52 protein-coding genes, 5 tRNA genes and 1 pseudogene (1 of these 58 running past the window's edge) are annotated in these 56,186 nt (G+C 61.0%); 39 read left to right on the top strand and 19 right to left on the bottom strand.

The features are described 5' to 3' along the window. Together ACFZPT_RS19270 and algW are read right to left on the bottom strand one after the other, a co-directional pair. Positions 1–1,825, bottom strand: the 5' portion of a protein-coding gene (locus ACFZPT_RS19270) for a TonB-dependent siderophore receptor (RefSeq protein ID WP_099313220.1). Its footprint begins 269 nt before the window's first position; the window shows 1,825 of its 2,094 coding nt (coding positions 1–1,825); it begins with the start codon at positions 1,823–1,825; the stop codon falls past the left edge of the window. 112 nt (positions 1,826–1,937) lie between these two features. Next, positions 1,938–3,092, bottom strand: a complete 1,155-nt coding sequence (gene algW / locus ACFZPT_RS19265; RefSeq protein WP_034095805.1) for a Do family serine endopeptidase AlgW — start codon at positions 3,090–3,092, stop codon at positions 1,938–1,940. A gap of 102 nt (positions 3,093–3,194) precedes the next feature. On the opposite strand from algW, the gene ACFZPT_RS19260 reads away from it, so the two are divergent. From ACFZPT_RS19260 to cysN, 3 genes are all read left to right on the top strand, one after another. Next, a complete protein-coding gene (locus tag ACFZPT_RS19260; protein WP_034095806.1) occupies positions 3,195–3,953 on the top strand; it encodes a Nif3-like dinuclear metal center hexameric protein in 759 nt (252 codons plus the stop codon). A 177-nt stretch (positions 3,954–4,130) separates the two neighbouring features. After that, the gene (gene cysD / locus ACFZPT_RS19255; protein ID WP_005784641.1) at positions 4,131–5,048 is read left to right on the top strand and encodes a sulfate adenylyltransferase subunit CysD; all 918 of its coding nucleotides are present in this window, start codon (positions 4,131–4,133) and stop codon (positions 5,046–5,048) included. Between the two features lie 9 nt (positions 5,049–5,057). Further along, positions 5,058–6,956 carry a sulfate adenylyltransferase subunit CysN gene (gene cysN / locus ACFZPT_RS19250; RefSeq protein ID WP_034095807.1) on the top strand — a complete coding sequence of 633 codons (1,899 nt, stop codon included), beginning with the start codon at positions 5,058–5,060 and terminating at the stop codon, positions 6,954–6,956. Between the two features lie 111 nt (positions 6,957–7,067). Here the strand turns inward: cysN and ACFZPT_RS19245 are convergent, their stop codons facing one another. From ACFZPT_RS19245 to ACFZPT_RS19235, 3 genes are all read right to left on the bottom strand, one after another. Next, positions 7,068–7,967: an acyltransferase gene (locus ACFZPT_RS19245; RefSeq protein WP_034095808.1), complete on the bottom strand. Its 900-nt coding sequence runs from the start codon at positions 7,965–7,967 to the stop codon at positions 7,068–7,070. Further along, entirely contained in the window at positions 7,968–10,067 is a 2,100-nt protein-coding gene (gene pta / locus ACFZPT_RS19240) for a phosphate acetyltransferase (RefSeq protein WP_047881676.1), read from the bottom strand. Between the two features lie 79 nt (positions 10,068–10,146). After that, positions 10,147–10,437, bottom strand: a complete 291-nt coding sequence (locus tag ACFZPT_RS19235; protein WP_099313219.1) for a DUF3565 domain-containing protein — start codon at positions 10,435–10,437, stop codon at positions 10,147–10,149. On the opposite strand from ACFZPT_RS19235, the gene ACFZPT_RS19230 reads away from it, so the two are divergent. Continuing rightward, positions 10,436–10,921, top strand: coding sequence for a peptidylprolyl isomerase (locus ACFZPT_RS19230; RefSeq protein ID WP_040267216.1), 486 nt, complete (start codon positions 10,436–10,438; stop codon positions 10,919–10,921). The two genes, ACFZPT_RS19235 and ACFZPT_RS19230, sit on opposite strands and share 2 nt — an antisense overlap. A 355-nt stretch (positions 10,922–11,276) precedes the next feature. On the opposite strand, the gene rpsT is transcribed toward ACFZPT_RS19230, so the two are convergent. After that, a complete protein-coding gene (rpsT, locus tag ACFZPT_RS19225; protein ID WP_016976313.1) occupies positions 11,277–11,555 on the bottom strand; it encodes a 30S ribosomal protein S20 in 279 nt (92 codons plus the stop codon). 253 nt (positions 11,556–11,808) lie between these two features. Here rpsT and murJ point away from each other — a divergent pair, with 253 nt between their 5' ends. The 6 genes from murJ to ispH all read left to right on the top strand — a co-directional run bounded on the left by murJ (position 11,809) and on the right by ispH (position 19,257). After that, positions 11,809–13,347, top strand: a complete 1,539-nt coding sequence (murJ, locus tag ACFZPT_RS19220) for a murein biosynthesis integral membrane protein MurJ (protein WP_099313218.1) — start codon at positions 11,809–11,811, stop codon at positions 13,345–13,347. A gap of 119 nt (positions 13,348–13,466) precedes the next feature. Then, positions 13,467–14,405: a bifunctional riboflavin kinase/FAD synthetase gene (gene ribF, locus ACFZPT_RS19215; protein WP_034095812.1), complete on the top strand. Its 939-nt coding sequence runs from the start codon at positions 13,467–13,469 to the stop codon at positions 14,403–14,405. Between the two features lie 14 nt (positions 14,406–14,419). Then, positions 14,420–17,251 carry an isoleucine--tRNA ligase gene (gene ileS, locus ACFZPT_RS19210; RefSeq protein WP_047881675.1) on the top strand — a complete coding sequence of 944 codons (2,832 nt, stop codon included), beginning with the start codon at positions 14,420–14,422 and terminating at the stop codon, positions 17,249–17,251. Next, positions 17,244–17,753: a signal peptidase II gene (gene lspA / locus ACFZPT_RS19205; protein ID WP_034095814.1), complete on the top strand. Its 510-nt coding sequence runs from the start codon at positions 17,244–17,246 to the stop codon at positions 17,751–17,753. Before ileS ends, lspA begins: the two co-directional genes overlap by 8 nt. Positions 17,754–17,760: 7 nt before the next feature. After that, complete coding sequence (gene fkpB / locus ACFZPT_RS19200) at positions 17,761–18,198, top strand: FKBP-type peptidyl-prolyl cis-trans isomerase (protein WP_169868004.1); 438 nt, start codon at positions 17,761–17,763, stop codon at positions 18,196–18,198. Between the two features lie 111 nt (positions 18,199–18,309). Beyond that, positions 18,310–19,257: a 4-hydroxy-3-methylbut-2-enyl diphosphate reductase gene (gene ispH / locus ACFZPT_RS19195; RefSeq protein ID WP_034095816.1), complete on the top strand. Its 948-nt coding sequence runs from the start codon at positions 18,310–18,312 to the stop codon at positions 19,255–19,257. Here the strand turns inward: ispH and ACFZPT_RS19190 are convergent. Further along, positions 19,211–19,792, bottom strand: a complete 582-nt coding sequence (locus ACFZPT_RS19190; protein WP_040267219.1) for a GspH/FimT family protein — start codon at positions 19,790–19,792, stop codon at positions 19,211–19,213. The genes ispH and ACFZPT_RS19190 overlap by 47 nt on opposite strands. 204 nt (positions 19,793–19,996) lie before the next feature. Between ACFZPT_RS19190 and pilV the strand changes: the two genes are divergently transcribed. From pilV to thiO, 5 genes are all read left to right on the top strand, one after another. Next, complete coding sequence (gene pilV, locus ACFZPT_RS19185) at positions 19,997–20,482, top strand: type IV pilus modification protein PilV (protein ID WP_034111710.1); 486 nt, start codon at positions 19,997–19,999, stop codon at positions 20,480–20,482. Then, positions 20,479–21,186, top strand: a complete 708-nt coding sequence (locus tag ACFZPT_RS19180; RefSeq protein ID WP_099313217.1) for a PilW family protein — start codon at positions 20,479–20,481, stop codon at positions 21,184–21,186. Before pilV ends, ACFZPT_RS19180 begins: the two co-directional genes overlap by 4 nt. A gap of 46 nt (positions 21,187–21,232) precedes the next feature. Further along, positions 21,233–21,724 carry a PilX N-terminal domain-containing pilus assembly protein gene (locus ACFZPT_RS19175; protein WP_047881671.1) on the top strand — a complete coding sequence of 164 codons (492 nt, stop codon included), beginning with the start codon at positions 21,233–21,235 and terminating at the stop codon, positions 21,722–21,724. Between the two features lie 10 nt (positions 21,725–21,734). Next, positions 21,735–22,136 (top strand): type IV pilin protein, encoded by a 402-nt coding sequence (locus tag ACFZPT_RS19170; protein WP_034095820.1) that lies wholly within the window; start codon positions 21,735–21,737, stop codon positions 22,134–22,136. Between the two features lie 62 nt (positions 22,137–22,198). Then, positions 22,199–23,308 (top strand): glycine oxidase ThiO, encoded by a 1,110-nt coding sequence (gene thiO / locus ACFZPT_RS19165; protein WP_099313216.1) that lies wholly within the window; start codon positions 22,199–22,201, stop codon positions 23,306–23,308. Here the strand turns inward: thiO and ACFZPT_RS19160 are convergent. Both ACFZPT_RS19160 and ACFZPT_RS19155 read right to left on the bottom strand, forming a co-directional pair. Continuing rightward, on the bottom strand, positions 23,295–23,528 hold the full coding sequence (locus ACFZPT_RS19160) for a PP0621 family protein (protein ID WP_034095822.1): 234 nt from the start codon (positions 23,526–23,528) through the stop codon (positions 23,295–23,297). The two genes, thiO and ACFZPT_RS19160, sit on opposite strands and share 14 nt — an antisense overlap. A gap of 125 nt (positions 23,529–23,653) precedes the next feature. After that, positions 23,654–24,679: an outer membrane protein assembly factor BamD gene (locus tag ACFZPT_RS19155; RefSeq protein WP_034095823.1), complete on the bottom strand. Its 1,026-nt coding sequence runs from the start codon at positions 24,677–24,679 to the stop codon at positions 23,654–23,656. Positions 24,680–24,828: 149 nt separating this feature from the next. Here ACFZPT_RS19155 and rluD point away from each other — a divergent pair, with 149 nt between their 5' ends. The 7 genes from rluD to ACFZPT_RS19120 all read left to right on the top strand — a co-directional run bounded on the left by rluD (position 24,829) and on the right by ACFZPT_RS19120 (position 29,923). Further along, entirely contained in the window at positions 24,829–25,791 is a 963-nt protein-coding gene (gene rluD / locus ACFZPT_RS19150) for a 23S rRNA pseudouridine(1911/1915/1917) synthase RluD (RefSeq protein WP_024073341.1), read from the top strand. Continuing rightward, positions 25,788–26,513 (top strand): peptidoglycan editing factor PgeF, encoded by a 726-nt coding sequence (gene pgeF / locus ACFZPT_RS19145; protein WP_099313215.1) that lies wholly within the window; start codon positions 25,788–25,790, stop codon positions 26,511–26,513. Before rluD ends, pgeF begins: the two co-directional genes overlap by 4 nt. Positions 26,514–26,644: 131 nt before the next feature. Next, positions 26,645–29,209: an ATP-dependent chaperone ClpB gene (gene clpB / locus ACFZPT_RS19140; RefSeq protein WP_034095825.1), complete on the top strand. Its 2,565-nt coding sequence runs from the start codon at positions 26,645–26,647 to the stop codon at positions 29,207–29,209. 300 nt (positions 29,210–29,509) lie between these two features. Further along, a tRNA-Asn gene (locus ACFZPT_RS19135) sits at positions 29,510–29,585 on the top strand. Positions 29,586–29,594: 9 nt separating this feature from the next. Further along, positions 29,595–29,671 (top strand) — tRNA-Pro (locus tag ACFZPT_RS19130). Positions 29,672–29,676: 5 nt separating this feature from the next. Then, a tRNA-Lys gene (locus tag ACFZPT_RS19125) sits at positions 29,677–29,752 on the top strand. 94 nt (positions 29,753–29,846) lie between these two features. Further along, positions 29,847–29,923: transfer RNA gene (locus tag ACFZPT_RS19120), tRNA-Pro, on the top strand. Between the two features lie 128 nt (positions 29,924–30,051). Here the strand turns inward: ACFZPT_RS19120 and ACFZPT_RS19115 are convergent. From ACFZPT_RS19115 to ACFZPT_RS19105, 3 genes are read right to left on the bottom strand one after another with little or no spacing between them, the layout of a single operon-like run. Then, the gene (locus tag ACFZPT_RS19115) at positions 30,052–31,350 is read right to left on the bottom strand and encodes an NAD(P)/FAD-dependent oxidoreductase (protein WP_034095826.1); all 1,299 of its coding nucleotides are present in this window, start codon (positions 31,348–31,350) and stop codon (positions 30,052–30,054) included. 60 nt (positions 31,351–31,410) lie between these two features. After that, the gene (locus ACFZPT_RS19110; protein ID WP_034095827.1) at positions 31,411–31,584 is read right to left on the bottom strand and encodes a DUF3094 family protein; all 174 of its coding nucleotides are present in this window, start codon (positions 31,582–31,584) and stop codon (positions 31,411–31,413) included. Positions 31,585–31,637: 53 nt separating this feature from the next. After that, positions 31,638–32,267, bottom strand: coding sequence for a DUF1780 domain-containing protein (locus ACFZPT_RS19105; RefSeq protein ID WP_017845475.1), 630 nt, complete (start codon positions 32,265–32,267; stop codon positions 31,638–31,640). A 102-nt stretch (positions 32,268–32,369) separates the two neighbouring features. On the opposite strand from ACFZPT_RS19105, the gene ACFZPT_RS19100 reads away from it, so the two are divergent. The 3 genes from ACFZPT_RS19100 to ACFZPT_RS19090 all read left to right on the top strand — a co-directional run bounded on the left by ACFZPT_RS19100 (position 32,370) and on the right by ACFZPT_RS19090 (position 33,804). Further along, positions 32,370–32,837, top strand: a complete 468-nt coding sequence (locus ACFZPT_RS19100; protein WP_379555554.1) for an FAD/FMN-containing dehydrogenase — start codon at positions 32,370–32,372, stop codon at positions 32,835–32,837. Beyond that, positions 32,834–33,523 carry an energy-coupling factor ABC transporter permease gene (locus ACFZPT_RS19095; protein WP_034095830.1) on the top strand — a complete coding sequence of 230 codons (690 nt, stop codon included), beginning with the start codon at positions 32,834–32,836 and terminating at the stop codon, positions 33,521–33,523. Before ACFZPT_RS19100 ends, ACFZPT_RS19095 begins: the two co-directional genes overlap by 4 nt. A 65-nt stretch (positions 33,524–33,588) precedes the next feature. After that, a complete protein-coding gene (locus ACFZPT_RS19090; RefSeq protein WP_003171680.1) occupies positions 33,589–33,804 on the top strand; it encodes a hypothetical protein in 216 nt (71 codons plus the stop codon). On the opposite strand, the gene yacG is transcribed toward ACFZPT_RS19090, so the two are convergent. From yacG to ACFZPT_RS19070, 4 genes are read right to left on the bottom strand one after another with little or no spacing between them, the layout of a single operon-like run. Beyond that, a complete protein-coding gene (yacG, locus tag ACFZPT_RS19085) occupies positions 33,801–34,001 on the bottom strand; it encodes a DNA gyrase inhibitor YacG (protein WP_034095831.1) in 201 nt (66 codons plus the stop codon). The two genes, ACFZPT_RS19090 and yacG, sit on opposite strands and share 4 nt — an antisense overlap. Next, positions 33,998–34,624 carry a dephospho-CoA kinase gene (coaE, locus tag ACFZPT_RS19080; RefSeq protein WP_034111714.1) on the bottom strand — a complete coding sequence of 209 codons (627 nt, stop codon included), beginning with the start codon at positions 34,622–34,624 and terminating at the stop codon, positions 33,998–34,000. The genes yacG and coaE overlap by 4 nt, the downstream gene beginning before the upstream one ends. Beyond that, the gene (locus ACFZPT_RS19075) at positions 34,621–35,487 is read right to left on the bottom strand and encodes an A24 family peptidase (protein ID WP_034095833.1); all 867 of its coding nucleotides are present in this window, start codon (positions 35,485–35,487) and stop codon (positions 34,621–34,623) included. The genes coaE and ACFZPT_RS19075 overlap by 4 nt, the downstream gene beginning before the upstream one ends. Continuing rightward, the gene (locus ACFZPT_RS19070; RefSeq protein ID WP_034095834.1) at positions 35,484–36,692 is read right to left on the bottom strand and encodes a type II secretion system F family protein; all 1,209 of its coding nucleotides are present in this window, start codon (positions 36,690–36,692) and stop codon (positions 35,484–35,486) included. Before ACFZPT_RS19070 ends, ACFZPT_RS19075 begins: the two co-directional genes overlap by 4 nt. Positions 36,693–36,895: 203 nt before the next feature. Here ACFZPT_RS19070 and ACFZPT_RS19065 point away from each other — a divergent pair, with 203 nt between their 5' ends. The 4 genes from ACFZPT_RS19065 to ACFZPT_RS19050 all read left to right on the top strand — a co-directional run bounded on the left by ACFZPT_RS19065 (position 36,896) and on the right by ACFZPT_RS19050 (position 39,321). Beyond that, the gene (locus ACFZPT_RS19065) at positions 36,896–37,309 is read left to right on the top strand and encodes a pilin (RefSeq protein WP_034111719.1); all 414 of its coding nucleotides are present in this window, start codon (positions 36,896–36,898) and stop codon (positions 37,307–37,309) included. A gap of 35 nt (positions 37,310–37,344) precedes the next feature. After that, complete coding sequence (locus ACFZPT_RS19060) at positions 37,345–38,745, top strand: O-antigen ligase (RefSeq protein WP_034095836.1); 1,401 nt, start codon at positions 37,345–37,347, stop codon at positions 38,743–38,745. 48 nt (positions 38,746–38,793) lie between these two features. Further along, a tRNA-Thr gene (locus ACFZPT_RS19055) sits at positions 38,794–38,866 on the top strand. Between the two features lie 149 nt (positions 38,867–39,015). After that, positions 39,016–39,321, top strand: a complete 306-nt coding sequence (locus tag ACFZPT_RS19050) for a DUF6388 family protein (RefSeq protein ID WP_034095837.1) — start codon at positions 39,016–39,018, stop codon at positions 39,319–39,321. A gap of 68 nt (positions 39,322–39,389) precedes the next feature. On the opposite strand, the gene nadC is transcribed toward ACFZPT_RS19050, so the two are convergent. Continuing rightward, a complete protein-coding gene (nadC, locus tag ACFZPT_RS19045) occupies positions 39,390–40,238 on the bottom strand; it encodes a carboxylating nicotinate-nucleotide diphosphorylase (RefSeq protein WP_034095838.1) in 849 nt (282 codons plus the stop codon). Positions 40,239–40,482: 244 nt separating this feature from the next. Between nadC and ACFZPT_RS19040 the strand changes: the two genes are divergently transcribed. The 6 genes and pseudogenes from ACFZPT_RS19040 to ACFZPT_RS19015 all read left to right on the top strand — a co-directional run bounded on the left by ACFZPT_RS19040 (position 40,483) and on the right by ACFZPT_RS19015 (position 46,846). Beyond that, positions 40,483–42,633: a DUF1631 domain-containing protein gene (locus tag ACFZPT_RS19040; protein ID WP_099312860.1), complete on the top strand. Its 2,151-nt coding sequence runs from the start codon at positions 40,483–40,485 to the stop codon at positions 42,631–42,633. A 61-nt stretch (positions 42,634–42,694) separates the two neighbouring features. Beyond that, positions 42,695–43,255: a 1,6-anhydro-N-acetylmuramyl-L-alanine amidase AmpD gene (gene ampD / locus ACFZPT_RS19035; RefSeq protein ID WP_034111723.1), complete on the top strand. Its 561-nt coding sequence runs from the start codon at positions 42,695–42,697 to the stop codon at positions 43,253–43,255. Further along, positions 43,255–44,091, top strand: coding sequence for a regulatory signaling modulator protein AmpE (gene ampE, locus ACFZPT_RS19030; RefSeq protein ID WP_034095841.1), 837 nt, complete (start codon positions 43,255–43,257; stop codon positions 44,089–44,091). The genes ampD and ampE overlap by 1 nt, the downstream gene beginning before the upstream one ends. Before the next feature lie 198 nt (positions 44,092–44,289). Continuing rightward, positions 44,290–45,381, top strand: a pseudogene (locus tag ACFZPT_RS19025) (methyl-accepting chemotaxis protein); the annotation flags it as partial. Beyond that, positions 45,358–46,287 carry a methyl-accepting chemotaxis protein gene (locus ACFZPT_RS19020; RefSeq protein ID WP_376753347.1) on the top strand — a complete coding sequence of 310 codons (930 nt, stop codon included), beginning with the start codon at positions 45,358–45,360 and terminating at the stop codon, positions 46,285–46,287. The pseudogene ACFZPT_RS19025 and the gene ACFZPT_RS19020, both read left to right, overlap by 24 nt. Positions 46,288–46,414: 127 nt before the next feature. Continuing rightward, a complete protein-coding gene (locus tag ACFZPT_RS19015) occupies positions 46,415–46,846 on the top strand; it encodes a hypothetical protein (RefSeq protein WP_034095843.1) in 432 nt (143 codons plus the stop codon). On the opposite strand, the gene ACFZPT_RS19010 is transcribed toward ACFZPT_RS19015, so the two are convergent. Further along, the gene (locus tag ACFZPT_RS19010) at positions 46,793–47,569 is read right to left on the bottom strand and encodes a TatD family hydrolase (RefSeq protein ID WP_034095844.1); all 777 of its coding nucleotides are present in this window, start codon (positions 47,567–47,569) and stop codon (positions 46,793–46,795) included. The genes ACFZPT_RS19015 and ACFZPT_RS19010 overlap by 54 nt on opposite strands. A 2-nt stretch (positions 47,570–47,571) precedes the next feature. Continuing rightward, positions 47,572–48,567: a catabolite repressor/activator gene (gene cra, locus ACFZPT_RS19005; RefSeq protein WP_034111727.1), complete on the bottom strand. Its 996-nt coding sequence runs from the start codon at positions 48,565–48,567 to the stop codon at positions 47,572–47,574. A 294-nt stretch (positions 48,568–48,861) separates the two neighbouring features. On the opposite strand from cra, the gene ptsP reads away from it, so the two are divergent. The 4 genes from ptsP to ACFZPT_RS18985 all read left to right on the top strand — a co-directional run bounded on the left by ptsP (position 48,862) and on the right by ACFZPT_RS18985 (position 56,048). Next, entirely contained in the window at positions 48,862–51,720 is a 2,859-nt protein-coding gene (gene ptsP, locus ACFZPT_RS19000; RefSeq protein ID WP_047881665.1) for a phosphoenolpyruvate--protein phosphotransferase, read from the top strand. Further along, positions 51,721–52,662 (top strand): 1-phosphofructokinase, encoded by a 942-nt coding sequence (pfkB, locus tag ACFZPT_RS18995; RefSeq protein ID WP_047881664.1) that lies wholly within the window; start codon positions 51,721–51,723, stop codon positions 52,660–52,662. It begins immediately after the preceding gene. A gap of 11 nt (positions 52,663–52,673) precedes the next feature. Next, positions 52,674–54,392: a PTS fructose-like transporter subunit IIB gene (locus tag ACFZPT_RS18990; RefSeq protein ID WP_034095848.1), complete on the top strand. Its 1,719-nt coding sequence runs from the start codon at positions 52,674–52,676 to the stop codon at positions 54,390–54,392. 114 nt (positions 54,393–54,506) lie between these two features. After that, positions 54,507–56,048, top strand: a complete 1,542-nt coding sequence (locus tag ACFZPT_RS18985; protein WP_034095849.1) for an alkaline phosphatase — start codon at positions 54,507–54,509, stop codon at positions 56,046–56,048. Positions 56,049–56,186 lie beyond the last annotated feature (138 nt).

Below are 56,186 nucleotides of genomic sequence, written 5' to 3'. Positions count from 1 at the left end.
ATTCATACACCCCCAATAGACTGCCGCTGCGCTTGGCCACGCCGAGAATGCGGCTGCCCGTCGGAATTGTTTTGTCACCCTTGGTCACTTCGGCGTCGATATAGGCCAAGGCGCCGATCACGCGCACCGCGTCGGTCACTTGCCCGCTCAGCTGCAGGTCGAAACCCTGGCTGCGAGCCTTGCCCATGGCGCGGTTGGTATTGGTGGCCGGGTCCAGGGCCAGCACGTTTTCCTTTTCGATATGGAACGCGGCCAGGGTGGCGCTGAGGCGGTCGTCGAACAGTTCGCTCTTGATCCCCACTTCATAACCCACGCCTTCTTCAGGCTTGAAGGTTTTACCCGTGGCGTCCAGGCCGCTATTGGGCTTGAACGAGGTTGAAGCGTTGGCGAACACGCCGACCTCGGGCGTGAGCTGATAAAGCAGCCCGGCGCGCTGGGTGAGGGCGTCGTGGGTTTGTCGACTGGTTGGGGCGTTACGAGTGAAGTCGTCGAGGGTTTGTTCGAAGTGCTCGAAGCGCGCGCCAATCATGCCGCGCAAGCGCTCGGTGAAGATGATCTGGTCCTGCAGGTTCAACGCGTGGCTTTTAGTCTGCTCGAAGAAGTCAGTGCCGGAGCGAGCGCCATTGGGTTTGGGTTGGCCGTAGACCGGATTGTAGAGGCCTATGGGGTAGCTGCCCGCGATCGCAGTCACGCGTTCGCTCTTGCGGTACTCCTCGTATTCGGTGCCCACCAGCAATTCGTGCTGCCAACTGCCGATGTCGAACAGGCCACGCAGTTCCAGCTGGGTAATGCTGTCATGCCAGCCCATGGAGCGTTCGCGGTAACGGCGATTGAGGGTATGACCGTCGGCATTCAGCGCCCGGTTTTCCGAAGCATCGCCCCATAGGCTGCCTTGTTTGTAGTGGCTGGCCAGGCGCAGTTTCCAGGCGTCGTTGAGGTGATGTTCGAGGGTCGCTTGCAGGCGGTTGTTGTGGTTGTCGATATCGCCGTCGTTGGGCTCGCCGAGGAACGTGCGGCGCGATACGCCGGGAGCGTCGACGATGCCGCGGTCGAAGGTAGAGCTGTGGCGCACGAATTCACTTTCCACCAGCAGGGTGGTATCCGGGTCCAATTGCCAGCTGAACGACGGCGCGACAAACACCCGCTTGCTGCCGACGTGATCGCGGAAACTGTGGTTGTCTTCCACCGCCAGGTTGACCCTCGACAGCACGTTGCCTTCGCTGGCTAGTGGGGTGTTGACGTCCAGTGCGGTGCGATAACGATCCCAACTGCCTGCGCTGGCTTGCAGGGTGGTGAAGGCCTCGGGTTGAGGTTTTTTGGTGACGATATTCACCGTGCCGCCGGGATCGCCGCGCCCGTAGAGGCTGGCGGCAGGGCCCTTGAGCACCTCGATGCGTTCGATATTGGCGGTGTCCGGCGTGCTCGGGTAGCCACGGTTGGCGCTGAAGCCATCCTGGTAGAACTCCGAGGTGGTGAAACCGCGCACGCTGTATTCGTACAGGGTCAGGCCGCCGAAGTTGTTTTGCTTGGACACCCCGCCGGCGAATTCCAGCGCGCGTTCCACGTTGGTACTGCCCAGGTCTTTGAGCACCGTGGCGGGAATCACGCTGATGGACTGTGGGATGTCACGCAGGGCCGTGTCGGTTTTGGTCGCGCTGGCGGATCGGGTGGCGCGGTAGCCCGTGACCGGGCCGGTGGCGGATTCATAAGCGTCGGTCGTGACGCTGATAGCTTCCAGTTCCAGGCGGTTTTCTTCGCCATATGCGGGGTCCAGCAGCAACCCCAGGGCCAGACCGGCCATGGGAGCGATTTTTCGAGACGGCATGAGAGAGCGTTCCAATGATTTAATTGAAACAATATAACATGCCTAATGAGAATGAATCGCTATGAGATGTCAGCTGGCAAGTGCCCGCGAACGGGCACCTGGGGGCGGCCGGTTATTCCTCTTCTTTTACCGGGGCTGGCGGTGGGCGCAGGCCGATCTCGGCTGACAACTTGATCTCTTTGCCATTGCGCATGACCTGAATTGCGACTTTATCCGTCGGTTTGATTCGCGCCACTTGGTTCATCGACTTGCGTCCGTCGCCGGCCGGTTCGCCGTTGATGCTCAGAATCACGTCACCCAATTGCAGGCCGGCCTTCTGCGCCGGGCCATCGCGGAAGATCCCCGCCACCACGATGCCTGGGCGCCCAGTCAGGCCGAACGATTCGGCCAGCTCTTTGGTCAACGGTTGCACTTCGATGCCCAGCCAGCCGCGAATTACCTGGCCGTGCTCGATGATCGACTTCATCACTTCCATCGCCAGCTTCACCGGGATCGCAAATCCGATGCCTTGCGAACCACCGGACTTGGAGAAAATCGCCGTGTTAATGCCGGTCAGGTTGCCATTGGCATCCACCAGGGCGCCGCCGGAGTTGCCCGGGTTGATCGCGGCATCGGTCTGGATAAAGTCTTCGTAGCTGTTAAGACCCAGTTGGTTACGCCCGGTGGCACTGATGATGCCCATGGTCACCGTCTGGCCAACCCCGAACGGGTTGCCGATGGCCAGTGCGACATCGCCCACGCGCAAGCCATCGGAACGGCCGAGGGTGATCGACGGCAGGTTCTTCAAGTCGATCTTCAGCACCGCCAGGTCCGTTTCCGGGTCACTGCCCACCACTCGGGCCAGGGTTTCGCGGCCGTCACGCAGGGCCACCACAATCTGATCGGCGCCACTGGTCACATGGTTGTTGGTGAGGATGTAGCCCTCAGGGCTCATGATCACCCCGGAACCCAGGCTGGACTCCATGCGCCGCTGCTTGGGCCCGTTGTCACCGAAATAGCGGCGGAATTGCGGGTCTTCAAACAGCGGATGCGCCGGTTTGTTGATGACTTTGGTGGTGTACAGGTTGACCACCGCCGGGGCGGCGATCACCACTGCGTCGGCGTAGGTCACCGGGCCTTGCACCACCGTGGTGGTCTGTGGGGCCTGTTGCAGGTTCACATCAAGGCTGGGTAAGCCCACCCACTGAGGGAAACGCTGAATGATCAGCATCGCGATCAGCACGCCGGCCAGCAATGGCCATCCAAAAAAACGCAGCGCCTTGAGCATCAAGTAAGTCCTGACAGGTTGCAGGGGGCGGGGGAGCGCCCATAATGTCGCGCATTATACGAGGCTGAGCGCGCCTCTGAACGGGATATTTAGGAGACTTTCATGGCCGTCCCCCTTACCACCCTCGTCGAGGAAGCCGACCGCTACCTCGGCAGTGCAAAAATTGCCGATTACTGCCCCAATGGCCTACAGGTCGAGGGTCGTCCGCAGGTGATGCGCATCGTCAGCGGCGTGACCGCCAGCCAGGCGCTGCTGGACGCCGCCGTCGAAGCCCAGGCCGACCTGGTGCTGGTGCACCACGGTTACTTCTGGAAAGGCGAAAACCCGTGCATCACCGGCATGAAGCAGCGTCGTCTGAAAACCCTGCTCAAGCACGACATTAGCCTGCTGGCCTACCACCTGCCGCTGGACCTGCACCCCGACGTCGGCAATAACGTGCAGCTGGCGCGCCAGTTGGATATCACCGTCGAAGGCCCGCTGGACCCGGACAACCTCAAGGTCGTCGGCCTGGTGGGCTCCCTCGCCGAGCCGCTATCCCCCCGCGATTTCGCTCGCCGCGTGCAGGACGTGATGGGCCGCGAGCCTTTGCTGATCGAAGGCAGCGAGATGATCCGGCGCGTCGGCTGGTGCACCGGCGGCGGCCAGGGCTATATCGACCAGGCGATTGCCGCGGGTGTCGACCTGTTCCTCAGCGGCGAAGCCTCCGAGCAGACCTTTCACAGCGCCCGCGAAAACGACATCAGTTTCATCGCCGCCGGCCATCACGCCACCGAACGCTACGGTGTGCAGGCGTTGGGCGATTACCTGGCGCGGCGCTTTGCCCTGGAACATCTATTCATCGATTGCCCCAACCCGATCTGAACCACAACGCTGACCAGGATGGGGGAGGGGATGCCTGCTTTCACACAAACCTGACGGCATATTGATATATCGTTTCGGTCTAGCTGGCGCCCTAAATAGAAGAAGTTGCTGTGCTAGCATGCCTCGCTCGAACACGGCCCGCTGGCCGTCCATAAGATCGTTTTTCCGTGAGTAACCATGGTCGACAAACTGACGCATCTGAAACAGCTGGAGGCGGAAAGCATCCACATCATCCGCGAGGTCGCCGCCGAGTTCGACAACCCGGTGATGCTCTACTCGATCGGTAAAGACTCTGCCGTGATGCTGCACCTGGCACGCAAGGCGTTTTTTCCGGGCAAGCTGCCCTTCCCGGTGATGCACGTCGACACCCGCTGGAAATTCCAGGAGATGTACAAGTTCCGCGACAAGATGGTCGAAGAACTGGGCCTGGACCTGATCACCCACGTCAACCCGGACGGTGTGGCGCAGGGCATCAACCCATTCACCCACGGCAGCGCCAAGCACACCGACATCATGAAGACCGAGGGCCTCAAACAGGCTCTGGACAAGCATGGTTTCGACGCAGCATTCGGCGGCGCCCGTCGCGATGAAGAGAAATCCCGCGCCAAAGAGCGTGTGTACTCGTTCCGCGACAGCAAACACCGCTGGGACCCGAAGAACCAGCGTCCGGAGCTGTGGAACGTCTACAACGGCAACGTCAACAAGGGCGAGTCGATCCGCGTGTTCCCGCTGTCCAACTGGACCGAGCTGGACATCTGGCAGTACATCTACCTGGAAGGTATCCCGATCGTGCCGCTGTACTTCGCTGCTGAACGTGAAGTGATCGAGAAGAACGGCACGTTGATCATGATCGACGACGACCGCATCCTCGAACATTTGTCCGACGAAGACAAAGCCCGCATCGTCAAAAAGAAAGTACGTTTCCGTACCCTTGGCTGCTACCCGTTGACGGGCGCGGTGGAGTCCGAAGCCGAGACGCTGACGGACATCATTCAGGAAATGCTCCTGACGCGAACTTCCGAGCGCCAGGGCCGGGTCATCGACCATGATGGCGCCGGCTCTATGGAAGATAAAAAACGTCAGGGTTATTTCTAAGGGGTTGTCATGTCGCACGCATCTGATTTGATCAGCGAGGACATCCTCGCCTACCTGGGCCAGCACGAGCGCAAGGAAATGTTGCGCTTCCTGACCTGTGGCAACGTCGACGACGGCAAGAGCACCCTGATCGGGCGCCTGCTGCACGACTCCAAGATGATCTACGAAGATCACCTGGAAGCCATTACCCGCGATTCGAAGAAGTCCGGCACCACCGGTGACGACATCGACCTGGCCTTGCTGGTCGACGGCTTGCAGGCCGAGCGTGAGCAGGGCATCACCATTGATGTGGCCTACCGCTACTTCTCCACCGCCAAGCGCAAATTCATCATCGCCGACACACCCGGCCATGAGCAGTACACCCGCAACATGGCCACCGGTGCGTCCACCTGTGACCTGGCGATCATCCTGATCGACGCACGCTACGGTGTGCAGACCCAGACCCGTCGCCACAGCTATATCGCCTCGTTGCTGGGCATCAAGCACATCGTGATTGCCGTCAACAAGATGGACATCAACGGCTTCGACCAAAGCGTGTTCGAGGCGATCAAGGCCGATTACCTGAAGTTCGCCGAAGGCATCGCGTTCAAGCCGAGCACCATGGCGTTCGTGCCGATGTCGGCGCTCAAGGGCGACAACGTGGTCAACAAGAGCGAGCGTTCGCCTTGGTACACCGGCCAGTCGTTGATGGAGATCCTCGAAACCGTCGAGATCGCCAACGACCGCAACTACACCGACCTGCGTTTCCCGGTGCAGTACGTCAACCGTCCGAACCTGAACTTCCGTGGGTTTGCCGGCACCCTGGCCAGCGGCATCGTGCACAAGGGCGACGAAGTCGTGGTGCTGCCGTCGGGCAAGAGCAGTCGCGTCAAATCCATCGTCACGTTTGAAGGTGAGCTGGAACACGCCGGCCCAGGCCAGGCTGTGACCCTGACCATGGAAGACGAAATCGATATCTCCCGTGGCGACCTGCTGGTGCATGCCGATAACGTGCCGCAAGTGGCCGACGCGTTCGACGCCATGCTGGTGTGGATGGCCGAGGAGCCGATGCTGCCGGGTAAAAAATACGACATCAAGCGCGCCACCAGCTATGTGCCCGGTTCCATCACCAGCATCGTGCACCGCGTGGACGTGAACACCCTGGCCGAAGGCCCGGCGAGTTCGTTGCAGTTGAATGAGATCGGCCGGGTCAAGGTCAGCCTCGACGCCGCCATCGCGCTGGACGGTTACGACAGCAACCGCACCACCGGCGCCTTTATCGTCATCGATCGCCTGACCAATGGCACCGTGGCGGCCGGCATGATCATCGCGCCGCCGGTCAGCCATGGCAGTGCGTCGCACCACGGCAAGTTGGCCCATGTGGCAACCGAAGAGCGCGCCATACGCTTCGGCCAGCAACCGGCTACCGTGTTGTTCAGCGGTTTGTCGGGCGCCGGTAAGAGCACGCTGGCCTATGCGGTCGAGCGCAAGCTGTTCGATATGGGCCGCGCTGTATTCGTGCTGGATGGCCAAAACCTGCGTCACGACCTCAACAAAGGGCTACCGCAGGATCGCGCCGGGCGTACTGAAAACTGGCGGCGCGCGGCTCACGTTGCGCGTCAGTTCAACGAAGCCGGCCTGCTGACCCTGGCCGCGTTCGTCGCACCGGATGCCGAGGGTCGCGAGCAGGCCAAGGCGCTGATTGGCAGCGATCGCCTGTTGACGGTCTACGTGCAAGCATCGCCGCTGGTGTGCGCCGAGCGTGACCCGCAAGGTCTGTACGCCGCCGGTGGGGATAACATCCCGGGCGAATCCTTCCCGTACGACGTGCCGTTGAACGCCGATCTGGTAATCGACACCCAGGCCCTATCGCTGGAAGAGAGCGTCAAGCAAGTGCTGGAGCTGTTGCGCCAGCGCGGCGCGATCTAAGCTTCGCGCAATCAAATGTGGGAGGGGGCTTGCCCCCGATAGCGATGTACCAGTGACAGATGTACTGACTGACACACTGCTATCGAAGGCAAGCCCTCTCCCACCTTTTGATTATCGTTTGTCTGGGAAGTCTTTATGTAGCTTGTCCAGTAACGCATCCTTCTCTTCCCACAGCTGATTGATCCACCCCTGGAACGCCAGCCGATACTCTCCATCCTGCTCATAATTGCTGCCGATAAACTCGACCGGGATCTGCACCTCGTCAAACTGCACCACCACGTCCTTCACCTTCCCGCATAGCAAGTCCCAGTACCCCGGGCGCCCGGCGGGGTAGTGGATGGTCACGTTCACCAGTGACTTCAATTGCTCGCCCATGGCATCCAGTACAAACGCGATACCGCCGGCCTTGGGTTTGAGCAGGTAGCGAAACGGCGAGTTCTGCTGTGCGTGTTTGGCCGGCGTAAACCGCGTGCCCTCGGCGAAGTTGAAGATGCCCACCGGGTTGTCGCGAAATTTCGCACAGGTCTTGCGAGTGGTTTCCAGATCCTTGCCTTTCTTCTCCGGGTGTTTTTCCAGGTAGGCCTTGGTGTAACGCTTCATGAATGGAAACCCCAGGGCCCACCATGCCAGTCCAATCACCGGCACCCAGATCAGTTCCTGTTTGAGGAAGAACTTCAGCGGGCGAATCCGACGATTGAGCACGTATTGCAGCACCATGATGTCGACCCAGCTCTGGTGGTTGCTGGTCACCAGATAGGAATGCTGATAATCCAGGCCTTCAAGGCCCTTCACATGCCAGCGCGTGCGCTGAACCAGGTTCATCCAGCCCTTGTTGTTGGTCACCCAGGCCTCATGGGTATGGTTCATCAGCCACTCGCTGAACCCCTTGGCGAAGGGCAGGGCCTTGAACAGCGCCACGACAAACAGGAACGAACACAACAGGATGGTGTTCAGCGCCAGCAACAGCGAGGCGATCACCCCGCGTACGGCGGCAGGTAGAAAATCCAGCATTTAGATATCCATAGGTCGATTGGCGGCTTGGATCGCGGTCAGCGCGATGGTGTACACGATGTCGTCGACCTGGGCGCCGCGCGGCAGGTCGTTGACCGGTTTGCGCAGGCCCTGAAGCATTGGCCCCAGGCTGACGCAGTCGGCGCTGCGCTGCACCGCTTTGTGGGTGGTGTTGCCGGTGTTCAGGTCCGGGAATACAAACACCGTAGCCTTGCCAGCGACCGGGCTGTTGGGCGCCAGTTGGCGGGCCACGGTTTCGTTGGCGGCGGCGTCGTATTGCAGCGGGCCGTCGATCAGCAGTGAACTCTGTTGCTCGTGGGCGAGCAGCGTGGCTTCGCGGACTTTCTCGACTTCTTCGCCGCTGGCCGAATCGCCGCTGGAGTAACTGATCATCGCCACCCGTGGCGTGATGCCGAACGCTTGCGCCGAGTCGGCGCTCTGCAGGGCGATTTCCGCCAGTTCGGCGGCGCTCGGGTGCGGGTTCATCACACAGTCGCCGTACACCAACACCTGCTCGGGAAACAGCATGAAGAACACCGACGACACCAGCGTGCAACCCGGTGCGGTTTTAATCAGTTGCAAGGCCGGGCGGATGGTATTGGCGGTGGAGTGGATGACGCCGGACACCAGCCCGTCGACTTCATCCAGGGCCAGCATCATGGTGGCGATCACCACGGTGTCTTCCAATTGCTGCTCGGCCATCGGCGCATTGAGACTCTTGCTCTTGCGCAGCGCCACCATGGGTTCGACGTAACGCTCGCGGATCAGGTCCGGGTCGAGAATCTCCAGCCCTTCGGGCAGCTCGATGCCTTGGGCGCGGGCCACGGCTTCGACGTCCGCCGGTTTGGCCAACAGCACGCAGCGCGCAATGCCTCGGGCCTGGCAGATAGCGGCGGCCTGTACGGTCAGCGGCTCGCTGCCTTCGGGCAAAACGATGCGCTTGTTGGCGGCCTGGGCGCGCTGGATCAATTGGTAGCGGAACACCGCCGGCGACAGGCGCATCTCCCGCGGCGTGCCGCAGCGTTGGTGCAGCCAACGCGCATCGAGATGGCTGGCGACGAAATCGGTAATGATCTCGGCGCGCTCGCGGTCATCGATGGGGATTTCCTTGTTCAGGTTGTTGAGCAGGTTGGCGGTTTCGTAGGAGCCGGTACTCACCGACAGCACCGGCAGCCCGGCCTGGAAGGCGCCGCGGCACAGGTCCATGATGCGCGGGTCGGGCAGGGTGTCGCTGGTCAGCAGCAACCCGGCCAGGGGTACGCCATTGATGGCGGCCAGGCTGACGGCCAGGATAATGTCGTCGCGGTCGCCGGGGGTCACCACCAACACGCCGGGCTTGAGCAGTTCCACGGTGTTACGCATGGTGCGGGCGCAGATGATGATGCGGGTCATGCGCCGGGTTTCGTAATCGCCGGCGTTGAGGATCTGCGCACCCATCAGGTCGGCGACGTCGCGGGTACGTGGCGCGTTAAGTTCTGGCTGATAGGGAATGCAGCCCAGCAGACGGAAATCACCGCTGCGCAACAACGGCGAATGCTCTTTCAGGCGCGCCGAGAAGGCCTCCATGCTTTCCTCGGTGCGTACTTTGTTGAGGATCACCCCCAGCACTTTCGGGTCTTTCGGCCCGCCGAACAGTTGCGCCTGCAACTCCACGCGGCCGGACAGCTCGGTGAGCACTTCGTTTTCCGGGGCGGACACCAGGATCACTTCCGCATCAAGGCTCTTGGCCAGGTGCAGGTTGACCCGTGCGGCATAGCTGGCGCTACGGGTCGGCACCATGCCCTCGACGATGAGCACATCCTTGCCCACGGCGGCCTGCTGATACAGCGTGATGATTTCTTCCAGCAGCTCATCGAGCTGGCCGTCGCCGAGCATCCGCTCTACGTGGGCCAGGCCCAACGGCTGTGGCGGCTTGAGGCCGTGGGTACGCGCCACCAGTTCGGTGGAGCGCTCGGGGCCGGTGTCGCCGGGGTGGGGCTGGGCAATTGGCTTGAAGAAGCCGACTTTCAGCCCGGCTCGTTCGAGGGTGCGCACCAGCCCGAGGCTGATGGAGGTCAGACCCACACCAAAATCGGTGGGCGCGATAAAAAAAGTCTGCATGCGAATTCTCTGGAGGTGCATGGCTTCGGTGGCGCTCTATGACTGAGGGCCTGCCGGGAATCAGGTGCCAAGGTTATCGCTATTCGTGGGCTTGCGCACACCAGCCGCAGGCAAAGCGCTGGCCTATTTTTTCACTGCGTTGCTGCGGGTCCAGTACCCAGGCGCGGGATTGCCAAGGCGGCTGGTGGCGCAGGTGCTGGGTGTGGCCGCAGGACAGCTCGGCCACCCAGTGCGCGCTGTCGTCCTGATGGAACGCGACGATGTAGGATGCCGTTGATCGGCCCCGTCCGTCCGGGTTCTGTTCGCTTTCGGGCAAATCCTTGTTTAGACTTGTCCGTTCTTCATTCTTATGCAAAAGGTCTCGCCCCATGACGATCGCCGCTAACAAGGCTGTCTCCATCGACTATACCCTCACCAACGACGCTGGTGAGGTCATCGACAGCTCAGCCGGCGGCGCGCCGCTGGTCTACCTGCATGGCGCAGGCAACATCATTCCTGGCCTGGAAAAGGCCCTGGAAGGCAAAGTAGTTGGTGATGAGCTGACCGTTGCCGTGGAACCTGAAGATGCCTACGGCGAATATTCCGCCGAACTGGTCAGCACCCTGAGCCGCAGCATGTTCGAAGGTGTTGATGAGTTGGAAGTGGGCATGCAGTTCCACGCTTCGGCGCCGGACGGCCAAATGCAGATCGTCACTATCCGTGACCTGGACGGCGACGACGTTACCGTCGACGGCAACCATCCTCTGGCTGGCCAGCGCCTGAACTTCCAAGTGAAGATCGTTGCCATCCGCGACGCTTCCCAGGAAGAAGTGGCCCACGGCCACGTCCACGGTGAAGGCGGTCATCACCATTGATCGTGGTTTGATCAATAGGTAGCAAAACGCCCCGACTGGTTCGGGGCGTTTTTTTGCCTGCATTTTTTGGTTGACCGGTTTCCAGTGGTGAGCGGGCTTTTTGTGGTGAGCGGGCTTGCCCCGCGCCGGGGCGCGAAGCGGCCCTAAAACCTGAGATTGGGTTCTGTCTGGAGGAACGCGTTGAATGTATTGGGGCTGCTGCGCAGCCCAGCGCGGGGCAAGCCCGCTCACCACAAAAAAGCCGCACATCCCGCAGGGGGGGATTTTCAGGCCCCAACAAAAATGCCCCGGACCTTTCGGTACGGGGCATTTCTTAACTGTTACGCAACCTGGGTTGCGTTGCAGTTGTTACCACTTAGGCTGCTGCAGCAACGCTCAGAGCCTTGATGTGGCCATTCAGGCGGCTCTTATGACGAGCGGCCTTGTTCTTGTGGATGATGCCTTTATCGGCCATACGGTCGATAACTGGCACAGCCAGAACGTAAGCAGCTTGAGCTTTTTCAGCGTCTTTGGTGTCGATGGCTTTAACTACATTCTTGATGTAGGTACGAACCATGGAACGCAGGCTGGCGTTGTGGCTGCGACGCTTCTCAGCCTGTTTTGCACGTTTTTTGGCGGAAGGTGTGTTGGCCACCGTCGAGCTCCTCGAAAGACTTTTTAGGAAATAGCAAACAAAATAGGCCGCGAATCATGCCGATGACTTGATGGGTTGTCAAGGGCGGCTGATGCGAACTGCTGAGCGGTCGATCTGAAGAGGCGGGTGATTTATTTCCGGCGCTTGACCTGTAAACTCGCGAGCTTTGGCTCTGTGCTGTTGCAGGCGCGCAGTATCGCATAAGTAGGCGCACAGTTCGCCTGCTCTTTATCTATAGGCGCAAACTCTTTCGATGAATCTGCTCAAATCGCTGGCCGCCGTCAGCTCTATCACGATGATTTCCCGGGTTCTGGGGTTTGTGCGTGACACCCTGCTAGCGCGCATTTTTGGCGCCAGTATGGCCACGGATGCGTTCTTTATCGCCTTCAAATTGCCCAACCTGCTGCGGCGTATCTTCGCCGAGGGCGCCTTTTCACAGGCTTTCGTGCCGATTCTGGCGGAGTACAAGACCCAGCAGGGCGAAGAAGCGACGCGTACTTTTATCGCCTATGTTTCCGGGCTGCTCACCCTGGTACTGATGCTGGTGACTGCCCTGGGCATGCTGGCCGCTCCCTGGGTGATCTGGGCCACGGCGCCCGGCTTTGCCAATACCCCGGAAAAATTTGCGCTGACCACCGACCTGTTGCGCGTGACCTTTCCTTATATATTGCTGATCTCCCTGTCGTCCCTGGCCGGGGCGATCCTCAATACCTGGAACCGTTTCTCGGTGCCGGCCTTCGTGCCGACCCTGCTGAACGTGAGCATGATCATCTTTGCGCTGTTCCTCACGCCGTACTTCGATCCGCCGGTGATGGCGCTGGGCTGGGCGGTGCTGGCCGGCGGCCTGGCGCAATTGCTTTACCAACTGCCGCATTTGAAGAAGATCGGCATGCTGGTACTGCCGCGCCTGAACCTCAAGGACACCGGTGTTTGGCGTGTCATGCGCAATATGTTGCCGGCGATCCTTGGTGTATCGGTCAGTCAGATCTCGCTGATCATCAATACTGCGTTCGCCTCCCTGCTGGTGTCCGGCTCGGTGTCGTGGATGTACTACGCCGACCGCCTGATGGAATTGCCTTCCGGGGTGCTGGGGGTGGCGCTCGGCACGATCTTGCTGCCGACCCTGGCGCGCACCTACGCCAGTAAGGATCGCCAGGAGTATTCGCGCATTCTCGATTGGGGCCTGCGCCTGTGCTTTGTGCTGGTGCTGCCCTGTTCACTGGCGCTGGGGATTCTGGCCGAGCCGTTGACGGTCTCGTTGTTCCAATATGGTCAGTTCGACGCCCATGACGCCCAGATGACCCAACACGCGCTGATCGCCTACTCCGTCGGCCTGCTCGGCATCATCGTGATCAAAGTGCTGGCGCCGGGCTTCTATGCTCAGCAGAACATCCGCACGCCGGTGAAAATCGCAATCTTCACCCTGATCGTCACGCAACTGCTCAACTTGCTGTTTATCGGCCCGCTGGCCCATACCGGCTTGGCCTTGGCAATCAGTGCCGGCGCCTGCATCAATGCCGGCCTGCTGTTCTATCAACTGCGCAAGCAGCAGATGTTTCAGCCGCAGCCGGGCTGGGGGATATTCGCGATCAAATTGCTGGTGGCGGTAGGGGCGATGTCCGCCGTGCTGCTTGGCTTGATGCACATAATGCCCGCCTGGGATCAGGGCCATATGCTGGAGCGCTTTATGCGACTGGGTGTACTGGTGATCGCTGGTGTGGTGGTGTACTTCGGAATGTTGCTGCTGCAAGGTTTCCGGCTGCGGGATTTCAATCGCAAGTCACTGAATTAGAGAGTTTGCCGCGATAAAACCGGTGTTTTATCGATTCGACCCATTTGGCCTGCGCTGTTGCCTGTCGTCCGGGGCAGTGTGTGGTTATAATCGACCACTTTATGAGCAAGAAGCGCGTTATGCAGCTGGTTCGAGGTCTCCACAACCTGCGCCCCCAGCATCGGGGCTGCGTCGCCACTATTGGCAACTTTGACGGTGTTCACCGTGGCCACCAGGCTATCCTGGCCAGGCTGCGCGAGCGTGCGGTCGAGTTGGGCGTGCCCAGCTGCGTGGTGATTTTTGAGCCCCAGCCGCGGGAGTTTTTCTCCCCTGAGACCGCGCCAGCTCGCCTGGCACGCCTGCGCGATAAACTGCAATTGCTGGCCGAGGAAGGTGTGGACCGCGTCCTCTGCCTGGCCTTCAACCAGCGTTTGCAAAGCCTCAGTGCCGCCGAGTTCGTCGACCGCATCCTGGTCGATGGCCTGGGTGTACAGCACCTGGAGGTCGGTGACGACTTCCGTTTCGGCTGCGATCGCGTTGGCGATTTCGAGTTTCTGCAACAGGCCGGCGTCAGCCAGGGATTTACCGTCGAAGCTGCGCAAACCGTCGAACTGGATGGCCTGCGCGTGAGCAGTACCCAGGTGCGTAATGCCTTGGCCGCTGCCGACTTCGCGTTGGCCGAGCGTTTGCTCGGTCGCCCGTTCCGCATCGCCGGGCGGGTACTGCACGGCCAGAAGCTGGCGCGCCAATTGGGCACGCCGACCGCCAACGTGCAACTTAAGCGCCGCCGTGTGCCGCTGACCGGGGTTTATCTGGTCAGCGTCGACATCGACGGTCAATCGTGGTCCGGAGTCGCCAACATAGGCGTCAGGCCCACGGTTGCAGGTGATGGCAAGGCCCACCTGGAAGTTCATCTTTTGGATTTTGCCGGTGATCTGTATGACCGGCGTTTGACGGTGGTTTTCCACCAGAAGCTGCGTGAAGAGCAGCGTTTCGCCTCGCTTGAGGCGTTGAAAACGGCGATCAATGCGGATGTCGCCGCCGCCCGTGCACTAGCCGCACCTAGCGCCCATCGCTAACCGAAGAGCCTTAAATGACCGACTATAAAGCCACGCTAAACCTTCCGGACACCGCCTTCCCAATGAAGGCCGGCCTGCCACAGCGCGAACCGCAGATCCTGCAGCGCTGGGACAGTATTGGCCTGTACGGAAAGTTGCGCGAAATTGGCAAGGATCGTCCGAAATTCGTCCTGCACGACGGCCCTCCTTATGCCAATGGCACGATTCATATCGGTCATGCGCTGAACAAGATCCTCAAGGACATGATCATCCGTTCGAAAACCCTTTCGGGTTTCGACGCACCTTATGTTCCAGGTTGGGACTGCCACGGCCTGCCGATCGAACACAAAGTCGAAGTGACCCACGGCAAGAACCTGGGTGCCGACAAGACGCGCGAATTGTGCCGTGCGTACGCTACCGAGCAGATCGAAGGGCAGAAGTCCGAGTTTATCCGCCTGGGCGTGTTGGGCGACTGGGCCAACCCGTACAAAACCATGAACTTCAAGAACGAGGCCGGTGAAATCCGCGCCTTGGCCGAAATCGTCAAGGGCGGTTTCGTGTTCAAGGGCCTCAAGCCCGTGAACTGGTGCTTCGACTGCGGCTCGGCCTTGGCGGAAGCGGAAGTCGAGTACGAGGACAAGAAGTCCTCGACCATCGACGTAGCCTTCCCGATCGCCGACGAGGCCAAGCTGGCCGATGCGTTCGGCCTGGCCAGCCTGGCCAAGCCGGCGGCCATTGTGATCTGGACCACCACCCCGTGGACGATCCCCGCCAACCAGGCGTTGAACGTGCACCCGGAATTCACCTACGCCCTGGTGGACGTCGGTGATCGCCTGCTGGTACTGGCCGAGGAAATGGTCGAGGCCTGCCTGGCGCGCTACGAGTTGCAAGGTTCGGTGATCGCCACCACCACAGGTTCGGCGCTGGAATTGATCAACTTCCGTCATCCGTTCTATGACCGTCTGTCGCCGGTGTACCTGGCCGATTACGTCGAGCTGGGCTCGGGTACGGGCGTGGTTCACTGCTCGCCCGCCTACGGCGTCGACGACTTTGTGATCTGCAAGAAGTACGGCCTGGTCAACGATGACATCATCAATCCAGTGCAAAGCAACGGCGTCTATGTACCGTCGCTGGAGTTCTTCGGTGGCCAATTCATCTTTAAAGCTGACAAGGCCATCATCGACAAGCTGCGCGAAGTTGGCGCGCTTATGCAGACCGCGACTATCCAGCACAGCTACATGCACTGCTGGCGCCACAAGACCCCGCTGATCTACCGCGCCACCGCGCAGTGGTTTATCGGCATGGACAAACAACCGGTTGCCGGCGACACCCTGCGCAATCGTGCTCTCAAGGCCATCGAAGACACCGGCTTTATCCCGGCCTGGGGCCAGGCGCGCCTGCACTCGATGATCGCCAACCGTCCGGACTGGTGCATCTCCCGTCAGCGCAACTGGGGCGTGCCGATCCCGTTCTTCCTCAACAAGGAAAGCGGCGAGCTGCACCCGCGTACCGTCGAACTGATGGAAGAAGTGGCCCGGCGCGTTGAACAGGAAGGCATCGAAGCCTGGTTCAAACTGGACGCCGCCGAGCTGCTGGGCGACGAAGCGCCGCTGTACGACAAGATCAGCGACACACTCGATGTCTGGTTCGACTCGGGCACCACGCACTGGCACGTATTGCGCGGCTCGCATCCGATGGGCCACCAGAGCGGCCCGCGCGCCGACCTGTACCTGGAAGGCTCAGACCAACACCGTGGCTGGTTCCACTCGTCGCTGCTCACCGGTTGCGCCATCGACGACCACGCGCCTTACCGCGAACTGCTGACCCATGGTTTCACCGTCGACGAAAACGGCCGCAAGATGTCCAAGTCCCTGGGCAACGTGATCGCGCCGCAGAAAGTCAACGACACCCTGGGTGCCGACATCATGCGTCTGTGGGTGGCTTCTACCGACTATTCCGGCGAAATGGCCGTGTCGGAGCAGATCCTGCAGCGCAGCGCCGATGCCTACCGCCGTATCCGTAATACCGCACGCTTCCTGCTGTCGAACCTGAGCGGTTTCAACCCGGCCACCGACATCCTGCCGGCCGAAGACATGCTCGCCCTGGACCGTTGGGCCGTGGACCGTACCCTGTTGCTGCAACGCGAGTTGCAGGAACACTACGGCGAATACCGTTTCTGGAACGTCTACTCGAAGATCCACAACTTCTGTGTGCAGGAGTTGGGCGGTTTCTATCTCGACATCATCAAGGACCGCCAGTACACCACCGGCGCCAACAGCAAGGCGCGCCGTTCGGCGCAGACCGCGCTGTACCACATCTCCGAGGCGCTGGTGCGCTGGATCGCACCGATCCTGGCCTTCACCGCCGACGAACTGTGGGAGTACCTGCCAGGCGAGCGTAACGAGTCCGTAATGCTCAACACCTGGTACGAAGGCCTGACCGAATTGCCGGCCGACTTCGAGCTGGGCCGCGAGTATTGGGAAGGTGTGATGGCCGTCAAGGCTGCGGTGAACAAGGAGTTGGAGGTTCAGCGCGCGGCCAAGGCAGTTGGTGGCAACCTGCAAGCCGAAGTTACCCTGTTTGCCGAGGAAGGTCTGACCGCCGACCTGGCCAAACTGAGCAACGAGCTGCGCTTCGTGTTGATCACATCCACCGCGACCCTGGCGCCTTTCGCCCAGGCACCGGCGGATGCCGTGGCGACCGAAGTGCCGGGCCTGAAGCTCAAAGTGGTTAAGTCGGCGTTCGCCAAGTGCGCCCGTTGCTGGCACTGCCGTGAAGATGTCGGTGTGAACCCTCAGCATCCTGAAATCTGCGGTCGCTGCGTCGACAACATCAGCGGTGCCGGTGAGGTTCGCCACTATGCCTAACGCCGGCCGTTTCGGACGTCTGGGCTGGCTTGTCTTGAGTTTGCTGGTCCTGATCATCGACCAGGTCAGCAAGGCTCACTTCGAAAGCTCCCTGGAAATGTTCCAGCAGATCGTGGTGATCCCGGACTACTTCAGCTGGACACTGGCTTACAACACCGGTGCGGCGTTCAGCTTCCTTGCCGACAGTGGCGGTTGGCAGCGTTGGCTGTTTGCCCTGATCGCGGTAGTGGTCAGCGCGGTGCTGGTGGTCTGGCTCAAGCGCCTGGGTCGCGATGACACCTGGCTGGCTGTGGCCTTGGCCCTGGTGTTGGGCGGCGCGTTGGGTAACCTGTACGACCGCATTGCCCTGGGCCATGTGATCGACTTCATCCTGGTGCACTGGCAGAACCGTCATTACTTCCCAGCATTCAACTTTGCCGACAGCGCGATCACCGTCGGTGCAATCATGTTGGCGCTGGATATGTTTAAAAGTAAGAAAACCGGAGAGACCGTCAATGACTGATCAGGTATTGGCTGAGCAACGCATCGGCCAGAACACGGAAGTCACTTTGCATTTCGCACTGCGCCTGGAAAACGGCGACACGGTCGACAGCACGTTCGATAAGGCCCCGGCCACCTTCAAAGTCGGCGACGGCAACCTGCTGCCGGGTTTCGAGGCCGCCTTGTTCGGTTTCAAGGCTGGCGACAAGCGCACCCTGCAGATCCAGCCGGAAAATGCGTTTGGCCAGCCCAATCCGCAGAATGTGCAGATCATCCCGCGTTCGCAGTTCCAGGACATGGAGCTGTCTGAAGGCCTGCTGGTGATTTTCAACGATGCGGCCAATACAGAACTGCCAGGGGTGGTCAAGGCGTTCGATGACGCGCAAGTGACCATCGACTTCAATCACCCGTTGGCCGGTAAAACCTTGACGTTTGATGTGGAAATCATCGACGTTAAAGCTCTTTGATCAACGCCCCGATCTAGAATGTGTGAGGGAGCAATCTCCCTCCCACCTCTGACCTCAATTGTCAGTTCAGCAGCATCAACTCTGACCCAAACGCCAGGCACGAGGCACAGCATGCAAATCAAACTCGCCAACCCCCGTGGCTTCTGTGCCGGTGTGGATCGGGCGATCGAAATCGTCAACCGCGCTCTCGAAGTCTTCGGGCCACCGATCTACGTGCGCCATGAAGTGGTGCATAACAAGTTCGTAGTCGAAGACCTGCGCGCGCGCGGTGCCATCTTTGTCGAGGAACTCGACCAAGTGCCGGACGACGTTATCGTTATTTTCAGTGCTCACGGGGTTTCCCAGGCCGTGCGTAGCGAAGCGGCAGGTCGTGGACTGAAAGTCTTCGATGCAACGTGCCCATTGGTCACCAAAGTCCATATTGAGGTTGCGCGCTATAGCCGCGACGGCCGCGAGTGCATCCTGATCGGTCATGCCGGCCACCCGGAAGTCGAAGGCACCATGGGCCAGTACGACGCCAGCAACGGCGGCGCCATCTACCTGGTTGAGGACGAAAAAGACGTCGCCAATCTGCAAGTGCGCAACCCGGAACGCTTGGCATTCGTGACCCAGACCACTTTATCCATGGACGACACCAGTCGTGTCATCGATGCCTTGCGCACGCGCTTTCCAGCGATCGGCGGGCCGCGTAAGGATGACATCTGCTACGCCACGCAAAATCGCCAGGATGCGGTCAAGCAACTGGCCGATGAATGCGACGTGGTCTTGGTGGTCGGCAGCCCGAACAGCTCCAACTCCAATCGTCTGCGCGAGTTGGCCGAGCGCATGGCGACGCCCGCGTACCTGATCGATGGTGCCGAAGACATGCAGCGCAGTTGGTTCGATGGCGTCGAGCGTATCGGTATCACCGCAGGCGCCTCGGCGCCGGAAGTGCTGGTGCGCGGCGTCATCCAGCAGTTGCACGAATGGGGCGCGACCGGCGCCGATGAGTTGGCTGGGCGCGAGGAGAACATCACTTTCTCCATGCCCAAGGAGCTGCGGGTACGTTCGCTGCTCTGAGTGCCAGGGTGCCGGAATAACTCCGGCACAACGCCTGCTCGACGCTGTCGCTGCGCAGGCTGATACGGCCGCTGGGGGCCAGCACCACTTGGTGTAGGCTCTGTGTCTGGTCCGTGCCACATACATGTAATGTCCCTGCGCGGAACCCTCCGCCGGAAAATACCGGCTCGCCCATCCCGCTGAACCGTACCTGGCTCTTCACCGGCCCGTTACCGACGATGGCTACCCGTCCGGAGTCCTGTCGCTCCAGCAGCACCGGATTGTCCTCATCCAGAGGGCCACGCCCGCTGACATCCACAATCACGCGCCAGCCGTGACTCCAATCATTGTTCAACGCATGAACGACCACCGCCCGGTTTCGCGCGATGGCCTCGGTGCGTGCGAAACGCAGCCCACTCGCCAGGGATTGCGCGGCGCTTTGTTGCTGTTGTGACTCCAGCAACGTCTTGAGTCCGGGCGCTGTGAGATGGGCCAGGATGCCGCTGACGATCAGCCCCAGCAGCAGTTCGATCAGGGTGAAACCTCGTTGTTGCATAGGTTGTCCCTCCGTGGACGCGGTAGATATTTCAGGTGCAGCCAAAGGTATAGCGGCTGGATCTTGGCCTCGGATGATGGCCTTTATGTCCAAAGTATTTCCCTTTGTTCCGGGGACAGCGCGGGCAAAAAACCGACGCTAGTCTTGGGTCGCACAGCAGCTTTTGTCTGCTCTTTTCGGCCCTCGACACGGATGACGACGGTGATGCTTGCTCGCCCGAACATTTTTTTTGCACCTGCTTTATCTCGACGACAAACCGGCACGACCCTTATCGAAGTGTTGGTGGCGGTACTGATTCTCGCCGTGGGCTTGCTGGGCGCGGCGGTGATCCAACTCAACGCGCTTAAGTCCACGGACAGTTCGAGGATGAGCAGTCAGGCCAGCTTTATCGCTTACGACATGCTTGACCGAATCCGCGCCAATGCCGGCGCCGATTACGCATGGAGCCGCTCCGAGCGCGCTCCGGCCAGCACCGCGGGTGCCAGCGTGCGCGACCTGGACCTGCATGATTTTGAGGCCAATATTCTGAGCTTCGCCGGGGAGAGCGCCAAAGGCTCGGTGGCGATCAGTGCCAATGAGGTCACCGTGAGTATCAGTTGGGATGACAGCCGCGGTGCCGGCGCGGTTGGTGCGCGCGAAACGGTCACCCTGACCACTCGCATCGACAGCGATCCGGAGGGTGCACAATGAACCGAAGGTCGCGAGGTTTTACCCTGGTGGAGTTGCTGGTGGCCCTGACCTTGGGGCTGATGCTGGTGCTCGGGGTCAGTCAGGTGGCGATCAGTTCCCGAACGACCCACGCGAGCCAGCAGGCCGCCATGCTGTTGCAGGACGACGCGCGGTTCGCGCTTGGCAAGATGATCCAGGATATTCGTCAAGCCGGCATGTTCGGCTGCCTGGCTACCGCTCATATCGAACAGGCACCGCCGGCATTCGAACGGCCGATCAGTTGGAGCGCCGGCACTGATTCGAAGTCACTGACATTAGTTACCGCCAGCATCGGCGAAGGGAGTGGCAGGCCCGATTGGACAGTATTGTCTGACTGCACAGGTGCCGCCCAGGCCTACACCGGCCTCTCGCCTGCGCCCGGCCCTGGGCAGATTCGATTTGCGATTCGCCAACTCACTTACACCTTCGAGAACGGCCAGTTGAAGATCAGCACGCCGGCCGCACCGGCCAAAGCAGTACTGGTGGATAACGTTCAGGCGTTCGACATCAGTTTCGGCGTTGCCGCCAATGCCGTATCGGCACAGGTGGTGCGCTACGACGCAAGCCCTGCCGACGTGGCGTTGATTCGCAGCGTGCGCGTCCTCATGACGCTGCAAGACCCCTCCGGTCGGGTCAAGGCGCAAACCTACAGCGTCGTGGCGGCGCTACGAAACCGTCTGGGGTAGGGCTGTTATGCAGGGCGTATGGATGACTTATCGGCGGCAGTCAGGCATGGCGCTGCTATTGAGTCTGGTGTTTTTGCTGCTGTTATCGCTGATTGGCCTGTCCTCGATGCAAGGGGTGGTGGCCCAGCAAAAGATGGCCGCCAGTTTTTGGCATCGCAATCAGTCGCTGCAAAGTGCCGAGAGCGGTTTGAGACTCGGAGAGTGGAGCGTGCGGCGTAGTGGTGGGACGTTGCCGCAGTGCCAGTCAATCACCACCTGTGCGCCACCGGATGAAGCGTTTTCGGTGATCGCCGCAGGCACCCACCCGGTTTCAGCGGTGTCCTGGGTTGCCCTCAAAGGTGGGCTTTACGGCGTTCAGTTTCTAGGCATGGGGCGCGGGATCGCGCACTTGCCGCCGAATACAACGGCCGCGCTGTATCGAGTGACGGCAGTCGGCTGGAGCGGTCAGGCGCGCACGGTGCTGGAGAGCGTATATGCCCGGGTAGACGGGGAGGGAGGCCCGCGATTTCGGCGAGTGTCATGGCGACAACTTCTATAGGAGCAATGAGATGGGCATGGACACCCGAGGTTTTACCCTGTTGGAATTACTGATCGGCGTGGTGATCATCGCTCTTCTGGCTGGGATCGTTTACCCCGGTTATACGGCGCAGGTGAAAAAGGCCTACCGCGTACAAATCGTCGGCGTATTGACTGAGCAGGCGCAGCACCTGGAGCGGTTCTATGCGAAGAACGGTACTTTTATTGACGCAAGCGGCGTCAGTGCCGGCGATGATCGCTATAGAATCTCCGTCGCATTGAACCCTCAGGATTTCCGTTTGCTGGCTACGCCTGTGGCTGGCTCGATCATGGACGGCGACGCCTGTGGCGAGTTCAGCCTGACCAGTACCGGCGCACGCAGCAATCCAGGCGCGGCGCCGGAGATGTCACGCCAGGCGTGCTGGGGGCAATGATGCGAATGCTGGATCACTGGGCGTCGGTGGCGCTTGTTCCTTTTTATCGATTGGATCGAATGATGGCTAAGCAAGAGCAAGTGGTGATTGTCGGTGGCGGAGTCATCGGCTTGTTGACGGCGTTCAACCTGGCGACCCAAGGGCAGGCGGTAGTGCTGCTGGAGCGCGCCGGGGTTGGGCAGGAGTCGTCCTGGGCTGGCGGGGGTATCGTTTCGCCGCTGTATCCGTGGCGCTATAGCCCAGCGGTCACCGCGTTGGCGCATTGGTCCCAAGATTTTTACCCGCAATTGGCCGAGCACCTGTTTGTCACCACCGGTGTCGACCCGCAGGTGCATACCACTGGTTTGTACTGGTTAGATCTGGACGATGAGCCCGAAGCGCTGGCCTGGGCTATCCGCGAGGGACGTCCCTTAAGCAAGGTGGATATATCAGTCGCCCATGACGCTGTTCCGGTGTTGGGGGGTGGGTACTCGCAAGCGATCTTTATGGCCAACGTGGCCAATGTGCGTAACCCGCGCCTGGTCAAATCCCTCAAGGCTGCGCTGTTGGCATTGCCTGGTGTGACGATTCGCGAGCAGTGCGTGGTGACGGGGTTTGCGGTAGAGAACGGCCGTGTGGTGGGGGTGAATACGGCTGAAGGACCGATCCTGGGTAATCAGGTGGTGCTGGCGGCAGGGGCGTGGAGCGGTGATCTGCTCGGTACGCTCGGCTTATCGCTGCCGGTGGAACCGGTCAAAGGTCAGATGATTCTCTACAAGTGTGATTCGAACTTTCTGTCGAGCATGGTCCTCGCCAAGGGCCGTTATGCGATTCCGCGACGGGACGGGCATATTCTGATCGGCAGCACTCTGGAACACGAAGGCTTCGATAAAACGCCCACCGAGACCGCATTGGAAAGCCTGAAGGCTTCTGCTGTCGAGCTGATTCCTGCCCTGGCCCATGCTGAAGTGGTGGGGCACTGGGCCGGTTTGCGGCCGGGGTCGCCGGAAGGTATTCCCTATATAGGCCCGGTGCCTGGGTTCAAAGGTTTATGGCTCAACTGCGGGCATTACCGCAACGGTCTGGTCTTGGCGCCAGCGTCCTGTCAGCTGTTCGCCGACCTGCTGCTAGGCAATAAACCGATTATCGACCCGGCGCCTTATGCGCCAGAAGGTCGAATCAACGCTGGATAGACTTTGGCCCCTGCTCCAGATGCGCCTGGGTGCAATACCACTCCTGGCGCAGCCGCAAGGCGCGATCCTGCGGCAGGTGCACGCCGCAGTGAGCGCAGCGCACCATCAGCGCGGCATCGGGCTCGTTGGCGCGCTGCTGCTTGGTGGCCGGGCTTTTGAACTTGCGCCAGAACCATACCGCGGCGGCAATGACGGCAATCCAGAACAAAAGACGTAGCATGATGGGCAGATTCTCGACAAGGAATGCGCCAGTTTAGCCAAGGACGTGGCAGGCGCACAGAGCAATAATGCTGCCCATGAAAAAGGAGCCTGTGGAGGCTCCCTTTTAGGTGTTACATGGACTGATCAGTCGAATATGCCAAAAGTCATGTAGCTGAACCACGAGCGGTCCTGATTATTGCCCAGGGCTTGCGGTTCTTCCTCTTCGATCACGTCGCCGTTTTCGTCGTGCGGCTTGAGGTCGGAAGGAATAGCGTCCTTGGCGTCCTGGAATTGCTTGATCACGTCCTGGTTGGCGCGGGTTTCGCCCGGCGGCAGCGGTGGACGGGATTCGATCAGGCCCAAGGTGTACTTGCTCAGCCACGAGCGGTTGTCCGCTTCGGCAACCTGAGGCACGAACTGGCCGTCTTTTAGGCTTGGATGATCGGGATAGTTGAGTTTGAGGGTTTCCAGGCTAGTAGTGGCCAGTTCGTCCAAGTGCAGGCGCTGATAAGCCTCGGTCATTACGGCCAGGCCATCACCCACGGATGGGGTTTCCTGGAAGTTCTCCACCACGTAGCGGCCACGGTTGGCGGCGGCGACGTAGGCCTGACGGGTCAGGTAGTAGTGCGCGACGTGGATCTCGTAGGAAGCCAGCAGGTTGCGCAGGTAGATCATGCGCTGCTTGGCGTCCGGCGCGTAGCGGCTGTTGGGATAGCGGCTGGTGAGCTGGGCGAACTCGTTATAGGAGTCGCGGGCCGCTCCCGGGTCGCGCTTGGTCATGTCCAGCGGCAGGAAGCGCGCCAGCAGGCCAACGTCCTGGTCGAACGAGGTCAGGCCCTTCATATAGTAGGCGTAGTCCACGTTCGGGTGCTGCGGGTGCAGGCGGATGAAACGCTCGGCGGCGGACTTGGCGGCTTCCGGCTCGGCGTTCTTGTAGTTGGCGTAGATCAGCTCGAGTTGGGCCTGGTCAGCGTAGCGACCGAACGGATAGCGTGACTCCAGTGCCTTCAGCTTGGCTGTGGCGCTGGTGTAGCTATTATTGTCCAAGTCTTTCTGAGCCTGTTGGTACAGCTCGACTTCGCTCAGGTTTTCGTCGACGACTTCCTTTGTTGACGAGCAAGCAGCAGTCATGGCGAGGATGGCGATCAGCAGCAGGTGTTTCACTTGCATGGCGGCTTGCGTCCCTATGACGGCCGCTGTCTTGGGCGGGGCCGTCCTGTTATGATGAGCGCCCCGTTGAAAGCCTCGGGGCAAAAGACGCCGTATTTAACCACAAGCGCGCAGCCGAAACCAAAGGCTGTGCCACGCCTAGTCTGAGCATGTCCGATAAAATTGAACTTCGCGCAGAGGTGCCGTCCGAATTGGGCGGCCAACGCCTCGATCAAGTCGCCGCACAATTATTCGCTGAGCACTCGCGCTCGCGCCTTTCCGCCTGGATCAAAGACGGCCGCCTGACTGTGGATGGAGCGGTTATCCGCCCGCGAGACATAGTCCATGGCGGTGCGATTCTTGAGCTGACTGCCGAGCAGGAAGCCCAGGGAGAGTGGGTCGCCCAGGACATCGAGCTGGATATCGTCTATGAAGACGACGACATCCTGGTCATCAACAAACCTGCAGGCCTGGTGGTGCACCCGGCTGCCGGGCACGCTGATGGCACTTTGCTCAACGCCCTGTTGCACCACGTACCGGACATCATCAATGTGCCGCGTTGCGGCATCGTGCACCGACTGGACAAGGACACCACCGGTCTGATGGTGGTCGCCAAGACCATTCAGGCCCAGACCCAACTGGTCACCCAGTTGCAAAGCCGCAGCGTCAGCCGGATCTACGAGTGCATCGTGATCGGCGTGGTGGTGGCCGGTGGCAAGATCAACGCCCCTATCGGTCGCCACGGCCAGCAGCGCCAGCGTATGGCGGTGATGGAAGGCGGCAAGCAGGCCGTGAGCCACTATCGAGTTCTGGAGCGTTTCCGGTCCCACACCCATGTGCGGGTCAAGCTGGAAACCGGTCGTACCCACCAGATCCGCGTGCACATGGCCCATATCAACTTCCCGTTGGTCGGCGATCCGGCCTACGGCGGTCGCTTCCGCATTCCGCCGGCCGCCAGTGCGACCATGGTGGAATCGCTGAAATCCTTTCCGCGTCAGGCCCTGCACGCGCGCTTCCTTGAGTTGGATCATCCGACGAGCGGTAAGCGCATGAGCTGGGAATCGCCGCTGCCGGACGACCTGGTGTGGTTGCTGTCGTTGCTCAAACAGGACCGCGAGGCGTTTATCGGATGAATGACTGGCTGATTCCTGACTGGCCCGCGCCGGCTCAGGTCAAGGCCTGCGTCACCACCCGTGCGGGCGGCGTCAGTCTGGCGCCGTTCGACAGCCTCAACCTGGGCGATCATGTCGAGGACAGCCTTGAGGCCGTCCTGGAAAATCGCCGTCGACTTTCCCAAACCTTCGATATCCAGCCAACCTGGCTACGGCAGGTCCATGGCGTGAATGTCGTCAAGGCCGACCCCGGTCGCACCCTCGAAGCCGATGGCTGCTGGACCGACACGCCGGGTATCGCCTGCACAGCCATGACTGCCGATTGTCTGCCGGCGCTGTTCTGCAACCGCGCCGGCACCCGCGTGGCAGCCGCCCACGCCGGTTGGCGGGGGTTGGCGGCCGGCGTACTGGAGGCGACGGTCGATAGCCTGGCCGCCGAGCCTGACGACGTATTGGTCTGGCTGGGCCCGGCGATTGGGCCCCAAGCCTTTGAGGTCGGTCCGGAAGTGCGTGAAGTGTTCATGCAGCAACTGCCGGCGACTGCCCAAGCGTTCGGGCCGAGCCGTAATCCTGGCAAGTTCATGGCCGACATCTATCAACTCGCGCGCCTGCGCCTCGCTGCGCGCGGCATCACGGCGGTCTATGGTGGTGGTTTGTGCACCGTGACGGATCCGCGTTTCTTTTCTTATCGTCGCAGTCCTCGCACCGGACGATTCGCCTCCCTTATCTGGCTTGAGCGCTAGACTCTTCTGATCTGCGTCAACTGTTTGTTGCTTGAATCTCCCAGAATCGACCACATCTATAAGGGTATCTGGCAGGTTTCTTCATTCAGGATGTGTTTATAGATCCGGCCTGCTCAAAAGGAAGGTGACTAATGCGTATTGATCGTTTAACCAGCAAATTGCAGTTGGCCTTATCGGACTCTCAATCCTTGGCGGTGGGCCTCGACCACCCGGCCATTGAGCCTGCGCACTTGATGCAGGCGCTCCTGGAGCAGCAAGGTGGTTCCATCAAACCCTTGTTGATGCAGGTGGGCTTTGACGTCAACAGCCTGCGCAAGGAGTTGAGCAAAGAGCTCGACCAACTGCCGAAAATCCAAAACCCCACTGGCGACGTAAATATGTCCCAGGATCTGGCGCGCTTGTTGAACCAGGCCGATCGTCTGGCTCAACAAAAAGGTGACCAGTTCATCTCCAGCGAACTGGTGCTGCTCGCCGCCATGGACGAGAACAGCAAACTGGGCAAGTTGTTGCTGGGGCAGGGCGTCAGTAAGAAAGCCCTGGAAAATGCCATCAACAACCTGCGCGGTGGCGATGCGGTGAACGACCCTAATCATGAGGAGTCGCGCCAAGCCCTGGACAAATACACCGTCGACCTGACCAAGCGCGCCGAAGACGGCAAGCTCGACCCAGTGATCGGTCGTGACGATGAAATTCGTCGCACCATCCAGGTACTGCAGCGTCGCACCAAAAACAACCCGGTGCTGATCGGTGAGCCTGGCGTAGGTAAAACCGCGATCGCCGAGGGGCTGGCCCAGCGCATCATTAATGGTGAAGTGCCGGATGGCCTCAAAGGCAAGCGTCTGTTGTCTCTGGACATGGGGGCGCTGATCGCCGGTGCCAAGTTCCGCGGTGAGTTCGAAGAACGCCTCAAAGCTCTGCTGAACGAGCTGTCCAAGCAGGAAGGACAGATCATTCTGTTTATCGACGAACTGCACACCATGGTCGGCGCCGGTAAAGGCGAAGGCTCCATGGATGCGGGCAACATGCTCAAGCCGGCGCTGGCTCGCGGTGAGCTGCATTGCGTGGGCGCCACGACGCTTAACGAATACCGTCAGTACATCGAAAAGGACGCGGCGCTTGAGCGGCGCTTCCAAAAAGTGCTGGTGGAAGAACCGAGCGAAGAGGACACCATCGCAATCCTGCGTGGCCTCAAAGAGCGTTATGAGGTTCACCACAAGGTGGCGATTACTGACGGGGCGATCATTGCGGCGGCCAAATTGAGCCATCGCTATATCACCGACCGCCAGTTGCCCGACAAGGCGATTGACCTGATCGACGAAGCGGCGAGCCGTATCCGTATGGAAATCGACTCCAAGCCGGAAGTACTCGATCGTTTGGATCGGCGCTTGATCCAACTGAAGGTGGAATCCCAGGCCCTCAAGAAAGAAGAGGACGACGCGGCGAAGAAACGCTTGGAAAAACTCCAAGAGGAAATTCAGCGCCTGGAGCGTGAGTACTCCGACCTCGAAGAAATCTGGACCTCGGAGAAAGCCGAAGTGCAGGGTTCTGCTCAGATCCAGCAAAAAATCGAGCAGTCTCGTCAGGAGCTGGAGGCCGCACGCCGTAAAGGTGATCTGAACCGTATGGCCGAGTTGCAGTACGGGGTGATTCCCGATCTGGAGCGCAGTCTGCAGATGGTCGACCAGCATGGCCATAGCGAGAACCAGTTGCTACGCAGCAAGGTGACCGAGGAAGAAATTGCCGAGGTTGTCTCCAAGTGGACCGGCATTCCTGTATCGAAGATGCTGGAAGGCGAACGCGACAAGCTGATGAAAATGGAAAGTCTGTTGCATCAGCGCGTTATCGGTCAGGAAGAGGCCGTCGTGGCGGTATCCAACGCGGTGCGGCGTTCCCGTGCAGGGTTGTCCGACCCGAACCGTCCAAGTGGATCGTTCATGTTCCTCGGCCCGACCGGTGTGGGTAAGACCGAACTGTGCAAGGCCCTGGCTGAGTTCCTCTTCGATACTGAAGAGGCCATGGTGCGGATCGATATGTCCGAATTCATGGAGAAACACTCGGTCGCTCGCTTGATCGGTGCGCCACCAGGCTATGTGGGCTACGAGGAGGGCGGCTACCTGACCGAAGCTGTGCGGCGCAAACCTTACTCGGTCATCCTGCTGGATGAAGTCGAGAAGGCCCACCCGGATGTGTTCAACATCCTGCTGCAAGTGCTGGAGGATGGCCGTCTGACCGACAGTCACGGGCGTACGGTGGACTTCCGCAACACGGTCATCGTGATGACCTCCAACCTTGGCTCGACGCAGATCCAAGAGTTGGTAGGGGATCGTGAGGCCCAGCGCGCAGCGGTGATGGACGCGTTGACTTCGCACTTCCGCCCGGAATTTATCAACCGGGTCGATGAAGTGGTGATCTTCGAGCCATTGGCGCGGGATCAGATCGCCGGCATCACCGAGATCCAGTTGGGCCGCCTGCGTGGTCGTCTGGCCGAACGCGAGCTGTCGCTGGAACTGAGCAGCGAAGCGTTGGACAAGCTGATCGCGGTAGGTTACGACCCGGTGTATGGCGCACGACCTCTGAAACGTGCGATCCAGCGCTGGATCGAAAACCCGCTGGCGCAGTTGATCCTCTCGGGCAGTTTTATGCCGGGAACCAGCGTCACAGCCAGCGTGGAAAACGACGAAATCGTCTTCCACTGAGGCCTGACCGCCGGTTGATAAGAGAAGGCCCCGCATTGCGGGGCCTTTTTTTTCGCTAGGGCGTTGAACTGTAAGGCAAAGGCTTGTAAAGTGCGCCCCGCAGCAACGTCAACCCACGGGTTTCTTCTCCCCAAGAAGAAATCAGAAACAAGCGCAAATCATTGTCTTAAAAGCAATTTAAAGGGTTGACAGGGGTTTTTAAGATTGTAGAATAGCGCGCCTCAGAGACACGAACGTAGCGATACGCAAGCGTCAAAGAGGAAGTAAAAAGCAGTAAGTTGTACGTTTGAAATGCTAAGTTCCGTGATAGCTCAGTCGGTAGAGCAAATGACTGTTAATCATTGGGTCCCAGGTTCGAGTCCTGGTCACGGAGCCAATTTCAAATCGGGGTATAGCGCAGTCCGGTAGCGCGCCTGCTTTGGGAGCAGGATGTCGGGAGTTCGAATCCCCCTACCCCGACCATATTTGGGTCGTTAGCTCAGTTGGTAGAGCAGTTGGCTTTTAACCAATTGGTCGTAGGTTCGAATCCCACACGACCCACCATTTTTGAAACCAGTTAACGCTGGGATCAGATCTTAAGATCAGAGGCCAAAAGCACTGATCGAATAAGGCGACTGAAAGGTCGCCTTTTTATTACCGGGGTATAGCGCAGTCCGGTAGCGCGCCTGCTTTGGGAGCAGGATGTCGGGAGTTCGAATCCCCCTACCCCGACCATATTAAAAATCCTCGTATCGAAAGATACGGGGATTTTTTTTGTGCGCGCAAAAACTCAAAAGTTTGGCTGATCACATGTGAAGAGGGGGCTTGCTCTCATATCGAGCAAGCCCCCTCTGGCCTTACTGTCAGTGCAACTTGAGCCTCGGCTCCGTCCCGCGTCCAATCCTGCTGCCCAACATCAGCATTGCCGTGCGAAACACGCCGTACAGCGCCATCTGGTGCATACGGTAGAGCGATACATAGAACATCCGCGCCAGCCAACCCTCCAGCATCACACTGCCAGTCAGGTTACCCATCAGGTTACCCACCGCCGAGAATCGCGACAGCGAGATCAGCGAGCCGTAGTCGGTGTACTTATACGTCGGCAATTGTTTGCCTTCGATCCGAAGCTTGAGGGATTTGGCCAACAGCGACGCTTGCTGATGCGCGGCCTGGGCCCGTGGCGGGACGTTACGGTCAGTGCCCGGCTGCGGGCAGGCCGCGCAATCCCCAAAAGCGAAAATGTTTTCGTCGCGGGTGGTTTGCAGCGTCGGCAGCACTTGGAGTTGATTGATGCGATTGGTTTCCAGGCCGTCGATGTCCTTGAGGAAGCCCGGCGCGCGAATCCCGGCAGCCCACACCTTCAGGCTGGCCGGAATCACCTGGCCGCTGCTGGTGATCAGCGCATCAGCCGTTACTTCGCTGACCGCCGAATTCGTGAGCACCGTCACTCCCAGTTTTTCCAGGGTTTTATGTACCGGGCCGCCAATGCGCTCCGGCAGGGCGGGCAGTACTCGTGGACCGGCTTCGATCAACGTGATGTGCATGTTCTCTGGCTTGATCCGGTCCAGGCCATAGGCCGCCAGTTCATGGGCGGCGTTATGCAGTTCTGCGGCCAGCTCAACACCGGTCGCACCGGCGCCGACGATGGCGACGCTGATTTTTTCCACTACATCGGTCTGCCCGGCATGAGCGCGCAGGTAGTGGTTGAGCAATTGTTGGTGAAAGCGCTCGGCCTGTTTGCGGGTATCGAGGAACAGGCAGTGTTGCGCCGCGCCTTCGGTGCCGAAATCGTTGGTGGTGCTGCCGACGGCGATCACCAGGCTGTCATAGCCCAATACGCGCGCAGGGACCAATTCGCGGCCTTCTTCGTCGAGGGTGGCGGCCAGTTGGATTTTCTGCTGCTCACGGTCGAGCCCGCTCATGCGCCCCAGCTGGAACTCGAAGTGGTTCCATTTCGCCTGGGCGACATAATTGAGTTCATCTTCCGAAGAGTTCAGAGAACCGGCAGCCACTTCATGCAGCAGGGGTTTCCAGATATGGGTCAGGTTGGTATCGACCAACGTGATGTTGGCGGTACCGCGCTTGCCCAGAGTCTTACCCAGGCGGGTAGCCAACTCCAGGCCGCCGGCGCCGCCGCCGACGATAATAATACGATGGGTCATGGGGATATCTCGCAAGGCTAAAAGAAATCGGTGCGGTTACCCCCGCGAGCGCCAGGCAGCTCATAGCGTCAGGTAACTCAAAAGACGGCTCAGCAGCCCGAGCCCGATCACTGCGACCAGCACCACACAGAGGAGCAGCCAGGGCCTGAAAGGCTTGCGCTCGACTCTGTGCTGGGAGAGTTGCAGGTATTCTTCGACACGTTGTTGGTCTTCGGGTTTCAGGCGGCTGGTCATAAAGGCCTCGTCAGGTAGACGTTGCAAAGGGGCGCCACGTTACAGGGCGGGGATCAGAGGCTGATGCCCACGTCGAACACTATGCTGCGGCCCAGATTGTTGCGCAAGAAATCCGGCGCATCGGGGTGCGCGAACAGCACTCGGGCAAAGGTCGGCCCCACCAGCGACAGCGAGCGCCAGCCTTGGCGCAGGTATTCGGTCGGCGGAGGGAAGTGACTGTTAAGGTCGAGCACTTCGCGCTTGAGACTGGCGAAGGCGACGATATCCAATTCGCCCAAATCCATCCCGCGCTCTTTGTAGTTATGCGCCTTTTTGCGCAGCGTCGGCGCCAGGCGCAGCAGGAACTCATGGGCGGGGATGCGCCGTGGCTTGGCTTCGCGGCGCACCAGTTGGCTCAGGGAAAACGCGCTGCGTCGACGCAGTAACTCATCGCGCCATTCGTCGTTCAGGCGCCGCCCCTCGTCCAGTACGAAAAACACTTCGAAGCTTGCATCGCGAAACAGCACGTCCGGCGGCTCTTGGCCGGCGGCGTGGAACTCTTCGGCGCGATAGGGCACATTCAGGCCTTGCAACAGGCGCTGGCACACCCAACGCTCACGCTCCCATTTGCGGGCATTGGACAGGAAAGCATTGGCTTGTTCGGCCGCTACGGTGAGCAGGCGCAAGTAATCTGAGTCATCCATGCTTGCAGCTTAGCGTTCAAATGATGACCACAGGAAGTCCCGGTGCGAAAGGTCGGTGTAGACTGGCGGCTCTATCGATCAAGCGAGCATGAGGAGTGCGCAGTGAAGTTATTCGTAGTGCTGTTCCTGGGTCTTTTGCCGTTATGGGCCCAGGCCGTCGAAGTCGGCGAGCGCCTCGCGCCCTGGACACTGCTGGATCAGTTCGATCAGGTCTATACCCTGGATGACCAGGCGCAAATCTTGTTGGTGGCCCGCAGCATGGACGCCGCCAAAATCGTCGACGGCGCGCTGCAAGGTCAGCCCAAGGGCTATCTGGAGGCCCGTCACGGGGTATTTGTCGCCGACATTCAGCGCATGCCGCGATTGGTCGCCAGACTGTTCGCGGTACCTGCCATGCAGTCGTACAGCTACCGGGTCATGCTGGACCGGGATGCGCGCATCGCGCCGCGCTACCCGGGAGCTGTGGACAAAGTGCTGTGGCTGCAATTGGAGAGCGGCAAGTTGATTGCGCAGCATGAATACGGCTCCGCGGCTGAACTGCGCCAGGCCCTGGAGCAGGTGAAACCGTGATCAGCGCCGGCGTGCTGACAGCGCCCACCCTCGGCATCGGCTGGCTGCTGTATGCGCCGGTGCTGGCGTGGGCGGTGCTGCGTTCGCCGTGGGTTGAGTTGTTTGCCGACCGACGGCGCCAGCATTTGCTGTTCGGCACCGTGTTTGCGCTGTTTATGCTGTGGTTGGTCCGGCGCGATTTCGATACCGGCGTTTCCTATCACTTCATTGGCATGACAGCCGTAACCCTGCTGCTGGACTGGCCGCTGGCGATTGTCGGTGGTTTTGTCGCACAACTGGGTCTGATGATGCTGGGCCGTCAAGACCTGGCCGCCATCGGCATCAATGGTCTTTTGTTGATTGTGCTGCCGGTACTGATCACGGAAGGCGTCGCACTGCGGGTAGAGCGCGCGCAGCCGCGCAATCCGTTTGTGTATATCTTCTGTTCAGGGTTTCTGGCAGCAGCGCTGGCGGCATTGGCGTGCCTACTACTGGGGCTGGGACTGTTGTGGTTCGACGGTCTTTTCGCCATGCCGGAATGGTTGGAAGACTTCATCGGTTACCTGTGGCTGATCATCTTCCCCGAAGCCTTTATCAATGGCACGGTGATCAGCGCTCTGGTGGTGTTTTGTCCGGAATGGCTGGAAACCTTCAATCGCACACGCTACCTCTCGGCGCCCTGGAAGGACGACGATTCGCTGCGTTGATCCAAATCAAACACCCTGTGTCACGGCAGGCCCATGCTCTGGGAAATTTTCCAGGAGTGCGGATCATGAGTGTGTATGAGTGGGCACGGCAGGAACTTCGCAGAAGCCAGGACGCGGCACAGGAGATCGGTTTCGATCCGGGCCTGACCCTGCGTGCCATGCTGAGCGCCGTCGTGCAGCAAAGCAAGGGCGTGCGCAGTTTCGAAGACCTGGCCGACGAGCTGCAGTACCTGGCAGAAAACCTCGACGACCAGCAGGAATACGCCTTTATGCGCCCTTAGTGGCGGGGTGGGAGGTCTTCGGAGAACAGTTCGTCTTCGGCATCCGGGGCCACGGGGATCTTGTGTTCTTCGGCGGCCCAGGCCCCCAGGTCGATCAATTTGCAACGGTCCGAGCAGAATGGCCGGTTGGGGTTGGTCGCTTTCCATTCCACGGGTGCGCCGCAGGTTGGGCAGTCGACGGTCAAGGGTTGGCTCATGATCGGCCTCCACGCAAAGTAAGGTAAAAGTGGTGCAGCCGCTCGACTTCGCTGTGCAGCCAGGCGAGGTCTCTGTCATTGACCAGTACGTCGTCGGCATGGTTCAGGCGGTCTTCGCGGCTGGATTGGGCCTTGAGAATGGCCTGCACCTGCTGCTCGCTGATGCCGTCGCGCTGCAGGGTACGCTCAATCTGCAGCGATTGCGGCACGTCGATCACCAGAATGCGTTGGGTCATGCTGTACTGACCAGACTCGATCAGCAGCGGTGACACCAGAATCGCGTAAGGCGAGCGCGCCCGTGCCAGGTGGCTGCGAATTTCTTCGGCAATCAAAGGATGCAACAGCGCTTCAAGCCAGCGGCGTTCCTCGGGCACTTCAAAGATCAGTTTGCGCAGTGCGCTACGGTCCAATTGGCCGTCGGGCAACAGCACGCGATCGCCAAAGTGTTCGGCGATGCGCGCCAGCGCGGGACGGCCTGGCTCGACCACCCAGCGTGCGGCGTGGTCGGCGTCCACCGCATCGATTCCGAGATCGATAAAGTGTTGGGCTGCCGCGCTTTTGCCACTGCCGATGCCGCCGGTCAGGCCGAGTATCCACGGGGTTGGAACAGAAGAAGTGCTCATTGGAAACCGACAGACTGCAAATAGAAGTCGGTTATTTGACCACCCCAGAGCAATGCAATCCAGCCGGCAATCGCCAGATAGGGCCCAAATGGCATTGGCGTGGACACCTGGGCCTTGCGCACGCGCATCAGTATCAACCCGGCAAATACCCCAACCAGTGACGCCATCAAGAGGGTCATCGGCACGATCTGCCAACCGCCCCAGGCCCCGAGCAGGGCCAGGAGTTTGAAGTCGCCGTAGCCCATGCCGTCCTTGCCAGTGACCAACTTGAACAGCCAGAACACCGACCATAGGCTCATGTATCCGGCCACCGCTCCCCATACGGCGTCGGGCAACGGCACCAGCAGTGCAAAGCTGTTGACGATCAGACCCAGCCACATAAGCGGCAGTACCAGCACATCCGGCAGTAACTGGTGGTCGGCGTCGATCAGGCTCATCGCCAGCAAGCCCCAAGTCAGCAGCAATACTGCCCCGGCTTGCCAACCAACGCCGAAGTGCCAGGCCACGATCGCCGACAACAATCCGCAGGCAAGTTCGGTGAATGGGTAGCGCAGGCTGATCCTTGCCTTGCAGTGAGCGCAGCGGCCCTTGAGGACCAGATAGCTGAGCAGCGGAATATTTTCCCAGGGGCGGATCCCATGATCGCACTGAGGGCAGCAGGAATTTGGGCGCATCAGGTTGTAGGTCGGCCCGACGGGTTCGGCCGGTAAGCCAAGTACTTCATGGGCCTGGGCACGCCACTCCCGTGCAAGCATCTTCGGCAGGCGCCACACCAGCACATTGAGGAAACTGCCCACGATCAGCCCCAGCACCGAAGCCAGGGCGACAAAGGCCCATGGGGATTCATTCAGCAGTAGGATCAAAATGCGCTCCCCAGTTGGAAGATGGGTAAGTACATGGCAATGACCAACGACCCGACGATGCCTCCCAGCACGACCATGATCAGCGGCTCCATCAGGCTGGTGAGGTGATCGACCTGGTTATCCACTTCGGTTTCGTAGTGGCTGGCGACTTTTTCCAGCATGAAGTCCAGCGTGCCGGATTCTTCGCCGATTGCCGTCATCTGAATCGCCATCCCTGGAAACAGACCACTGGTGGCCATGGCGTGATTCAACGGCATACCTGTGGATACATCGCGACGCATATGCTCGATTGCCTGTTTGTAGGGGGCGGAGCCCGCGGCGCCTGCCACTGAATCCAGGGCCTGCACCAGCGGCACCCCGGCCGCGAAGGTGGTAGAAAGCGTACGGGCGTAGCGGGCCACGGCTGATTTTTGCAGCAGTTTGCCTGCCAGCGGTGCTTTCAACAAACCGGCGTCCAGCCAATGGCGAAAGATTGGCGATTTTCGACAGGCCTGACGCAGGCCAATAACCCCCACACCAAGCCCCAGCGCGACGATCCACCAGGCATGTTGCATGAACTCCGACAGAGCGATAACTGCGAGGGTGAAGCCCGGCAGCTTACCGTTCACTCCAGCGAACAGGCTCTGGAACTGCGGCACCACATGCACCAGCAGCACGCCAGTGACAAGCCCGGCCACGATCACGACCGCGATGGGGTAGGTCATGGCTTTTTTGATCCTGGCTTTGAGTTGTTCGCTCTTTTCGCGATGAACCGCCAGGCGCTCCAGCAGCGTCTCAAGCGCGCCGGCCTGTTCGCCGGCCGCTACCAAATGGCAGTACAGCTCATCGAAATAACGCGGTTGACTGCGTAACGCTTCAGTCAGGGTGGTGCCGGCGGCGACCTGTTGTCTCAGGCTTTGCAGCAGTTCACCCACAGGCGGCTTCTCGACACCTTCGCTGATCAGATCGAAGGCTTGCAGCAGGGGAATGCCGGCCTTCAGCAACGTGGCCAACTGGCGGGTGAACAAGGTTATGTCGGCGGCTTTGATCGGCGCGGCAAGGCCTGGCAGCCGTGGAATTGACTTGCGCACACGGCCGGGGCGGATGCCTTGTTGGCGCAGTTGCGCCTTGACCACGGCAGGGCTGCGTCCGGTGCTTTGGCCGGACACCTTGCGGCCTTTGCGGTTGATGCCTTCCCAGGTGTAGAGCGTTACAGCGTTGTTCATGTCACGGTTCCGCGCGCAGGTCGTTGAAGTTTTTCAAAGCTTAGTCACGGGCTGAAGGCGGGCAGGCTGTGGTGGTGGATAAAATGTCAGAATGTGCGTCATGCAGGCGATTGACCACCGGCGGATGAGTACACTGGCGCCGCTGCACAACGCGGGGCGCAGGAAGCGCCTTGTCATGAGTTCTATTCTGGAGAGTGAGAGTGATGCGTCAGAAAGGTTTTACCTTGATCGAGTTGTTGATAGTCGTGGCAATCATCGGCATTTTGGCCACCATTGGCCTGCCCATGTACACCACCCATCAAGCCAAGGCCAAGTTCACCGCCGGCCTGGCTGAAATCAGCGCATTGAAGGCCGGGTACGAAGACACCCTCAATCAGGGCACCGTACCTACCCTGGCATTGATCGGCGGCACCAGCCCTACCGCCAATTGCAAAATCGAGGTGACAGGGGACGTTAAAACGGGCGCGGGCGATATCCGTTGCGAGATCCTCGATGCACCGGCGCCCGTACTGGGCAAGAGCATTGTGCTGACACGCAACGCCACCAGCGGCTGGACCTGCACCACCACGGCCGAGGCCAAATACGCCGGCAAGGGCTGCGGAGCCGGCGGCGCTTAGCGGTGCCTGTACCCACAAGGACGTTGAGGTAACCGATGGTGTTATCCGTACAGCAGCGCGGCAGTATTTTCCTGGTGGTGACGGTGTGCCTGTTGGTGGTGGGGATTTGTGCACCGTTCAGTGGGCACGATCTACAGCGGGTCATGCAGATTGCCATCGGGTTTTGTGCGGTGCTGTACGGAAGCTCGATTACCCCGACCGAGCCCTGGGTGGATCGCCAGACGGCATGGGGGCTGGCGCTCATCGTGGGATTGGGCCTGGCGTCTTCGCTGCTGGCCCATCAGCCGCTTTGGGCGCTGACCGAGATGGCGCTGTTCGTCAGCTGCGCGGCAATCGCGTTAGCTTTTGCATCGCTGCGCCGTCACGGCGGCGAGCCTTTGGATCGTGTGCTGCTGCTGATCGTGGTGTTGCTGTGCCTGATCAAAACCCTCCAGTACCTGTACGCCGGCGTGCTTGCGTTCGCCAGCGGCGGGCACACGATGAACCCTGATCTGCTGTTATCCAGCTTTTCCAACAAGCGCTTTTATGGCCAGTTCCAGACATTCACGCTGCCGCTGTTGGCATTGCCTTTGCTGTTACCCACAGTCTCTCGCTCATTGCGGGGGATGGCATTTGCGTTGCTATGCGCCTGGTGGTTGATCGCGATCAGCGGCGGTACACGCGGCACCTGGCTCGGCATGGCAGTGGCGGGCATGGTCGTGGCACTGATCGGGCCATGGGGGCGGCGTTGGTTGGGTTGGCAATTGGCGGGGATGCTGAGCGGCTTGTGGATCTACTGGCTGGTGTTTACGGTGCTGGCGACCTACCTGGGAATCGACAACTCCAATGACGCCAGCGAGCGCCTCACCACTTCGCTGTCGGGGCGCGGTCCGATCTGGTGGCAGGGTTGGCACATGCTGACTGAGCGGCCGTGGTTAGGCTTCGGGCCGATGCACTTTGCCGATATTGCCAACAAAGTTGCCGCCCATCCGCATCAGGCTGTTTTGCAGTGGGCCAGCGAATGGGGCGTGCCGTCGACATTGTGCGTGGCGTTTTTGGCGGCGCGCAGTGGCTGGGCCACGATTGTCGTGCTGCGTGAGCGCGCGCAGTTCAGCGAGCGTGCGGATCTACTGCGCTTATGTCTGTTCGCTGCGTTGGTCGGTGCGCTGACGCAGTCCATGGTCGACGGTGTGCTGGTGATGCCCACGTCCCAGGTTTGGCTTGCGCTGGTAGTGGGCTGGCTGATGGCGCTGCACCCTTGGCGCACACCTGTAACGGCGTCATGGCCGTTGGCCTGGCGCGCATGGAAGCTGTTGAGCGCGTTGGCCATTGCATTGCTGGTATCTGTCGCGCTGCGCGATGTGCCCCATATCAAGCAGGCCCAGCGACAGTACCTCGACACCCTGGGCAGCTACTTGCAACCGCGTTTCTGGGCGCAGGGTGTTATCGCCCGCTGAAGGCCGCGAGTTGCCGGACGCCGGATGCGGTGCTAGCTTTAGTCCACCGCCCGTGTAGCTCAGCCGGTAGAGCAGCGCACTCGTAACGCGAAGGTTGCAGGTTCGATTCCTGTCTCGGGCACAAAGGCAACACTGTTTCAAAGGCAATGTTTTCAGCTGATCCCAGAATGGTTCTGAAGGCCAGACGAGCCGGCATTCGTGCCTGTTCTTTTGTATCTGCGCAACCTGATGTCCCAGATGCATCCCCATTCCTCGATCTAAGAGAACACCATGACCACGACTGAAATGACCCAGGAAGCCCGGCACGAAGCAGCTCTTGAGCACTACCTCAAGGAATCGCCGCAGCTTAAAGAAGAGATCAAGGACCTGAGCGCCGATGATCAGCGCGACCAGATTCAGTGGGCATTCGAGGACGAGGCCGAAAGCCAGGGCCTCCAACCTTGGGAACTGACCCTCAAGTACACCTCGACACCGGAAGAGTTCGAAGCGCAACGGCTGGTCCTGCATAAGGAAGCGGCCGAGGTGCTGGGTGTGGATTGGGATGAGTATTGCGAGATGAATAACCTGGTGGTTTAGAACAGAGCGGCAAGCTGCAAGGGGCCACTCGGCTTCCTTGCAGCGTCACGCTGACCGCTTGCCGCTTTTCAGAGGCTGAGCCTCATCGACAGGTCCACCGCCTTCACGTCCTTGGTCATCGCGCCGATGGAGATGTAGTCCACCCCGGTCTCGGCAATGGGCAGCAGGGTGGTTTCATTGATGCCGCCGCTGGCTTCCAGCTTCGCCTTGCCGCCGTTCAGGCGCACGGCTTCGCGCATGTCGTCGAGGCTCAACTCATCGAGCATGATGATGTCGGCGCCCGCCGCTAATGCTTCGCGCAGTTCCTCCAAGCTCTCTACTTCGATTTCCACGGGCTTGCCGGGAGCGATCTTGTGCGCCGCCGTGATGGCCTGTGCAATGCCGCCGCAGGCAGCGATGTGGTTTTCCTTGATCAGAAACGCGTCGTACAGACCGATGCGATGGTTGTGACAGCCGCCGCACGTCACCGCGTACTTCTGTGCCAGGCGCAGGCCCGGCAGAGTTTTGCGGGTGTCCAGCAATTTGACTTGAGTGCCGGCAACGAAGTCCGCCAGGTACTTCGCGCGTGTGGCGACGCCGGACAGCATCTGCAAAAAATTCAGCGCACTGCGCTCGCCGCTGAGCAGCGAGCGCGCCGGGCCTTCGAGGTGAAAAAGCGCTTGATTGGGGCTGACGCGTTCGCCATCGGCCACCTGCCAGTGCACGGCGACCCGAGGGTCCAACTGCCGGAACACCGCGTCCACCCACGCCGTGCCGGCGATCACGGCGTCATCGCGGGTAATGATGGTGGCCTTGGCCAGTCGTTCGGCCGGGATCAATTGCGCGGTAATGTCGCCGCTGCCGATGTCCTCCAGCAGTGCGCGGCGCACATTGGCTTCGATTTCGGCGGTGAGGTCGGCAAGACGGAGATTCGGCATAACAGGCTCCACAAACAAAGTGCGTCGATTATAGGGGCTGTGTGACTGGGAACCCAGCCACCCGCTCATTTGTGCGCAAATCACAGAGGGCGCTGGCGCTTGCCCCCCGGTTTGCAAGATAATCTCGCGCCTTGCAATTGGCGTCATAGCTTTGACGTCTGCTGGCGTGCAGTTATCCACAGGGTTCGATGCGGCCTATCGATGATTGTCGCCCAACTCAATACCGCCGTTTCAGGAGGCCAGGATGCACAATGACGGAAAGGTGGTGCCGATTAATAAAGCGCATGCCACGCCATCGCCGCTGGCCCGCCTGCCGGTTGTGTTGCTGCAAGTCCGCGACAAGGCGGCGCAGCAGCTGCAGCAAGGCTTGCAGGAACTCTTCGATAACGCCGACGACACGCTGTTTGAAATGGCCGACAAGGCCCGCAGCACCGTCGATCACCATATTTTCTTTGAAGCCATGCGCGACCTGCGCCTCAAGCGCAAGAACTTCGAGCGTGTATTCATGGAGCGCCTGTTTGCCGCTTTTGCCGGCCTGGGCGACACCGGGCGCAGGGAGCTGCAGTTGGTGCCAGTGGTTTCCTACGATGCGGCACCCGGTTCGTCCCATGACGCACTGGAAAAAACCGTGGCGCTCGAAGCCATGCTGGGCCGCGTCCGGCATCGCGATGGACTGGCACTGTCGCAGCTCACTGCGCGGCTGAGTGCGGTACTGGGCAATGCCCTGGATGAGCGTGAGAACCCCCTGGGCCCGGCGCTGCTGTGCGAATTTTTCTTGCAGGCGGGGCGCAGCCTGGGCGTGGAGATTCGCGTCAAACTGATCATGCTCAAGCTATTCGAGAAGTATGTCCTCAGCGATGCCGATCAACTCTACGCCGAAGCCAATCAATTGTTGGTCGCCACGGGGGTGTTGCCGGAGCTCAAGACCGTGCCTTCGCGCCGCGCCGGTGGGCGGGCCGCCCGTGAACGCTCGCGCGAAGACGCATCGCCGAGCACCGATCAACCCCTCGACGAAAACGGCCAGCAAGCCTTTGCGGCGCTGCAAGCCTTGCTCAAACCCGTGCGCGGTAGCGTGGCGCCGACCCTCGAAGCCAGCGCCGAACCCCAGCCTATCGCCACGCGGGACCTGCTGCGCCTGTTGTCCCATTTGCAGCAGTACGTGCCGACGCCGGACGCCGAGGACGATTTCGACCTGTGCAACCAGCTGGAGCAATTGCTCACCCGCGTCAGTGTCAAGAGCGGCAAGTCACGGGTGGTGGAGGAGGCCGATGAAGACGTCATCAATCTGATCGCCCTGCTGTTCGAATTTATCCTCAACGACCCTACCGTCCCGGACGCTTTCAAAGCGCTGATCGCGCGCCTGCAAATCCCAATGCTCAAAGTGGCGGTGCTGGACAAGAGTCTTTTCAGCCATGCCGGCCACCCGGCGCGGCGCCTGCTGAACGAAATCGCTGCGATGGCCTTGGGCTGCAACCTGTGCGATGACTACCCGCGTGACCCTTTGTACCTGCGCATCGAGCAGGTGGTGCAGCGTTTGCTCAATGAGTTTGTCGAAGATCCGGCGATTTTTGCCCAATTGCTCGCTGAGTTCAGCGCGTTCGCCGCCGATGAGTGTCGCCGCAGCGAGTTGCTCGAACAGCACACCCGCGATGCCGAAGAAGGCCGGGTGCGCACCGAGGCGGCCCGTCAGCGGGTGGCCGAGGTGCTCAATAGGCGGCTGCTGGGCAAAGTGTTGCCCCTCGCCGTGGTGCAGTTTCTGCAACAGGCCTGGAGCCAAGTGCTGTTGTTGGTCAGCCTCAAGCACGGTGAAGAGTCGGTGCAATGGCAATCGGCTCTGCGCACCATGGACGAACTGATCTGGAGCGTCGGCCTGCAGGAAGACACCGAGGCCGGGCGGCGCTTGCTGGAGCATTTGCCCGGCTTGCTCAAGGCGCTGCGCGACGGTTTGACCAGCGCGGCGTTCGATCCTCTCAGCACCCGAGAATTTTTCGTCCGCCTCCAGGCTATGCATGTGCAGCCGGCGGACGGTGTCGACGAGCTGATCGAAGTACGCGAGCCTTTGGTATTCAGCGAGCGGCCGCTGGCCCCCGCGCTCGATCTGGCGCCCAACGATCCCGACCTGCTCAGGGTTCATCAATTGCGGGTCGGCGCTTGGGTCATGTTCCAGCAGGATGGCGCCTTTACCCAGCGCTGCAAGCTCGCGGCGATCATGGCCCCGGCCAACACGTATGTGTTCGTCAGCCGCACGGGGCTCAAGGTGCTGGAAAAAAGCGTCGGCCAGCTGGCGCTGGCGTTTAAGCAGGGCGTCTTGCAGGTTCTGGACGACAGCCCGCTGTTCGAGCGTGCATTGGCTGCCGTAGTGAGTAAGCTGCGGCAACTCAATCACGGCAAGTGATCGCAACCTCGGGGTCGAACGCGGCATACTGGTCACCTGTTGCCCCATTCAAGGAACCTGTATGCAGTTGGACCCCGCCAGCGGTTGGTGCCAGGGCATTCGTCATTGCCCTTCGCCCAACTTCAATCAGCGCCCCGCAGGCGAAATCTCACTGCTGGTGGTGCACAACATCAGCTTGCCACCGGCGCAGTTCGCCACTGGCAAAGTGCAGGCGTTTTTCCAGAATCGCCTGGATGTCACGGAACATCCTTACTTTGAAGGGATTGCTGACCTACGGGTATCTGCGCATTTTCTGATTGAGCGCGACGGGACGGTGACGCAGTTTGTGTCCTGCCTTGACCGGGCCTGGCATGCCGGTGTTTCGCAGTTCGAGGGGCGGGAAACCTGCAACGATTTTTCCCTGGGCATTGAACTGGAAGGCACGGACGAGCTGCCGTTCACCGATGCCCAGTACCGTGCACTGATCGACCTGACCCGCCAATTGCAGGCGGCTTACCCTGATATCACCCCGCAACGCATTTGTGGCCACAGCGATATCGCGCCGGGACGCAAGACCGACCCCGGCCCCGCTTTTGATTGGAAGCGCTTTCGCAGCGCCCTGCAGGATGGAGGACACACCTGATGAGTTTCCTGGTACTGGTGTTGGCGGTCTGGATCGAGAAGTTTTCGGCCCTGCGTCATCGGTTGCAGCGCGATGGCGGCTGGCTGCGCGAGCTGGCCAAACTGGAATCGAGCCCACGTATGGCGCAGCGGCCTTGGTTGATTCTGACCTTGTTAGTGTTACTGCCGGTGGCATTGCTGGCGCTGTTGCTGCTGGTACTGGAACCGGTGGCCTATGGCTTACTGGCGCTGCCGGTGCACCTGCTGGTGGTGATCTACAGCCTGGGCCGTGGCGATCTGCTGGCTGATCTGGGCCCGTTCCGCGATGCCTGGCGACGCGGCGACTTGCAGGCCGCCGAGCACGTCGCCGAGCGCGACCTCAAGCTGGGCGCCGACAGCGGCGAGCAACTGCTCGATCGGGTCCAGGGCCACCTGTTATGGCAGGCCTACCAGAGCTTTTTTGCGGTGATTTTCTGGTATTTCCTGCTGGGCCCGGTCGCTGCCCTGGCTTATCGCCTGCTGGCGTTGGCCAGCGAACACAGCCAGAACCCGCTGGTCGCCGAGCGCGCCGGGCAAATGCGCCACGCCTTCGACTGGTTGCCAGTGCGCCTGCTGGCCGCCAGTTTTGCCTTGGTGGGCAACTTTGTCGCGGTCAGCCGGGTCATGCTGCACGAGCTACTGAGCTGGGACATCAGCGCGGCCCAACTGGTGGATAAAGTCGGTCTGGCCGCCGCCGAGATACCGGCGCCGGCAGTGGGGGCCGACGGTATCAACAGCCTTGACCGCCTCTGGGAACTGCTGCTGCGCGCGGCTGTGCTGTGGTATGCCGGGTTCGCCATCTGGACGGTGTTGCCGTAAAGCGCAGACCGCGTTACGTGGGAGCCCCTTCGGCTCCCACTGGCTGTTAACCTTAAGTTACAAAACTCCCTTTCAAATTGAGCTATACAGACAGAGCGCCAAATAGTGGCTTTCTGCCGCCGCCCTGCGCCCTCAATAAAAATAAAACAAAAAGGGAGTTCACCTGTGAAGAGCTTGCTCTATCCCGCCGTCGCGCTGATGAACCGCCTGAGCTTCGGCCTGAAGTTCAGCCTGATCAGTGTGTTGTTCCTGTTGCCGATGCTGGTCACCAACTATTTCCTGGTGCGCGATTCGTGGCGCGAATTCCAGGGCACCCGCGTCGAACTGCAAAGCCTCGACGTGCTCGGCAGCAGCCTGGCCCTGCGCCGTGACCTGGAAACCCTGAATAATCAGGTACAAATCAACGCCACTCTGGGCCAGTCGGGTAAGGCGGGCGACCTGGAAGGCAAGATCAGCGCCTTGGAGCAGAGCGTACTGAGCCGCTTGCAGGGCTTTACCGCGATGGCCACAGACCCCGAGCAAATCGCGGTGTTCGAGGCCAAGCGCGACGAATTGATCGGCGCGTTCAAGGCCCAGCAACAGGAAACTTCGCTGCTGAGTAAAAGCGCATTGATCGGCAAGCTGCTGAACAAGGCGCAGATGCTCGGCCAGATCGTCGCCAGTCAATCGGGCTTGAGCCGCGACCCCCAAAGCGATCTGCGCCAGCTGACTGAGTTGATCACCAGCGTTACGCCGCAGGTGACCCAAACACTGGGAGAAGGGCGGGCCATGGGCGCCTATTCGCTGGGGCAGGGGTTTCTCAACTCATCGTCCAGCACGCGCTTTGACGAACTGCTGCAGCAACTGGAAAAACTCCACGGCGAATATGGCTTGAAACTGCAGGATGCGCTGGGCTCCAGCAGTGCCGCGCACACGGCGCTCGACGGTCTGGCCAAGGCCAGTAACGCCAGCCTCAAGCAAGGCAGTGAGCTATTCGAAGAGCAGGTGGTCATGGCCGAGACCCTCGATGCGCCCTGGCAGACGTTCTACGATGCGGTCAGCCAGTTGATGGCCCAGACCTATCAACTCGATGAGGCCACCCTGGGGTTTCTTGAGCAACAGTTGCAGCATCGCCTGACGCAGAACCGCCTGCACATGGTGGTGCTGGTGTCGGCGCTGACCGCCGTGTTTTTGCTGATCTTCTACCTCTACGCCGGTTTCTATGCCTCCACGCGCACCACATTGCGACATCTGGGCACGATGATGGACAAGGTGGCGGCCGGTGATATGACCGTCTCCTTCGTGGCGCGCAGCCGCGATGAACTGGGTGACCTGGGTCAGGTGTTCAACGGCACCGTGGCGAAAATCCACGATCTGATCGAGCGCGTCGGGCACACCGTCAACCAGGTCGAGCAGCAGGCCGGTCAGGTGGAAACGGTCTCGGCGCAGAGTAACCAGGCCGTCTGCGGCCAGCGTACACAGATCGAACAGGTGGCGACGGCCATGAACCAGATGTCGTCCACCGCCCAGGAGGTGGCCCGCAACGCCGCTGCAGCCGTGAGCAGCGCCCACAGCGTCAACCAGGAGACCGTCAGCGGTCGCAGCCTGGTGCAATCCCAACAGGGCAGCATCGCGCGGTTGGCGTCGGAGATCGACCAGTCGGTACGGGTGATCAACCAATTGGCCACTGACAGCCAGGCCATCAGCACGGTGTTAGAAGTGATCAAAAGCATCGCTGAGCAAACCAACCTGCTGGCGCTCAATGCCGCGATTGAGGCGGCGCGGGCCGGTGAGCAGGGGCGCGGTTTTGCGGTAGTAGCGGATGAGGTACGTACCCTCGCGCGGCGCACGCAGCAGTCCACCGAAGAGATCGAGCAGATGATCAGTCGCTTGCACAGCGGTGTGGACGCGGCGGTCAAGGCCATGGGCAGCAGCCATGAAATGGCCAATGGCACGGTCGGGCAGTCGGAACAGGTCCAGCAGGCGTTGGAGAATATCCTCGGTGCCGTCGGCATGATCGTGGATCAGAACCAACAGATTGCGGCAGCCGTGGAACAGCAGACCGCCGTGGCCCACGATATCGACCAGAACATCGTCGAAATCAATCGCGCCGGCGAGCATGCCGCCGACGGTGCGCAGCAGACCGCTGCGGCCAGTCAACGGTTGTCATTGCAGGTGGTGGAGTTGAAACAGCTGATCGGCGCCTTCCGCGTGTAAGGCGTAGGCGTAGGACTAAAGCGTTAACGGGTGTGGTGTGCGTCTGAATTTTCCGGGGTGTCTTTTCTGGCCGCGTAGATGAGTGAGAATTTATTTCATTCAAACCGGGAGCCGGGGAGGCACCACGATGACCGCTGCACTCGGCATCAAAGGGCAATGCGCCCATTGCGATATCACCTTTGAACTCAAGCCTTGGCAATTGAATGCCATCGCCATCGAAGAGCCCTTCGACTGCCCGTATTGCCACCGGGAGCTTGAACTCAAATGCCCTCGCCAACTGCGCCATTTCAAGTCCCTGGAATATTGGGCGTTGGTGCGTCCAAGCATGGTGACGTTCACTTGCGTGGTGCTGATCGTGGCGCTGGTGGCAGAGTGGGTGGGGCTGATCAGTGTGATTGGGCAGTTCAATATTTCGCTGGTGGTGTTGCTGGTGCATTTCATGGTGTTGCGCTATGCCCGTCATCGCCAGCGCATCACCCTCAACCTGCACGCCGTCGAACCGACGCTACCAATTGAACAACTCACGCGCATTGCGTGTGCTCGCCTCGGCCAACGATAGCGGGTCGATACCCATATGCTCGGCCAGGGCCTGGCAAATGTCCGGCAAGTGCTCGGGGCTGTTGCGCTGGCCGGGGTACATGGCGGGCGGCATGTCGGGCGAATCGGTTTCCAGCACCACCGCGTCCAGCGGCAGTTGTGCCAGCACCTTGTGCATGCGCAACGCCTGGGGCCAGGTGGCGGCGCCGCCCAGGCCGAGCTTGAAGCCCAGCTTGATGTATTCGCGGGCTTCTTCGCGGCTGCCGGCAAACGCGTGAATGATGCCGCCGCGTGGCACGCGGATGCGCTTGAGCGTGTCAATCACCGCCGCATGGCTGCGACGTACGTGCAGCAGGGCAGGCAACTGAAAATCCACCGCCAGTTGCAGTTGCGCTTCAAACAGCTGTTGCTGACGTGCGCGGTCCAGGTGTTCGAGGAAGTAATCCAGACCGATCTCGCCCACCGCGCAGAGTTGCCGATGGCCTTGCAGGCGGGTCAGCCAGTCACCTAATGCCCTCAGATCGGCGGGGCGGTGATCGTCCAGATACACCGGATGCAGGCCGAACGCAGCGAACAGGCCTTCATCCGTCTGCACCAAATCCCACAACCGCTGCCAATTCTGCTGATACACCCCCAGCACCACCATGCGCTGCACGCCCAGCTCGCGGCTGTGGGCGAGGACTTCCCGGCGGTCGCTGTCGAATTCCGGGAAATCAAGGTGCGTGTGGGTGTCGATCAGCGTCACGTTCACGCCTCGTGAATACGCTGCTTGAAGGTGCGGCCGATGGCGTGTACGCCCGGTTGGTACTGCTCTTCTTCGATGGCGGCCAGGGCCAGGCGCAGCGCGGTGTCGGCGATCAACTGATGCTGCTGGGCCATGGCGTTGACCGGCAGCGGCAGGAAGTCCAGCAGTTGGGTGTCGCCAAACGTGCCCAGGCGCAGGGGCCGTGATTTGAGCGGGTAGTCGTGCAGTGCGTCGAACACCCCTTGGAGCAGCACGTAGGACGTCGTCACCAGCGCGTCAGGCAAATGGCCCAGCCGCTGCAGCAATTGCTCCATCAGCTGTCGGCCACAATCGCGGCTGAAGGCTTCGCCGTGTTCGATGAGCATCTCGCCGGTAAAGCCTTTCAACGCTTGCTGAAAACCGGCGGCGCGTTCCTGGCTGATACTCAGCTCGGGCCGCGCGCCGATCAGCACAATCTGTTTAGGCAATGGTTGCAGCAGGCTGCTGGTCAGTTGCTGGCAGGCCTGGCGGTCGTCGCTGACCACCGAACAGAACTGCGCCGGCTCCATCACCCGGTCGATGGCGATTACCGGCAGGCCTTTGGCTTGCAGCTCGCGGTAGCTGTCGTCGCTGGTGGGCAGGCAACTGGCCACGAACAGCGCATCGCACCGCCGGGCGCGGAACAGTTGCAGCAATTGGCGTTCGCTGTCGGCATCGTCGTCGGAGCTGGCGATCAACAATTGATAGCCACGCGCGCGCGCGCCTTGCTCCAGCAATTTGGCGATACGCGCGTAACTGGGGTTTTCCAGGTCGGGCAGAATAAAGCCCAACGTGCGCGTGTGCCGGCTGCGTAGCCCGGCGGCCTGGGGATTGGGGGTAAAGCCGTGGGCCTCTACCACCGCACGCACTCGTTCGACGGTGGCGTGGCTGATGCGTTGTTGGGCGGCTTTGCCGTTGATGACATAACTGGCGGTGGTAACGGACACACCGGCCAGACGTGCGATATCACTGAGTTTCAAACCGGGATTTCCTTGTTTTTTGGAGCTTGCCCCGACATTTTGTCCAATCGTAACCGATTACGGCACACGACCAATGTCCCAGCTCAATCGCCGAGTGGTCCTTCAAGGATGCACAATTAACGCGTAATCTGCCTTAAATTCTAGATTAAACGTTTCAGCCAGCGTATTTTTACGACGTTCGCGACCGAGCGGCTCCTGCCAACTGACCGCTCAGTCAGTAGTTTTCAAACACCCCTACACTGTTTTATTCAAAACAATACCTAGTGCGCCCAGCGCACTAACTAGGAGAACGGCATGCTTGAGCTCACTGTAGAGCAGATATCCATGGGCCAGGTGGCTGTGGATAAATCTGCTGCCTTGCACCTGCTCGCTGACACACTGGTGGCCGACGGTCTGGTCGCCGAGGGCTATCTGAGTGGCTTGCAAGCCCGTGAAGCCCAGGGCTCGACGTTTCTCGGCCAAGGTATTGCGATCCCCCACGGCACGCCAGAAACCCGCGACCAGGTGTTTGCCACCGGCGTGCGTCTGCTGCAGTTCCCCGAAGGGGTGGACTGGGGCGACGGCCAGATCGTGTATTTGGCCATTGGCATTGCCGCTCAATCCGACGAACACCTTCGCCTGCTGCAATTGCTGACCCGCGCCCTCGGCGAGACCGACCTGGGTGAGGCGCTGCGTCGCGCCGCCTCCGCAGAAGCTCTGCTGAAATTGCTGCAGGGTGCACCGCAGGAGCTGGCGCTGGATGCACAGATGATCAGCCTGGGCGTGTCCGCCGACGATTTTGAAGAGCTGGTATGGCGTGGCGCCCGCCTGCTGCGCCAGGCCGATTGCGTCAGCAACGGCTTCGCCGCCGTATTGCAACAGGTCGATGCGCTGCCCCTGGGCGACGGCCTGTGGTGGCTGCACAGCGAGCAGACCGTCAAACGTCCGGGCCTGGCGTTCGTCACCCCGGACAAACCCATGCGTTACCTGGGCCAACCGCTCACGGGCCTGTTTTGCCTGGCCAGCCTGGGCGAAGCGCACCAGGCCTTGCTTGAGCGTTTGTGCGCGTTGCTGATCGAAGGCCGTGGCCAGGAACTGGGCCGCGCCACCAGCAGCCGCGCGGTGCTTGAAGTATTGGGCGGCGAACTGCCGCCGGACTGGCCGAGCGCGCGCATCACCCTGGCCAACGCCCATGGCCTGCACGCGCGGCCGGCGAAGATCCTGGCGCAGTTAGCCAAGAGTTTTGACGGCGATATCCGTGTGCGCATCATCGATGGTCCGGCCACCGCGGTGTCGGTCAAAAGCTTGAGCAAGCTGCTCAGCCTCGGCGCCCGCCGTGGCCAGGTGCTGGAGTTCGTTGCCGAACCCGGCATTGCCGGTGATGCGCTGCCGGCACTGCTGGCCGCGGTGGAGGAGGGGCTCGGTGAAGAGGTCGAGCCGCTGCCGACCGTCAGCGCGCCCCCCGAAACCCTGGACCTCGAACCGCTGCTCAGCGCACCGGCCTCCGGTAGCCAGATCCAGGCTATCGCTGCGGCGCCGGGGATTGCCATTGGCCCCGCTCATGTCCAGACCCAGCAGGTGTTCGACTACCCACTGCGCGGCGAGTCACCGGTGATCGAGCGTCAGCGTCTGCATGCCGCCCTGACCGACGTGCGCCGCGATATTCAGGGGCTGATCGAGCGCAGCCCATCCAAAGCGATCCGCGAGATTTTCATCACCCACCAGGAAATGCTCGACGACCCGGAACTGACCGACGACGTCGACACTCGCCTTAAGCAAGGCGAAAGCGCCGAAGCCGCGTGGATGAGCGTGATCGAAGCCGCCGCCAAACAGCAGGAGTCGTTGCAGGACGCCTTGCTCGCCGAGCGTGCCGCCGACCTGCGGGATATCGGCCGTCGCGTGCTGGCGCAACTGTGCGGCGTCGAAACCGCCCAAGAGCCGAATGAGCCGTACATCCTGGTGATGGACGAGGTCGGCCCGTCCGATGTGGCGCGCCTGGACCCGGCGCGCGTCGCCGGTATCCTCACCGCTCGCGGTGGCGCCACGGCCCACAGCGCCATCGTCGCGCGTGCCCTCGGTATCCCCGCGCTGGTCGGTGCTGGCGCCGCCGTCTTGCTGGTCGCCGCCGGCACGCCGCTGTTGCTCGATGGCCAGCGCGGCCGCCTGCATGTGGACCCCGATGCCGCCACCCTGCAACGGGCTACCGTCGAGCGCGATACCCGTGAACAACGCCTGCAAGCGGCCTCCGCCCAGCGCCATGAAACAGCTCTTACACGCGACGGGCATGCCGTGGAAGTGTTCGCCAATATCGGCGAAAGCGCCGGTGTCGCCGCAGCGGTGGAGCAGGGCGCCGAAGGCATCGGTTTGTTGCGCACCGAACTGATTTTTATGGCTCACCCACAAGCGCCGGATGAAGCCACCCAAGAAGCCGAGTACCGCCGCGTACTCGACGGCCTCGGCGGGCGCCCGTTGGTGGTGCGCACCCTCGACGTGGGCGGCGACAAACCGTTGCCTTACTGGCCGATTGCCGAGGAAGAAAACCCTTTCCTGGGCGTGCGTGGCATTCGCCTGACCTTGCAACGCCCGCAGATCATGGAAGCGCAGCTGCGCGCGCTGTTGCGTTCGGCGGATAACCGCCCGCTGCGCATTATGTTTCCCATGGTCGGCAGCGTCGATGAGTGGCGCGCCGCCCGTGACATGACCGAGCGCCTGCGCCTGGAAATCCCGGTGGCCGACCTGCAACTGGGGATCATGATCGAAGTACCGTCGGCCGCCTTGCTGGCGCCGGTGCTGGCCAAGGAAGTGGACTTCTTCAGTGTCGGCACCAACGACCTGACCCAATACACCCTGGCCATCGACCGTGGCCACCCAACCTTATCTGCCCAAGCCGATGGCTTGCACCCGGCGGTGTTGCAGTTGATCGATATCACCGTGCGCGCCGCCCATGCCCACGGCAAATGGGTCGGCGTGTGCGGCGAACTGGCGGCGGACCCGCTGGCAGTGCCGGTGCTGGTGGGCTTGGGAGTGGACGAACTGAGCGTGTCGGCGCGCAGCATTCCCGAAGTGAAGGCGCGTGTGCGCGAATTCAGTCTGAGCCAGGCCCGGAGCCTGGCACAACAAGCGCTGGCGGTGGGTTCCCCCGCCGATGTGCGAGCCCTCGTGGAGGCGGTGTAAATGGCAAGGATTCTGACCCTGACGCTGAACCCGGCGTTGGATCTCACGGTGCGCTTGGCCCGCCTGGAACCGGGTGAAGTCAACCGCAGCGAAACCCTGCTGACCCATGCCGCCGGCAAGGGCGTGAATGTGGCGCAGGTGCTGGCCGATCTGGGGCATCAATTGACCGTGGGCGGTTTTCTCGGTGCGGACAACCCGCAAGCCTTTGACGCGCTGATCGCTCGTCGCGGTTTTGCCGACGCGTTTATCCGCGTGCCGGGGGAAACCCGCAGCAATATCAAAATCGCCGAGCAGGACGGTCGTGTCACCGATATCAACGCGCCGGGCCCGCAGGTGAGCGAGCAGGCGCAACAGGCCTTGCTCAACCAGCTCACTCTGATCGCCCCCGGTCACGATGCGGTGGTGGTCGCCGGCAGCTTACCGCGCGGCGTCAGTGCGCAGTGGCTGCACGATGTGTTGGTGCAGTTGAAAGGCCTCGGTTTGAAGGTTGCCCTGGACACCAGTGGCGAGGCGCTGCGTGCCGGTCTGCGAGCCGGCCCGTGGTTGGTCAAGCCGAACACCGAAGAACTGGCCGATGCCCTCGATTGCCCCACCGACTCCCTCGAACAGCAGCGCCAAGCCGCGCAGCGCCTGCACGCCCAGGGGGTGGAACATGTGGTGGTATCCCATGGCGCCGACGGTGTGAACTGGTTCAGCCCGACGCTGGCGCTGCATGCCACGCCGCCCAAGGTCAGCGTGGCCAGCACCGTGGGTGCCGGGGATTCGTTGCTGGCCGGCATGTTGCACGGTCTGCTCAGTGGCGAGGGCCCCGAACAGACCCTGCGCCGTGCCACGGCGATTGCCGCGATGGCGGTGACGCAGATCGGTTTCGGCATCAGCGATGACGCGCAGTTGGCGCATCTGCAAAGCGGCGTCGATGTACGCCCGCTCACAGAACAATAAGAGGGTTAGTCATGAAGTTAGCCATTGTTACTGCCTGCCCCAACGGCATGGTCACCAGTGTGCTGTGCGCCCGCTTGCTGGACGCCGCCGCGCAGCGCCAAGGCTGGAGCACCAGTGTCGAAGTGGTGGATGTGCAGCACCCCGAGCGCGCGCTATCCGACGCGACCCTGGCCGCCGCCGAGTGGGTGTTGCTGGTCAGCAGCACGCCGGTGGATATGCAGCGCTTCATCGGCAAGCGCGTGTTCCAAAGTACGCCGGCCCAGGCGTTGGCGGATGTGGAAGCGGTGTTGCGTCGCGGTGCTGAAGAGGCTCAGGTGTATGTCGCCAGCGAGGCGCCGGTCGCGGCAAAGAATGCCCCACGCATCGTCGCCGTCACCGCGTGCCCGACCGGCGTGGCCCATACCTTTATGGCTGCCGAAGCCTTGCAGCAGACGGCCAAGCGCCTGGGTTACGACTTGCAGGTCGAGACCCAAGGTTCGGTGGGCGCACGTACGCCGCTGAGCGCCGAAGCTATCGCTAATGCCGATGTGGTGCTGTTGGCGGCTGATATCGAAGTGGCTACCGAACGCTTCGCCGGCAAGAAGATTTACCGTTGCGGCACCGGCATTGCTCTCAAGCAATCCGAAGCGACCCTGAACAAAGCCCTGGCCGAAGGCGCTGTGGAAAGCGCCGCCGGTGCGCCGGTAGCCAAGTCGGAAAAGACCGGCGTCTACAAGCACTTGCTCACCGGTGTGTCGTTCATGTTGCCGATGGTGGTGGCGGGCGGCTTGCTGATCGCTCTGTCGTTTGCGTTCGGCATTCATGCGTTCGAACAGGAAGGCACCTTGGCGGCGGCGTTGAAAACCGTCGGCAACAGCGCGTTTACCTTGATGGTGCCGCTGCTGGCCGGTTATATCGCCTATTCGATCGCCGACCGTCCGGGGATCGCGCCGGGCATGATTGGCGGCCTGCTGGCCGGCACCTTGGGCGCGGGTTTTATCGGCGGCATTTTTGCCGGTTTCCTGGCCGGTTACTGCGTCAAAGGCGTCACGCGCGTGGTGCGTCTGCCGCAAAGCATGGAAGCTCTCAAACCGATCCTGATCATCCCGTTGCTGGCGAGCCTATTCACCGGCCTGGCGATGATCTACCTGGTGGGCCCGCCGGTGGCGCGCATGCTCAGCGGCTTGACTGAATTCCTCAGCACCATGGGCACCACCAACGCGGTGCTGCTGGGCATTCTGCTGGGCGGCATGATGTGCGTGGACCTGGGCGGGCCGATCAACAAAGCGGCGTATGCGTTTTCCGTCGGCTTGCTGGCCGCCCACAGCGGCGCGCCGATGGCCGCGACCATGGCCGCCGGCATGGTGCCGCCCATCGGCATGGGCATCGCCACGTTCCTGGCGCGGCGCAAATTCGCCCAGACCGAACGCGAAGCCGGCAAAGCCGCGATGATCCTCGGGATGTGCTTTATCTCTGAAGGCGCGATCCCCTTCGCCGCCAAAGACCCGCTACGTGTAATCCCGGCAAGCATCGCCGGCGGTGCGTTGACCGGCGCGCTGTCGATGTACTTCGGCTGCGTACTGGCCGCGCCCCACGGTGGTTTGTTCGTGCTGGTGATTCCGAATGCCATCAATCATGCGTTGCTGTATCTGCTGGCGATCGTTGCGGGCAGCCTGCTGACCGGGGTGGTGTATGCGCTGATCAAACGGGCGGAAGTGGTGGAGCTGAGCGTCGCGCCGGCCAACGCCTGACACGGTCTGGCAGGGCCCGAAATTGTGGGGAGGCAAGCCTCTCCCACAGAGTGTCACACCCGCTTCATCCCCGCGTGGTTAAGTGCCTCTTTTGAGACTCAAGAGGGCACCTGCATGAGCCACTTCGATCTGGGCCGTCGCCGCGTGATGCAAGCCGTCGGCGCCGGTCTGTTATTGCCGGGCCTGGCGCCGGCGGTGATCGCGTCGGTCAAGGACCGGCCGCAACTTACCGATGGGGTGCAGTCCGGCGATCTACTGGGCGACCGCGCGATGATCTGGAGCCGCAGCGACCGGCCCGCGCGGATGGTGGTGGAATGGGACACCCGCAGCGTGTTCAGCAGCCCGCGCCGTTTTGTTTCGCCGCTGGCCGACAACCGCACGGACTTCACCGCCCGCGTTGAACTGACCGGGTTGCCTGCCGACCAGGCGGTTTTCTATCGCGTGCATTTCGAAGACGCCCAGAGCGGCGTGGCCAGCGAGCCCTGGTTCGGCCACCTGCGCAGCGTGCCGCAACAGCGCCGCGACATTCGCTTTGTATGGAGCGGCGACACCGTCGGCCAAGGCTTCGGCATCAACCCGGACATCGGCGGCATGCGCATCTACGAAGCCATGCGCTTGCGTCTGCCGGACTTCTTTATCCACAGCGGCGACACCATCTACGCCGACGGCCCGGTGCCGGCGCAACTGGCCACTGAAGGCGGGCGTATCTGGCGCAATATCACCACCGAGGCCAAGAGCAAAGTCGCCGAGACCCTGGACGAATACCGTGGCAACTACCGCTACAACCTCATGGATGAAAACGTGCGCCGCTTCAACGCCGAAGTACCGCAGATCTGGCAGTGGGACGACCACGAAGTGATCAACAACTGGTCGCCGAGCAAGCAATTGGACGAGCGCTACCAGACCCGCGACATCAACACGCTGGTGGGCCGCGCGCGCCAGGCCTGGCTGGAATATTCGCCGATGCGCCGCCAAAGCGCCGACGGCGGCGGGCGCATCTATCGCAAGCTCAGTTATGGCCCGCTGCTGGATGTATTCGTGCTCGATATGCGCAGCTACCGTGGCCCCAACGATGACAACCTGGGGGCGGCCAAGCCGTTTCTGGGGCGAGAGCAATTGGACTGGCTCAAGAGCGAACTCAAGGGCTCCAAGGCGCAATGGAAAGTCATCGCCGCCGACATGCCCATCGGCCTGGGCGTGCCCGACGGTGAAGTCAGCCCCGGCGTGCCGCGTTGGGAGGCCATCGCCAACGGTGAGCCGGGCCCGGCCCAGGGCCGCGAGCTGGAAATCGCCGAACTGCTGGCGTTCCTGCGTGCACAGCAGGTACGCAACCATGTGTGGCTGACGGCAGACGTGCACTACTGCGCGGCGCATCACTACCACCCGGATCGCGCGGCGTTCCAGGATTTCGAGCCGTTCTGGGAGTTTGTAGCCGGGCCGTTGAACGCTGGCAGCTTCGGGCCCAATCCGCTGGATAAAACCTTTGGGCCTGAAGTGGTGTTCGAAAAAGCGCCACCGGCACAGAACACTTCGCCGTTTGCCGGGTTTCAGTTTTTTGGCGAGGTGAATATTGATGGCCAGACGGGAGAGTTGACGGTGATCCTGCGCGACTTGGATGGAGTCTCAGTATTCGAACAGAAGTTGCAACCCACCTGACTTGAAATGCAGTCCCACTGTGGGAGGAGGCTTGCCCCCGATGGCGGTGTGACAGTTAATTTGAAGTGCGCCCCAAAAGTTGGACAGTAATTGTCTAGGCTACAGCGGAACGGGCTCTGTACTCTACAGGGCTCAGTC

Source organism: Pseudomonas sp. MD330_10, from assembly GCF_042610415.1.
GTDB lineage: Bacteria > Pseudomonadota > Gammaproteobacteria > Pseudomonadales > Pseudomonadaceae > Aquipseudomonas > Aquipseudomonas rhodesiae.
This window is presented reverse-complemented; position numbering and strand designations above follow the sequence as displayed.

Bases quoted from the DNA above. Each gene is read 5' to 3' on its own strand.
- algW (WP_034095805.1), bottom strand. From the start codon at position 3,092: ATGCTCAAGGCGCTGCGTTTTTTTGGATGGCCATTGCTGGCCGGCGTG.
- ACFZPT_RS19260 (WP_034095806.1), top strand. From the start codon at position 3,195: ATGGCCGTCCCCCTTACCACCCTCGTCGAGGAAGCCGACCGCTACCTC.
- cysD (WP_005784641.1), top strand. From the start codon at position 4,131: ATGGTCGACAAACTGACGCATCTGAAACAGCTGGAGGCGGAAAGCATC.
- cysN (WP_034095807.1), top strand. From the start codon at position 5,058: ATGTCGCACGCATCTGATTTGATCAGCGAGGACATCCTCGCCTACCTG.
- ACFZPT_RS19245 (WP_034095808.1), bottom strand. From the start codon at position 7,967: ATGCTGGATTTTCTACCTGCCGCCGTACGCGGGGTGATCGCCTCGCTG.
- pta (WP_047881676.1), bottom strand. From the start codon at position 10,067: ATGCAGACTTTTTTTATCGCGCCCACCGATTTTGGTGTGGGTCTGACC.
- ACFZPT_RS19230 (WP_040267216.1), top strand. From the start codon at position 10,436: ATGACGATCGCCGCTAACAAGGCTGTCTCCATCGACTATACCCTCACC.
- ACFZPT_RS19235 (WP_099313219.1), bottom strand. From the start codon at position 10,437: ATGGGGCGAGACCTTTTGCATAAGAATGAAGAACGGACAAGTCTAAAC.
- murJ (WP_099313218.1), top strand. From the start codon at position 11,809: ATGAATCTGCTCAAATCGCTGGCCGCCGTCAGCTCTATCACGATGATT.
- ribF (WP_034095812.1), top strand. From the start codon at position 13,467: ATGCAGCTGGTTCGAGGTCTCCACAACCTGCGCCCCCAGCATCGGGGC.
- ileS (WP_047881675.1), top strand. From the start codon at position 14,420: ATGACCGACTATAAAGCCACGCTAAACCTTCCGGACACCGCCTTCCCA.
- lspA (WP_034095814.1), top strand. From the start codon at position 17,244: ATGCCTAACGCCGGCCGTTTCGGACGTCTGGGCTGGCTTGTCTTGAGT.
- ispH (WP_034095816.1), top strand. From the start codon at position 18,310: ATGCAAATCAAACTCGCCAACCCCCGTGGCTTCTGTGCCGGTGTGGAT.
- ACFZPT_RS19190 (WP_040267219.1), bottom strand. From the start codon at position 19,792: ATGCAACAACGAGGTTTCACCCTGATCGAACTGCTGCTGGGGCTGATC.
- pilV (WP_034111710.1), top strand. From the start codon at position 19,997: ATGCTTGCTCGCCCGAACATTTTTTTTGCACCTGCTTTATCTCGACGA.
- ACFZPT_RS19180 (WP_099313217.1), top strand. From the start codon at position 20,479: ATGAACCGAAGGTCGCGAGGTTTTACCCTGGTGGAGTTGCTGGTGGCC.
- ACFZPT_RS19175 (WP_047881671.1), top strand. From the start codon at position 21,233: ATGGCGCTGCTATTGAGTCTGGTGTTTTTGCTGCTGTTATCGCTGATT.
- ACFZPT_RS19170 (WP_034095820.1), top strand. From the start codon at position 21,735: ATGGGCATGGACACCCGAGGTTTTACCCTGTTGGAATTACTGATCGGC.
- thiO (WP_099313216.1), top strand. From the start codon at position 22,199: ATGGCTAAGCAAGAGCAAGTGGTGATTGTCGGTGGCGGAGTCATCGGC.
- ACFZPT_RS19160 (WP_034095822.1), bottom strand. From the start codon at position 23,528: ATGCTACGTCTTTTGTTCTGGATTGCCGTCATTGCCGCCGCGGTATGG.
- ACFZPT_RS19155 (WP_034095823.1), bottom strand. From the start codon at position 24,679: ATGCAAGTGAAACACCTGCTGCTGATCGCCATCCTCGCCATGACTGCT.
- rluD (WP_024073341.1), top strand. From the start codon at position 24,829: ATGTCCGATAAAATTGAACTTCGCGCAGAGGTGCCGTCCGAATTGGGC.
- pgeF (WP_099313215.1), top strand. From the start codon at position 25,788: ATGAATGACTGGCTGATTCCTGACTGGCCCGCGCCGGCTCAGGTCAAG.
- clpB (WP_034095825.1), top strand. From the start codon at position 26,645: ATGCGTATTGATCGTTTAACCAGCAAATTGCAGTTGGCCTTATCGGAC.
- ACFZPT_RS19115 (WP_034095826.1), bottom strand. From the start codon at position 31,350: ATGACCCATCGTATTATTATCGTCGGCGGCGGCGCCGGCGGCCTGGAG.
- ACFZPT_RS19110 (WP_034095827.1), bottom strand. From the start codon at position 31,584: ATGACCAGCCGCCTGAAACCCGAAGACCAACAACGTGTCGAAGAATAC.
- ACFZPT_RS19105 (WP_017845475.1), bottom strand. From the start codon at position 32,267: ATGGATGACTCAGATTACTTGCGCCTGCTCACCGTAGCGGCCGAACAA.
- ACFZPT_RS19090 (WP_003171680.1), top strand. From the start codon at position 33,589: ATGAGTGTGTATGAGTGGGCACGGCAGGAACTTCGCAGAAGCCAGGAC.
- yacG (WP_034095831.1), bottom strand. From the start codon at position 34,001: ATGAGCCAACCCTTGACCGTCGACTGCCCAACCTGCGGCGCACCCGTG.
- coaE (WP_034111714.1), bottom strand. From the start codon at position 34,624: ATGAGCACTTCTTCTGTTCCAACCCCGTGGATACTCGGCCTGACCGGC.
- ACFZPT_RS19070 (WP_034095834.1), bottom strand. From the start codon at position 36,692: ATGAACAACGCTGTAACGCTCTACACCTGGGAAGGCATCAACCGCAAA.
- ACFZPT_RS19065 (WP_034111719.1), top strand. From the start codon at position 36,896: ATGCGTCAGAAAGGTTTTACCTTGATCGAGTTGTTGATAGTCGTGGCA.
- ACFZPT_RS19060 (WP_034095836.1), top strand. From the start codon at position 37,345: ATGGTGTTATCCGTACAGCAGCGCGGCAGTATTTTCCTGGTGGTGACG.
- ACFZPT_RS19050 (WP_034095837.1), top strand. From the start codon at position 39,016: ATGACCACGACTGAAATGACCCAGGAAGCCCGGCACGAAGCAGCTCTT.
- nadC (WP_034095838.1), bottom strand. From the start codon at position 40,238: ATGCCGAATCTCCGTCTTGCCGACCTCACCGCCGAAATCGAAGCCAAT.
- ACFZPT_RS19040 (WP_099312860.1), top strand. From the start codon at position 40,483: ATGCACAATGACGGAAAGGTGGTGCCGATTAATAAAGCGCATGCCACG.
- ampD (WP_034111723.1), top strand. From the start codon at position 42,695: ATGCAGTTGGACCCCGCCAGCGGTTGGTGCCAGGGCATTCGTCATTGC.
- ampE (WP_034095841.1), top strand. From the start codon at position 43,255: ATGAGTTTCCTGGTACTGGTGTTGGCGGTCTGGATCGAGAAGTTTTCG.
- ACFZPT_RS19020 (WP_376753347.1), top strand. From the start codon at position 45,358: ATGACCGTCTCCTTCGTGGCGCGCAGCCGCGATGAACTGGGTGACCTG.
- ACFZPT_RS19015 (WP_034095843.1), top strand. From the start codon at position 46,415: ATGACCGCTGCACTCGGCATCAAAGGGCAATGCGCCCATTGCGATATC.
- ptsP (WP_047881665.1), top strand. From the start codon at position 48,862: ATGCTTGAGCTCACTGTAGAGCAGATATCCATGGGCCAGGTGGCTGTG.
- pfkB (WP_047881664.1), top strand. From the start codon at position 51,721: ATGGCAAGGATTCTGACCCTGACGCTGAACCCGGCGTTGGATCTCACG.
- ACFZPT_RS18990 (WP_034095848.1), top strand. From the start codon at position 52,674: ATGAAGTTAGCCATTGTTACTGCCTGCCCCAACGGCATGGTCACCAGT.
- ACFZPT_RS18985 (WP_034095849.1), top strand. From the start codon at position 54,507: ATGAGCCACTTCGATCTGGGCCGTCGCCGCGTGATGCAAGCCGTCGGC.